Origin of the sequence: Desulfurobacterium pacificum (genome assembly GCF_900182835.1) — a bacterium.
GTDB classification, from domain to species: Bacteria; Aquificota; Aquificia; order Desulfurobacteriales; family Desulfurobacteriaceae; genus Desulfurobacterium_B; species Desulfurobacterium_B pacificum.
Genome location: NZ_FXUB01000005.1, coordinates 56,919 through 101,668, shown reverse-complemented (window position 1 = coordinate 101,668; position 44,750 = coordinate 56,919). Strand labels below are relative to the sequence as shown.

Below are 44,750 nucleotides of genomic sequence, written 5' to 3'. Positions count from 1 at the left end.
AAGCTTATTCGTGTCCTGTTCGCTATGCTTTCTAAGGGTCAGTGCTTTCAGCATCCTGCTCAGGCTCCGTGTTTAATTTCTGATAGTTGACTCCTCTATTTTTGTGGGTTTAATTATAGTTTTTGTTGCAATGTTAGGATGGAGGGTATAAGTTCAACTAATAAGAATTGTTCTTAATAAGGAGGATAAGATGAAGAAATATGTTTGCGTTCCGTGTGGTTATATCTATGACCCTTCTGTTGGTGACCCAGAAAATGGGATTCAACCGGGAACGGCTTTTGAAAATTTGCCGAACGATTGGACCTGCCCCTGGTGCGGTGCTGGTAAAGAAGACTTTGAACCGGTGGAGGAGTGATGGCTGTTAAGAAGATAAAGGAATCTGTTTACTGGGTGGGAGTTATAGACTGGGATAGAGTTATTTTTGATGAGTTGGTTACTTTACCTGAAGGAACGAGTTATAACTCTTATCTTGTGTCTGGTTCTGAGAAAGTGGCTTTGATAGATACGGTTGAGCCGCACAAGAGAGAGGAATTCTTTAGGAACTTAGAAGAGTTAGGAGTTGAGAAGATAGATTACATTATTTCTAATCACGCTGAGCAGGACCATTCTGGTTCTATACCTTACGTTTTGGATAAGTTTCCTGATGCTAAAGTTGTGACTAATGCCAAATGTAAAACTATGCTCGTTGACCTTCTTGGTCTTTCAGAAGATGTGTTTTTGGTTATTGAAGATAGAGAAGAGCTTCCTTTGGGAAATAAAACTTTGAAGTTCTTTATGGCGCCGTGGGTCCATTGGCCTGAGACGATGTTTACGTATCTTGTTGAAGATAAGGTTCTTTTCACGTGTGATTTTTTAGGTTCTCACATAGCTACGAGTGAACTGTTTGACACTACAGATGAGAATAGAGCTAAAGTTTACCTTGAGACTAAGAGGTACTACGCTGAGATAATGATGCCGTTCAGGAATTTTATAAGGAAGCATCTTGTTCTTATAGATGAACTTAAGCCTGAGATTATCGCGCCCAGTCATGGAGTGGTTATAAGGGACGTTGAATTTATGACGGGGGCTTATAAAGAATGGGTTTCTGATAAGGTAAAGCCTATGGTTGTTATTCCTTTCGTTTCTATGCATGAGAGTACGAGGGGTATGGTGGAATTTTTAACTTCAGAGCTTTCTAAGGAAGGAATAATTGTTAGACCTTACAATCTTATTACTGCTGACATCGGTAACGTTGCTATGGATTTGGTTGATGCTGCAGCGGTAGTTTTGGCTTCGCCTACAGTACTTGCAGGTGCGCATCCTGCGGTTATCTCTTTTGCTTACTTGATGAACGGTTTAAGACCTAAGACTAAGTTTTTGTCTGTTATAGGTTCTTACGGCTGGAATGGTAAGGTTATGGTGAAACATATACAGGATACTTTGAAGAACGTTAAAGCTGAGTGGATAGAACCTGTTCTTGTGAAGGGAATGCCGAAAGAAAAAGATTTTGATTTACTGAAGCGTTTTGCTATTAATTTAGCTGAAAAGGTTAGAGGGGTGGTAGGGTAATTTGCAATTTGTGGATGCCGAGACATTTAGTAGAATTGATTGGGAAAATAAAATGCATATAATTAAGCCTTGCTTTTTGAGAGGAGGTATTTAGCCTTGAGTGTTATTTAACTTCGTATAAAGGAGGAAGAGAAATGGCAAAGACCCTCGGCGTCCACATCGTAGCTGACCTCTACGGCTGCGACCCTGAAATTTTGAAGTCTGCCGATAGAATGGCAGAAATCTTTGAGGGGGCTGTTGAATATGCCCGTCTAAATAAACTTTCTCACTATTACCACCAGTTTGAGCCTTATGGCGCAACGGGGGTTGTTGTAATATCTGAATCTCACCTTTCTTTTCATACCTGGCCTGAGCACGGTTACGTTGCCATTGACGTTTATACGTGTGGCGACCATGAGAACGCTTTTAAGGCTTTTGATTACATCGTTGAAAAGCTTTCTCCAGAGAGAGTTGAGAAGGAAGTTCACTTTAGAGGCGTTGTTAACGAGGAGGAAGAGGTTACGTTTTGCGCAAGCGTTGGCTGACATGGTGTATGGGGGAGAGCTTCTCCCCCTTTAAATGGTTATTCTTCCTCTCCAAATTTCCTTTCTACTTGTTCTTGTTCCAACTTACATTTAATGCATAATTCAGCTACAGGTCTTAGCTTGAGCCTTTCATACTGAATGCAAGCACCGCAGTTTTCACATATTCCATAAGTTCCTTCCTCTATTTTTTGGAGGGCTTTTTCTATTTTTTTGAGGTACTTTGCTTCTCTGTCTCTTATTCTCATTTCAAACGTTCTGAGGATTTCGTCTGTTGACATGTCAACGATATCGCCGACTTCTCTTTCGGAGTGAAGCTGGTCTTCCAATCCTCTTTTTATATCTTCAAGAACTTCCCTTTTTTTCTGTTCCAAGATTTCTTTGAGTTCTTTTAGCTGTTCCGGTGTGAGGCATTTGTTCCCTTTCATGAGGAGACCTCCTGAACCTTTTGTTGTGGGAAAAGTATCAGCAAACGTGTAAAATGTCAACGACAACTTTTTCGGGGGCTGCTATGAGGCTTGCTAAAAGGGTTTTGGGTATGTCTCCTTCTCCTACTATGGCAATTACTTCTAAAGCTAAAGAGATGAGAGCTAAGGGGATTGACGTTATAGGGTTCGGTGCTGGAGAGCCTGACTTTGATACTCCTGAACACGTTAAAGAAGCTGCTATAGAAGCGATTAAATCCGGTTTTACCAAATATACAGCACCTGCGGGTATCCTTGAGTTGAGGGAGGCTGTTGCTGAAAAGCTAAAAAGGGAGAACGGGATAGAGTATTCACCGCAGGAAGTTGTGATAACGGATGGAGCCAAGTTGGCTTTGTTTAATTTGATGCTTTCTGTAATTGAGGAAGGCGATGAGGTTATTATTCCTGCACCTTACTGGGTTACCTATCCTGAGCAGGTAAAGTTTGCAGGTGGAAAACCTGTATTTGTTGAGACGAAGGAAGAGAATGGATTTTCTTTGAGACTTGAAGATATTGAACCTGTTGTAAATGATAGAACTAAGTTGTTGATACTTTGTACTCCCAACAATCCTACAGGTGCCGTTATTGATAGAAATGAACTTAAGAGGATAGGGGAGTTCTGCGCTAAAAGAGGAATTTTAATAGCTTCTGATGAGTGTTACGAGAAACTTACTTACGATGGTTTTGAGCATACGAGTATAGCTTCTATATCTGAGGAGATTAAGAGCGTTACGATAACTATTAATGCGCTTTCTAAGGCGTTTTCTATGACAGGCTGGCGGGTAGGTTACGCTGCTGGTCCTAGAGAGATAATTGATGCGATGATAAAGATTAATTCTCAGTCTATTTCTAACGTTAACTCTGTTACGCAGAAAGCAGCTATTGCTGCGCTTACGTCACCTACTGACTTTTTGAAGGATTGGCTTAAAGCTTTTGACGAGAGAAGGCGCTACATGGTTGAGAGGCTTAATGAGATTCCTGGAGTTAAGTGTTTGATGCCTAAAGGGGCGTTTTACGCTTTTCCTAACGTGAAGGAGTTGATAGAAAAGGGTGGTTTGAAGGACGATTTTGCGCTTGCCGACTACCTGCTTGAAAAAGCTAAAATTGCGGTTGTTCCTGGTAGCGCTTTTGGTATGCCAGGGTATTTAAGGCTTTCTTACGCTACGTCTATGAATAATATAATTGAAGGGTTGAATAGATTTAAAAGAGCTGCAGAAGAGTTGTTGGGAGAAGGTTAATGAAGAAGGTTTATAGGACGGATAAGCTGACGCTTTTTAGTTACGCTTTGCTTGTGTTTGCTTATATGTGGTTTTTCTTTTTGTTGGTTGAGAGGACGGGGGGATTTTCTGGAAAATCCATTATTTTAGTCGTTTTAATTCTTCCGATTTTGGCTTACTTTTTCTTTTTGCTTAGGAAAAAGATTGTTGTTTCTGACGATGGTTTGGAAATAGTTGGAATTACTGGTAAAAAGTTCTTTAAATGGAATGAAATAAGAGAGATTTCAGTTTCCCAGGGTAGGAAGTATTTCTTATTTATAACTGGAGAAGGTGATAAGTTTGCAATTATTGACGATTCCGTTTCAGGTTTTACTGAGATTGCAAAGGAAATAACTAAAAGAGCACCTCAAGGTGCGATGAAAGAAGAGGTAATTACTGCTATTAGTAGTTATAAGAAGTCAATTTCCTCTGTTTTATTGATTCTTATTGCTTCTGCTGTTTTGATTTTTCTTTTGATAAAGAGTCAAGGTTTGATAAAATAAGCCTGACTGAGGGGTTCCGAGTCTGACTTCCTAAGGGGCGATTGCTCTATGGGGTCAGACCGATAGGGTATGCCTGGAAACGGGCATGCCTCCCGGATTGGAAAGGAACCCTGAAAGCCTCTTCTATTTTACTTTGAGGGGCCAGTTCCAATCCGGGGCTGGCCCCTTAAGTATTTTAGAGGAGGTGTGCAATGAGGATTTTGCTGTTTCTTTTGTTTTTTCAATTTTTCTTTTTACCTTCTTCTTTAGCCGACGTTATCAGACTTAGTGCTGCTATGGGAACGAAAGATTTGATTAATTACGAGGTTAAGCAGTTTAACGCTTCTCATAATTCTGATAAGGTAGTTTGTAACTTTTCTTCTTCGGGTAAGTTGGCTACGCAGATAGAAGCGGGAGCGCCTGCTGATATTTATATTTCTGCTTCTAAATACTGGATGGATTACCTGTTAAAGAAGGGATTTATTGTTCCTGATTCTGCTAAACCTTTCGCTTCTACAGACTTAGTTTTGGTTGTTCCGTTAAACTCGCACATTGGTTCAATTATGGAGGCTAAGAAAATTGCAATAGGCAATAGGTTGGCACCTGTCGGTAAGTATGCGATAGAAACGCTTAAAAATTTAGGGATTTATGAAAAGTTAAAAAGTAGATTTGTCTATGCGCCTACTGTGAGACAGATAAGTGTATGGGTTATGACTGGGAATACTGATGCTGGAATTATTTATTACTCTGACTACGTGAGGTTTAAGGATAGGTTAAAGCTACTGAAGGTCTTTCCTGACAATCTTCACAGACCTATTACTTTTTGGATAGGTATTGTTAGAGGGGCAAGGAACGCTTCAGGCGCTGAGAAGTTTGAAAACTTTATTCTTAATGCAGATGCGGAAGATTTCAAAAAGTTCGGCTTTAAGAAAGTAACAGAGGGTCTAAAATGATTTCTCTTGACCCAGAAGCCCTCTTTTCTATAAAACTCTCTTTAAAGGTTTCAACCATTTCTGCGCTTTTAGTTATGCTGTTTGGACTCCCCGTTGCTTACTTCTTAGCGTTGAAGAAGTTTCCATTTAAGAACCTGTTAGATGCTTTGATAACTCTACCTTTAGTTTTTCCTCCTACCGTTACCGGTTACCTTCTGCTTTTGCTTTTGGGTAAAAACGGCGTTATCGGCTCTTTGATTTATAAGCTCTTCAAAACTGGGATAGTGTTTACCTGGTATGCTGCTGTTGTCGCTTCTTCCGTTGCTGCTTTCCCGATTTTCGTTAAAGGAGCAAGAGCTGCAATAGAATCGGTTGATAAAAACCTTATATACGTTTCTTACACTTTGGGTAAAGGTGAGCTGAAGACGTTCTTTAGGGTTATTTTGCCTCTTGCTAAAAGGGGAATAATCGCGGCAGTTGTCCTCTCTTTTGCAAGGGCGATGGGTGAATTCGGTGCTACTCTTATGCTTGCAGGCAATATACCTTTTCAAACGAATACGATACCGATAGAGATTTACAGCGCGGTGTCGGGCGGGGATTTTGAAAAAGCCAACCTTTTATCTGCAGTTACAGCAGTGATTTCTTTAACTATTCTTTACCTGATAAACCGATTAACTAACAGGGGTGAGAGATGGTAGTGTTTTCTGAAGAAGAGATAGATGCCCTTTTGAGGGAAGACGTTCCTTACTTTGACCTGACTACCTATCTGCTTGGGATAGGAAAGGAAAGGGGAAGAATGGAGTTTTCTGCCAGACACGATATCGTTGTGTGCGGGACGGAAGAGTGTTGTAGGTTGTTTAAAAAAGCGGGATTGGAGATTAGAAAATGCCTTCCAAGTGGCAGTGAAGTGAGTGCTGGTGAAGTGTTTTTGGAAGTTGAAGGTTTGGCTGAAGGGTTGCACCTAACCTGGAAGGTTGCTCAGAACGTTCTTGAGTACGCTTCGGGGATTGCTACGAGAACGAAGAAGTTGGTTAGCCTTGCAAAGGAAGTTAACGAGAACGTTGAAGTTGTTACTACGAGGAAGACGTTTCCCTTTGCCAAGAAATTGTGCATAAAGGCGATACTTGCTGGAGGTGCTCTACCCCATAGGCTGGGACTTTCTGAAAGCGTTCTCGTTTTTGAGAACCATACGAAGTTCCTTGGTGGTTTAGATAAGTTGTTGGAGATGATACCGGAATTGAAGAAGCGCGTTCCTGAAAAGAAGATAGTTGTTGAGGTTAACTCCTTTGAAGAGGCTTTCTCGGCTTTGAGTGCTGGAGTTGAAGTGGTTCAGTTGGATAAGTTTTCTGTTGAGGACGTTGTTAAGGTAGTGGATTTTAGGAATCAAAAGTTTCCGAACGCTAAAGTTGCCGCTGCTGGTGGTATAAACGAAACCAACATAAAAAGTTACGCTGCTACCGGTGTTGACATAATTGTTTTAACGTGTGCTTACTTTGGAAAACCTGCCGACGTTAAGGTGAGGATGGAAAGGTGTTAGAGGTTTCTGTAAAGAAGGAACTTGAAGGGTTTTCTTTGGACGTCCAGTTCATCTCTGAAGCTAAGTCTGTTGCTCTTTTCGCTCCTTCTGGTTCGGGAAAGAGTCTTACGCTTCAAGCGATAGCAGGTTTGCTGAAACCTGATGAAGGAAGGATAAAGGTTGTTGATAGAGTGTTTTTTGATTCAAGTAAAAGGTTTTTTCTGCCTCCACAGAAAAGGAGGGTAGGTTATCTGTTCCAGGATTATGCTCTGTTTCCGCATATGACGGTTTGGGAAAACGTTTCCTACGGCTGTAGAGATGAAAAACGGGTGGAAGAAGTTTTAAAAATGCTTGAAATACAGGATATAAGAAATCGTTTTCCAAGGGAAATTTCGGGGGGACAGAAACAGAGAGTCGCCCTTGCGAGGGCTTTAGCTTTTGAGCCTAAAGTTTTGCTTTTGGATGAGCCTTTTTCTGCCCTCCATAAGAGTCTGAAGTTGGAGTTGTATAAAAGGCTTAGGGAAGTTGTAGGTGAGTTTTCCATACCTATGGTTTTAGTAACTCACGATTTTGATGAAGTGTTTGAGCTTACCGATTACGTTGTAATTATGGAGAAAGGAGAGGTAAAGCAAACAGGAGTTCCAGTGGAAGTGTTTTTCAACCCGATAGATGGAAAGGTGGCAAAACTGCTTGGACATCAAAGCTTTTTATCTGGAAAAGTTGTTTTTGTAATGGATGGTTACGTGGAAGTCAGATTGGGAGATAGAAGAAAGCAAATTTTGAGAGCCAAAAACTTTCCTGAAGATTTAAAAGAAGGTGAAAACGTGTTTGTCTCTATTTTACCGTTTGCCGTCGCGCTCAATCCTTTAGAGGATTCTGTAAAGATTTCTGCAGTAGTTAAGGATATTTTCAGAGAGAAGGATAAGAGCGTGGTAATTTTAGATTTAGGCGGTGACGTAGTTTTGCACCTTCCGTTTTCTCTCTCTCCGAACTACATCATAGAGAAAGGAAGGGAAGCAGACTTTTATCTTTCTCCTTCCTGTATTTCTGTTTTTAGGAGGTGTTATGAAAAAGAAAGTTAAGGTGGAAGATGCTGTAGGAATGGTTTTGGTTCACGACATTACGGAAGTTGATCTTGATAGAGGGTTTAAGGGGAGAGCGTTTAAAAAGGGACACATTATAAGACCTGAAGACGTAGAAAAGCTTAGAAGATTGGGAAAGGAGTACATTTACGTTTTGGAGCTTTCTGAAGATGAAATTCACGAAAACGAAGCTGCCGTTATGCTTGCCGATGCCATTATGGGAGAAAATACGTATAGAGATGAATCTCCTTCTGAAGGGAAGATAAACATCTACTCTTCGGTTTTCGGCGTGGTTAAGGTTGATGTGGAAAAACTTGTGAAGTTCAACCTTATTGGAGAGCCTTCTTGTCCTACCATTCATAGCGACATGTGGGTGAAGCCGGGAACTAAAGTGGCTTCAGTAAGGATTATTTCTTTGGTGGCGCCTAAATCTCAAGTGGAAGAAGCAGTAAAAATAGCTGGTGATGGGATTGTAAGGGTGGTACCGTTTGAAGAAAAAAAGGCGGGAATAATAATTACGGGAAACGAGGTTTTTTACGGTAGGATTGAGGATAGGTTTTTTGACCGTTTAAAGCCGAAACTGGAGTTTTTCCGTTGTAGCGTTGAAGAGAAGGTTATCCTTCCTGATGATGAAGAAAAGATAAGGAACGCTATCAGGGAATTTATCGAAAAGTACGATATTGTTGTTTTGACTGGTGGAACGTCTGTTGACCCGGACGACGTAACTTACAGGGCTATAAGGAGTGCTGGGGCGGAGAATTTTATAAGAGGAAATCCTATCCAGCCGGGGAATATGCTTACTATGGGATGGATAAACGGGAAACCTGTTGTTGCTGTTCCAGCTGCTGCACTTTTTTACAGGGCTACCTCTTTTGATATATGGCTTCCAAGACTTTTGGTGGGGGACGTGATAAGCAGGGAAGAGGTTGCAATGAAATCTCACGGTGGATTGTGCCATAACTGTTCTGTTTGTGTATTTCCTATCTGCCCGTTTGGAAAAGCTTGAGAGGTGTTAGATGAAGGTAAAGAGGGAGGAGGCTTTAGATATCGTTTTGAATAACGTTTATAGCTGCGGTTGGGAATACGTGAAGTTAGACAACGCTTACGGTAGAGTTCTTGCCGAAGATGTTGTTTCTCCTGTTAACGTTCCCGATGTAAATAAATCAGCCGTTGACGGTTACGGTTTTAAAGTTTCTTCGTTGAAGGAGTTGCCTGCTAAGTTGAAGATTGTTGGAGAGGTTCAGGCTGGAGATATTGGGAAGTTTGAGGTTAAAGAGGGAGAGGCTGTTTTTGTTATGACAGGTGGGGCTGTTCCTGATGGTGTTGATGCAGTTGTGAGGGTTGAAGATGTTAGTGTGGAAGGGAATGAGGTGGTGGTGGTGGATTTTCCCGTTAAGAAGGGGGAACTTGTAAACTTTGTAGGTAGTGAAATTAAGAAGGGAGAGGTTGTATTAACTTTAGGAGAGTGGCTTGATTATAGAAAAGTTGGCTTGCTTGCAGGTGTTGGAGTTTACAAAGTAAAAGTTTTCAGGAAGCCTGTTGTTGGGATAGCTACTACAGGGAATGAGGTTTTAGAAGCTTATGAGCCTCATAGAACAGGCTGTGTGAGAAACGTTAACTATTACGTGTTGCAGGGGCTTTTAAGTGAAGCAGGAGCTGTTCCGATTAACTTAGGAAACTTGGAGGATGATTTAGATTTAACAGTTAAAAAGTTAGAAGAGGCGTTTGACCACGTTGACGTTTTGGTTACGACGGGTGGAGTTTCTAAGGGTAAGTACGATTTTGTGAAGAAAGCTGTTGAGCTTTTGGGTTTTGATGTAAAGTTTACTTCTACCAATATCAGACCTGGAAGACCGCTTGTTTTTGCAGTTAAAGGGAAAAAGGTTTTCTTCGGTTTGCCGGGTTATCCTTCGGCTACGCTGGTGAACGCTGTTGAATTTCTGCTCCCTGCTGTTAGGAAGATGGCAGGTGAAAGGCAGTGCGAGAACGTTTACTACGAGTTTGAGGCAGGAGAGGGGATTAGAGGGAAGAAAGGAAGGGTGGATTTTGTAAGAGTGAACGTAAAGGGAAATAAGGTTTACAATGCAGGAAGTCAACAAACAGCAAATTTCTATACTATTGCTACGTGTGATGGATTAGCGGTAATTGGCGAAGATAGAGGCACCGTAGAAACTGGTGAAAAGGTGAATGTTCTACTGTTTTGTAATAGAAGTGGATTGTGATAAAATGCTCTTAGTATTAAGCAGGAGGAGCAGGAATGGCAAGAGCTTTGAGAGAGATTTTCTTCTTTAAGAAGTGGATTGCAGCTGTTGAGCTTGTTCTCTACATTTTTATGTTGTTTACCTTGCTTCTTACAGCTTACCATCACGTCCTTGGAGGACATTAAACTGAAATGTCAAGACCTTCCTGGGACGAATATTTCATGTCCATTGCGGAATTGGTTTCCTCCCGCTCTACATGTTTGCGCAGGAAGGTGGGAGCTGTTTTAGTTAAAGATAAAAGGATAATCGCTACAGGTTATAACGGTCCTCCTACAGGTTTAAAACATCCTGAAGAGGTGGGGTGTTTAAGAGAGAAGTTAAACGTGCCGAGCGGTCAGAGGCACGAGCTATGCAGGGGGTTACACGCTGAGCAGAACGCCATAATTCAAGCTGCCCTTCATGGCGTTTCCACAAAAGGTTCTGTTCTCTACTGTACTCATTGTCCCTGTTCTTTGTGCGTTAAGATGTTGATAAACGCTGGAATTGAAAAAGTTATATACAAAGAAGGTTATCCTGATTGGCTTGCTAAAGAGATTGCAAAAGAAGCCAACCTGCCGCTAATTGAGTTTTCTACTGTCAGTAAATCTTTTTAAGTAAGTAGTTACTCAGTCCAAATAGAATTAATCCTTGCAGGGAGAGGAAGAATAGGTCTTTCGTTAGAAATTGTAAGGTTAAGCCTTTTACTGCTATTCCGTAAACGCCATCTATGTAAAACTTCAGCGGTGATAGGTTAGATAGCCATTGTAGTGTTTTAGGCATCGTTTCTATTGGTGACCAGTTGCCAGATAAGTAGAGTATGGGGATTAGGATTAGGACGCTGAGCTGGGAGACCTGAAGCATGTTTCTTGAGAGAGACGCTATAAATAGTGATAGTCCCACAGTTGCAAATATGTAGAATGCAGTGAGAACTGCAAAGTCTGTTGTTTTTCCGTGGAACGGGACGTAGCAGAAATGTTGAATAGTTATAGAAATGGCAAACAGGGAAGAAAGCAGTATGAGTATTCCCATAGAAATTGCTTTTACTATGAGGACTGTGTGCGTTTTTACGGGAGATACCATAAGCATCTCTATGTTTCCTCTCTCTTTTTCCATGACAACTGCAGAAGCAGGAAGTAAAAGGAGGAATAGAGTTATTACGGTAATTAGTTCTGAGTAAGCCATGAACGTTTTGCTGGATGCGTTCTGGTTAAAGAATATCCTTGTTTTAGCTTCAATGATTTTAGATTCCATTGAGGGATACATTGGTGCGAGTTTAGCTAAAAAGTTGTAGATAACTTCTTGAGCGTAAGCGGAAAACAAATAGCTGGTAGATATTTCAGCGCCGTTGACGACTACTCCTACCTTTTCGCTTTTACCTTCTTTTATTCTTTCTTCGAAGTGGGAAGGGATACGAATTACTCCTACTGCTTTGTCTTCTGTCAGTAGCGTTTCTATATCTTTGTTGTTTAGTATGTATCCTTTGAATTTAAAGTAAGGTTCTGGGAAAGATGAAATTAACTCTCTTGAAAGGGGAGAAAAGTCAAAGTCTTGAACGTAGAATTTAGCGTTTTTGAGTGTAAGCTCTATACCTGTAGCTGCTAAGTAGATGTCAAGAGTAAAGGAGTATATAAGAAACAGCAGGAGACCTCTGTTCCTTAGAAACTGAATTATCTCCTTGTAGATAAGAATTAAGAATTTCATTACGTTTCCCTTTTTTTGAAGGTTAAAGTTGTTGTAAGGAAAAATACTGTAAAAAAGAAAAGCAGAACGATTAACTCTTTTGATGTTACCGATAATGGGGCTGCCTTAAAAAACTCATCTTTTAGCAGATTGAGGTAGTGAAACGTTGGTGTGCTTTGCGAAATTAACAGGGTTGTTTTGTCCATAGATGAAACCGGGGTCATGTAGCCAGAGTAGAGTATGGAAGGAACTACAGTTAGTATTATAGAGCCGATAAACGCGGAAACCTGCCTTTTGAAGAAGTTGGACAGTAGTAGTCCGAACGAAACAGCAGTTAGTACGTAGAGGACGCTGCCTGTTATGAGAGTAATCCAGTTTCCTTTAAATGGAACTTTGAACAGGGATACGGTCATGTAAAGGAGTAGTGAAAAGTTTAGTAGGGATATGAGGGAAGCAAAGAGGAGTTTCCCTGTAAGGTATTCTGTGGTTTTAATGGGTGAAGAGTAGATGTTGTATATTGAACCGCTTTCTTTTTCTTTTGTAATTAGAAGTGATGCAAATACTGCAGGTGAAATGAGCATTACTATGGCTAAAGTTCCTACTACTGTTAAGTATTGCTGGTTAAGGCTTTCGTTGAACCAGTATCGCGGTTCTACGGAGACTTTAAGGAGTTGGTTGTGGTTTTTTAGGTTGAAGTTGCTAATTATTGCGTTTATGTAGCTTTTTATTACTTCAGCTCTGTAGGGGAACGTTCCATCTATGATAGCTTGGAGTTCTGCAGTTTTTCCTTTCTTGTAGTTTTTTTCAAAGTTTGGGGGGAATAGGAGGTAGAAGCGGATTTTTCCTTTAAGTAGGTCTTTTTCTGCATTAGCGGTGTTTATCTTACTGCCTTTAAAGTTAAAGTATTCTCTGTTGTTCAGAAAGCGGGACGCTATATCTCTTGAGAGGGGAGAGTTGTCCATATCTACAATTTCAAAAGGGACGTGCTTTATGTCTAACTTCATGCCGAAGCCGAAGACTAACATCATGGTTATGGGCAAGATAAACACGGTTAGTAGGGATAGAGGGTCTCTGATTAACTCTTTAAGTTCTTTGGTAAATATTGTGTACGTTTTTTTCATCATCTCTTTTAAATTTTAACGCTTGGGGAGCGAAGTTTAAACTTGCTAATGTTTTTTTAAAGACATATAATTTGCCACCGAAAAACTTAAAAGAAAGGAGGCGATGCTTAATGGCAACGGTTTACGTGCGCGACGGCGAGCCTTTTGAGAAAGCACTTAAAAGGTTTAAGAAGCTCTGTGAAAAGGAAGGTATTCTTACAGAAATCAAGAGGAGAGAGTATTACGAGAAGCCTTCTGAGAAGAGAAAGAGAAAGGCTATGGCTGCAAGGAAGAGGTTGATTAAGGCATTAAAGAAGCGTGGACTTCTTCCACCAAAGGGTAAAAAGAAAAAGTAACCTATTAGTGGAGATTGTATGGGGCTTAAAGAGAAGCTTTTGCAAGATATGAAAGAGGCTATGAAAGCTAAAGATAAGGTTAAGCTTTCCACTATTCGTATGATTAATTCTTTGATTAAGAACGCAGAGATAGAAAAGCGCGGTGAGCTTACAGATGAAGAGATTGTTCAGCTTTTGATGAAGTATGCGAAACAGAGAAGAGAATCTATAGAGATGTACGAAAAAGGTGGAAGGCAGGACTTGGTGGAGAAAGAGAAGGCTGAGCTTGCGATAGTTGAATCTTACCTGCCGAAGCAACTTTCAGAAGAGGAAATCAGAGACATAGTTAAGCAGGCGATAGAGGAGACAGGAGCGTCTTCTGTTAAAGATTTGGGTAAGGTAATGAAGGTTGTTATGCCAAAAGTTAAAGGTAAAGCTGACGGTTCTGTTGTTAACCGTATAGTTAGAGAAATGCTTGAAAGTTAAGGATGTTGTGTTATAATGAAAATAGTATGCAAAGTTTGAGTTATACGGGCGCTTCCACTCCTTTGGGTTATTGGAGGGGGTATTTATACTAATGTTCAAAGGAGTGGAGCGCCAACTTGAATTTGACAAGATTCTTCAAATAGCTTCTGAATTTGCCAAGAGCGTTCCCGGTAAAGATTCGGTTCTTTCTATTAGACCGATAGTTGAGAAAGAAAAAGTTCAGAAGGAATTGGAGTTAACGTCTTCTTTTTGCAGACTTTTATCTGAAAGACCTGTTCCGCTTGAAACTTTTCCCGATATCTCTTCCATTCTTAAAAAATTGACGGCTGAAGGTGTTGTTTTAGGAGAATCTGCTTTTGTTGAAATTTTAAAAGTAATCAGAGTGGCTTCTGTTTTAAGGCGTTTTTTTGAAGAGCTGGATAGTAGGTTTGAAAGGCTTAAGACTTATTCTGACAGGATTTATGGGTTTTCTGAATTAAAGGAAGTTCTTGAATCAACGTTTGACGATTACGGAAACGTTCTTGATACAGCTTCTCCGTCTCTTGCCGCTGTTAGAAGAGAGGTATTGGAGCTTTCATACCGTATTAAAAGGAAGTTGGAAGATTTAGTTAACAGGTATGATGACGTTTGTCCTGATAGGATTGTGACGGAAAGAGATGGGAGATACGTTGTTTTGGTCAAACCGCATTTTAGAAAGAAATTTAAAGCGATAGTTCACGATAGGTCGTCTTCGGGGCAAACTTACTACGTTGAGCCTTTATCCGTGGTTGAAGATAACAATAAACTGCAGGAGCTAAGGAGCAGAGAGAGGGAGGAGATAGAGAGGATTTTGAAGAAATTATCCCTCTTAGTTTTTCAGCATAGAAGCCAGCTTCAATCTTCTTTTAAAGCTTTAGTTGAGATTGATAGGCGATTAGCAGTTGCACAGTTTTCTTTGAAAGTTAAAGGGGTTATGCCTGAGTTTTCTGAAGAGGTAAAGTTAAAACAGGCTAAGCATCCGTTATTGTTACTTTCGGATAGAGAAGTTGTTCCTGTTGATATTTTCTTGAAAAATGGACTTGTGATAACAGGTTCTAATACTGGTGGAAAAACAGTTACCTTGAAGACGTTAGGACTTCTTTCTATGATGGCGCAGTCGGGATTTCTCATTCCTGCTGAAGAAGGTAGCAGCCTGAGGTTTTTTAAAAAGTGGATGGTTGATATAGGAGATGAGCAGTCAATAGAGCAGTCTCTTTCTACTTTTAGCGCTCACATTAGTAACGTTGCTAAGATACTGAAAGAAGCAGATAGTGATACGTTGGTGCTTTTAGATGAATTGGGAGCGGGGACAGACCCTGTTGAAGGGTCTTCTTTAGCTGTTGCCATTTTGGAATTTTTAAAAAGAAAAAGGGTTAAAACGGTAGTTACCACTCACTTTACTCCTGTTAAGCTTTACGCCTATAAGGATGATTACTACGAGGTTGCTTCGGTTCTGTTTGATGAGATTACTCTCAAGCCGCTTTACAAGTTAGTTTACGGGCTTGTTGGTAAGAGTTATGCGCTTGAGATAGCTTCTCGTTATGGCGTTCCTCAGGAAGTTATTGACATGGCTAAAAGGATTTTGGGGAATGAAGGGAAGATAGCTGAAGATATCATTTCTGCCCTTGAAGAAGAGTATAAGAAGTTGGTCAAGGAAAGGGAAGAGTTAAAGAGAAAGGAAAAAGAGTTAGAGGAGAGGGAAAGGAGAGTTCTGAAGGAGCTTTCTGAAGAGTTGAGGGCGTTTATAGAGGAGCTTGAAGAGAAGAGTAAAAAAGCGTTGCAATCTGCAAAGAGTGGGGAAATAAAACAGATAGTTGTTACTGCTAAAAAGAAGTTGGATTCTTTGCAGGTTAAGGAGAGTAAGAGCGTTGATGATTTTTCTCCGGGAATGACGGTTAAGGTTAAATCTACCGGAAGGAAAGGAAAGGTTGTTGAGGTTAATAGAGGTAGAGGTGTTGTTAAAGTTCAGCTTGGTTCTATAAAGGTTGAAATGAAACCTGACCAGCTTGAAGTTGTTGAGGAGGTTGGTAGGAAGGAAGATGTTTCTGTCGTTAACGTTGAAAGACCTAAGCGGTTCTTCCCTGAGCTAAAGCTTTTGGGAATGAGAGGAGAGGAGGCGCTGAGGGCGCTTGAAGAGTTCTTGGACGATGCTGCAGTTTTGGGATTTAAAAGCGTTAAGGTTGTTCATGGACACGGGGCGGGAATATTGAAAAGGTTGGTTAGGGAGTATTTGAAGGAGTCTCCTTACGTGAAGTCGTTTAGACCTGGTAAGATTGAAGAAGGTGGAGATGGGGTGACGATAGTTGAACTGAAGTAGTAGCTGGAGGAAGGTATGAAGTTTGTGGTTTTCGGTGCTGGTGGTGTGGGGGGATTTTACGGTGGGATGATAGCCAAAGCTGGTTATCCGACCGTTTTTATAGCTCGTGGAGAACATCTGAAAGCTATGAAGGAAAGGGGGTTGAGAATAGAGAGCTTTAAGTATGGAAGCTGGACGGTAAGGGAAGATGGGGAAAAGGTAGTTTTTACCGATAATCCTGAAGTTGCTAAAGGTGCTGACGTCGTTTTGGTGTGTGTTAAGTCTTACGATACTGAAAAGGTGGCGCCTTTTGTGACTGAGATTTTGAAAGATAGTGGAGTTGCTATATCTGTTCAGAACGGTATAGAGAATGAGGAGATTTTAGAGAAGTATTTAGGAAAAGAAAGGGTTTTGGGAGCTACTGCTTTTGTTGGAGCTTACGTGAAAGAGCCAGGTGTTGTGGTTCATGAGGCGGCAGGGCTTTTAGAAATAGGAGAGATGGATGGAAACGTTTCGGAAAGAGTAGAGAAACTTGTTTCCATTTTTAAAAGTTGCGGTATAGAGGCAAGAGTTTCTAAAGATATTAGATATACTTTGTGGAAGAAGCTTGTTTGGAACGTTGCTTTTAATCCTTACTCTGTAGTTACTAAAGCTACCGTTGGGGAGATGTTGGCGCTTCCTGAAACTTACAATGTTTTGAAAAATCTGATGTTGGAGTGTTACAAGGTGGCTGAAGCTTATGGGATTGAGTTGAAACCTACTATAATGGAAAGGTATTTAAAGTCTTCTCCAGATTTAATGAACTATAAGACTTCAATGCTTCTTGATTTTGAGAAAGGGAAACCTCTTGAGATTGAAGGGATAACAGGTGCCCTTATCAGGAAGGCAGAAAAGGTAGGGGTAGAAGTGCCGTATAATAGGTGTGTTTACGCTACTGTAAAACTTTTAGATAGGAAGAGGAAAAATGGCTAAGAAGATAGGGTTTTGGGAAGCGTATTCCATCGGTGTTGGTGGGATGATTGGAGGGGGGATTTTTGCCGTTTTGGGTCTTACCATTCTTTTGGCAAAGGGAGCAGCGCCGATAGCCTTTATATTTGCGGGGATTATTGCTTTGCTTACTGCCTATTCTTATGCAAAGTTATCGGTTAGGTATCCCAGTGAAGGTGGAACTGTTGAATTTTTGGTGAGGGGTTTTGGTAATAATCTCTTTACGGGATATATGAATACTCTCCTTCTTGCCAGTTACATAATTATGCTTTCCCTTTATTCTTACGCTTTTGGAAGTTATGCATCAGCCCTTTTTTGTGGTCATGAAATTGAGGTAGTTAAGAAATTGTTTATTGCTGGCGTGATTATTTTCTTTGCCTTTTTAAACTTTTTAGGTGCCTATGTTAGCGGTAAAACAGAAGATATTATGGTTTTTGGCAAGTTGGGTATTTTATTGCTTTTTTCGGTTTTGGGTTTTTTTACGGGGGATTTTTCTCGCCTCTCGCCTGAACATTGGGAGTCGCTTATAAAAATAATGGTTGGTGGTCTCGTTATATTTTTAGCTTATGAAGGATTTGAACTGATAGCGAACACTGCAAGAGACGTTGAAGACCCAGAAAAAACGTTACCTAAGGCTTTTTACGCAGCTGTTTCCACAGTTATATTTGTTTACGTGCTTGTAGCAACGGTTGCTGTTGCTAACCTTACCTATGAGCAGGTTCAGAAGTATAGCGATTACGCCCTTGCTGTAGCGGCGGAACCGTTTTTAGGGAAGTTGGGGTTTGTTCTTATAGGGATAGCAGCGCTTCTGTCAACTGCTTCTGCCATTAACGCTACACTTTACGGTAGTGCAAGGGTTAGCTATTTGGTTGCAAAATTCGGAGCTTTGCCTAAGTCCTTTTCTAAAAAAGTATGGAAGGAAGGAACTGAAGGATTGATAATATTGGCAGTTTTAACTGTTGTATTTGCGCTTTCTTTTAATCTTGAGAATATTTCTGTTGCAGGTAGTTTGGGATTTCTCTCCATTTTTGCTGCAGTAAACCTTGCTAATTTTCGCCTCGCCGGAGAGACAGAATCTAATCCTTTTATATCTTTGATGGCTTTCCTGTTCTGCCTTGTTTCAGGAGCAGTTTTAATTTTTTATAACGTTAAGAATTCTCCTGAGGCTTTAAAGTCAGCAGTAATTGTTTTTATTGCTACTTTCATTTTTGAGGTTGTCTATAGGAGTGTCTCTAAAGTTAGAATGAAACCGTTTATAGATTGGCGTCTTGAAGAGAGTGAAAAGTTAATAAAGAAGCTTGAAAAACTGATGCCCTCTCTTTCGGATGAGCTAAAGCGTCACTTTAGAGCTATGGATATAACGTGGAGGAGGAAGCTTGCCAACTTTGAGATTGAAGTATCTGCCGATATAAGTGAAGAGGAGTTTAAAGAAAAAGAAAGGGAAGCTAAAGAAAAGTTGGGAATTAAGGATTACCATTCTGTTAGGTTTATAAAGAAGGAAGGGAGATGATAAAGGTTATATTTTTTTCTTCCTCTAAATGCGCAGTTTGTTTGTCTTTAAAGGAAAGGCTGAAACGGGTTGTGGAAGATTACGGAATTGAGATAGAAGAGATAAATCTTGAGGAAAAAAGGGATAAGGCTGCGAAATACATGGTATTCTCTGTGCCTACTGTAGTTGTAGAGGTTGATGGTAAAGAGTCTGGAAGGTGGAGTGGGGTTTTCTCTGTTAATGAAATTGAGACGTTTTTAGAGAGGATAATAGGTTTTATCTATTAATTTTCTTCTATTTGAACTTCTTCAATCTTTCTGTTGGTCGTTTTCGTTACTGTTAGTGTGTGGTTTTTCAGTTTCACTTTTTCGTTAGGTTTAGGAAACCTTCCCAATTTTGAGAGAATGAGTCCTGCTATTGTTATGTAGTCACGTGAAGTGGGGAGAGGTGTTTTAAGTAATTTGTTGACTTCTTCAATTTCTGTTGTTCCTTCAGCGATTAGTACGTTTCCTTGCTTCGTAATTTTGATTTCTGGGCGGTCAAATTCATCTTCTATTTTGCCAACTATTTCTTCTAAAATGTCTTCAAGGGTTACAATTCCTAAAGTTGAGCCGTATTCGTCAACTACTATTGCCATTTCTCCTTTGTTTTTTCTGAAGGTTTTGAGTGCATCAAAGATGTTCATGTATTCCGGCAGAACCAGTATGGGTTTTGCTATTTTTCCTACGGGAGTTTTTGTATCTGTAACGTTTAAGAAATCTGAAATGGTTATATAACCTACGATATTGTCAAATCGGTTTTCGTAAACCGGTAGTTTGGAAAATCCTGATTTTTCAAAGAGTTTTAGTGCCTGGTATGCGGGGCTATCTTTTTCTACTGCTACAACGTTAAGTAGAGGGACGTAGATGTTTCCAACGCTTTTTTCGTGGAGTTTCAGAATATTTTTGAGGATGTTTCTTTCCGCTCTCTCCACTTTAAGCTTTGATGCACTTTCAACTAACATTTTAAGTTCTTCTTTCGTTACGAACGGGTTTTGTGTGCTTTCGGCTTTTAATAGTTTTGCTACTAATCGGGATATTCCCATAACGAATATGGAAATCGGTTTAAAGAGAATGTAGAAAAAGTAGATTGGATAGACGATCTTGAAGGCTATTTTGCCTGAATATTTCTGAAAAAGGCTTTTGGGTATTAGTTCTCCGAAAGTGAGCGTTATTGGAGTGAAACAGAGAACAGTTGCTAACTCGGGATGGCTCTTTACTATCGGAATGGCGTGCTGTATCTGTTCTAAGAAGGCAGATGTAAACAGCGCTGAACCTGTTACGGTTGATATATTAGTTCCGATAAGGGTTGTTGTTAATAGTTTCTCTGGTTCCTTAAGGAGTTTTTCAAGGAGTTTTGCGGCTTTGTCTCCTTCCTGAAGCCTTTTCTGGAGCTCTATTTTCGGAAGGGAGACTATGGCTATTTCGCTACCTGAGAAGAAGCCTTCCATTATTACGCACAGGAGTATGGCTATGGCTGTTTCCATTACTTAGCTTTCTCCACCAAGATTTTTTTAATCCTGTTTCCTTCTGTTTCAATGACCTTAAACGTATAACCTTGATAGGTTATGGTTGAGCCTTCTTTGGGAATTTCCTTTGTTAGAGCCATTATCAGCCCGGCTAATGTATCAACTTCATCAAGGATTTCATCTTCTTTTAGGGATAAGGTTTCTATTACTTCTTCTATAGGGGTTTCGCCGTTGAATATGAATTTATCTGATGCAATTCTTTTAACTTCTTCTTCTCTTTTATCGTCTGGGATTGTTCCTACTATTTCGTTTAGTATGTCGTCTAACGTAACTATTCCGGCGGTGTTGCCGTATTCATCTATGACGATTGCCATGTGTTTTTTTCTTCTCTGCATCTCTTCTAAAAGTCTGTCAATGGTTTGGAATTCTGGAACGAAGAAGGGTTTATCTGCGAAGTGTTTAACGGGTTTTGTTAGGTCTTGGGGGGAAAGGGTGAGGGGGAGGATTTTTCTGGTGTAAAGGATTCCTGTAATCTGGTCAATGGAATCTTTAAAAATGGGAATTCTGGAGAATTTCGTTTTTCTTATCTTTTCTATAGCTTCTTTTACTGGTGTATCTTCCGATATGGCGAATATTTTGTGTTTTGGAGTCATTATCTCTTTGACGTCTGTTTCTCCTAAGTCAAGAGTTCTATCTATAAGTTCTTTTTCTTCTTCTGCTATTGTTCCTTCTTTTGCTCCTTCAGAAACTAAGATAAGGAATTCTTCATCGGTAATGGCAGATGGTTTGTTGAAGAGTTGAACGCCAAAAGGTTTGAGAATTAGTGAGGCAAAAGTTACTAAGATTATTCTTATCGGAAATATTACATATTTAACGAACTTTATGAATTTAAGTATGAAGAAAGCGTACTTTTCTCCGTACTTAATAGCTAAGGTTTTGGGAGTAACTTCGCCAAAGATGAGAAGGGTTATCACGGTTATTGGAATGGCTAACGTTGTGCCTTTTTCTTCGCCGAAGAGCTTTGTAAACATTACTGTTGAAGTAGAGGCTATCGCTATATTGACAATTTCGTTTCCTATAAGGATTGTAGCTATTAGTTCTGCGGGGTTTTGCAAGAGTTTTAGGATTTCTTTAGCTTTTTTGTTTCCTTCTTTTGCTAACCTTTCAAGCCTTAACGTATTGAGGGAGAAGAAGGCTGTTTCCGAAGCGGAGAACAGCCCGGAAAGTATTATTAAAATGGGCAGTATCAAGTAATAGCTACTTGAACTTTCCATTACGCGCTTTTCCTTTTAATCATTTCGTGAATTATTAGGTTCTGGATTGCTGTGATAAGGTTGTTCGTAAGCCAGTACAGGACAAGTCCTGCAGGGAAAGTTGCAAACATAAACGTAAAAACTACTGCCATTATGTAAAAGATTTTTTGCTGTTCGGGGTTTGCTGTAGGTGTGAGTTTTTGCTGGAGAATCATTGAAGCACCCATGAGAACTGGCATTATGTAGGTGGGGTCGTGCATTGAGAGGTCTGGAACCCATAAGAAAGAGGCTCCTTTAAGTTCAACAGCGTTTAAGAATATCTCGTAGAGTGCAAAGAATATGGGAATTTGAAGGAGCATAGGGAGACATCCACCCATCGGGTTGACACCTGCTTCTTTGTAGAGTTTCATCATCTCTTCGTTGAGTTTTTGAGGGTCGTTTTTGTAGCGCTTTTTCAGTTCTTCAAGTTTAGGGGCTAACTCCTGCATCTTTTTCATTGATTCAAAGCCTTTGTGGGTGAGTGGGTGGAGGAGGATTTTTATTATGAGAGTTAAAACGATTATTACCAATCCCCAGTTGTGAATATACTGATGGAGGAAAAGAAAGAATTTGAGTAACGGTTTTGCTAAGAAACCAAAAATTCCAAAGTCTATCGCTTTGTCCATTCCTAAAGCTTCAAGCTGTTTGAGTTCTTTTGGACCTCCATAAAATATGAAGTTACCGATAAACCCTTTAACCAAAGTGTGTCCGTTAAGGTTTTCTATCGTTACCGGGAATCCTTTACCTCTGAGTGCCATTATGAAGTACTTGTCTTCTTCTCCTGCCCATATAGTGTGGCTGTAGTTGATGCTTCCTTTTATGTCTTTTGGTTCAAGTCTTATAACTTTTCCGTCTGCCGTTTCAAGGACTGGTCCTATATGTCCCATCCTTGAAGTGTGCGCTTCGTTCACTTTTATGTCAGGTCCTACAACGGTTATTAGAGGTTTATTTTGAAGTTTGGTTTTTACGTCTATCTTGTACGAGTTAGGATAGAATGTGAGGGTTTTTGTGAAAGTAGTTCCATCTTTAAAAGTTCCTGTAAGGGTGAGTGTCACAGGGGCGTTGGTTACTTTAACTTCTGTTTTATCTGGCGTTAGCTGAGTTTTTAGAAGTTCCTCTGTGAGGTCTTTGTTGTCACTTATGGTTGTTAAGGGGTAGATGCCTAATTTTTCTGCTAAAGGGGATACCAATTGAGCTTTGTACTTTTTAACGTACAGGTTTACAAGTCTTCCGTTAACGGTGGATATTGCAGCAGTGTAGAGAGGAGTTTCTACTTTAACCGTTCTTCCTACTGTTTTAACTGAGGGTATGTCCATTTTGATTACTTTTGTGTTTTCTACAGCTTTAGCGTTGTTTTCTGTTTTTTTTGGGTGCATGAAGAACTGGAATCCGAAGAATACTATTGCAGCGATAACTAAGGCTTGTATGATACTTGAGAGTTTATTTTTTTCCATAGTGTAATTTCCTCCTTTACGGGTAGTCTATTCCACCCTTTGAAAATGGGTTACAGCGTAAGATTCTCCATATCGTCTTAATTAGTCCTTTGGTTGTTCCATATTTTTCAATCGCCAATATCGCGTAGGAGGAGCATGATGGGTAGTACCTGCAACTGTGGGGAAGAACTGGAGATATAAGTTTCTGGTAAGCTTTTATGATTAAAACAAGAAGTTTTTTCATGGCTATTCCTTTAGTATTCCTGCTTTTTGGGCAAGTTTCAAAAAATCCTCCTCCACCTCCTGCAACTTCCTACCTACTATTCCCTTTCTTGCAATAAAAATAATATCAACTGGTTTTAGCTTATGTTTGTTCAGACGAAACACTTCCCTCATCAACCTTTTAGCCCTATTCCTGATAACAGCTTTCTTGGAAATTTTCTTTGAAGCTATGAAACCTGCCCTCGGGAATCCTGCTTCTGATTCTGCAAAATAAAAAGCTACGGCGTTACCACCGTAGCTTCTTCCTTCTTTGAAAACTCTCTCAAACTCTTTTTGCTTTCTGAGCCTTTCATGTTTCTTAAACGTATATCTTATCTTCTTTTCCACTCGTCGCTTATCGTTAACTTCCAACGTCCTTTTTGCCTTCTTCTCTTTAGGATTTTTCTACCAGATTTGCTCTTCATTCTTGCTCTGAAGCCGTGAACTCTCTTACCGTGAAGCCTGCTTGGCTGGTATGTTCTCTTTGTGGACAATTTACACCTCCTGAGGCGAGCTAATTTGATAGGTGGAATTATAGTCAAGAAAGCGTAGTTGTCAAAAGTTTGACAGAGCTTCTACTATGAGTTCCGAAAGTAGGGAGGATTTACGTTCTGCAACTTTAACTACTTCTTCGTGGTTTGTTTTTAGCTTGAGAGTATCGTTAACCGGAACGGTAAGCGCAATTGTTTCTATACCTAAAAAGTTTGCAGCTATTACCTCAGGGACGGTAGACATGCTGACACAATCTGCGCCTAAAACTTCAAGCATTCTTATCTCTGCAAAGGTTTCGTAGTTTGGTCCTAATACGGCTGCTAACGTTACTTTTTCGGCTTTTATTCCTAACTTCAGCGACGTTTCCAAGAAAGCTTTTGCAAGTCTCTCACTGTAGAACTCCTTTCCATTTACAAATACTTTTGCGCCGTAATTCTTGATAAGTCCCGTTAGAGGGTTTCTTCCCATTAAGTTGATATGGTCTGTGATTATTCCAACGTCGCAGTTTGCCGCTTTTCTTGATACAGCACCTGAAGAACATGTTGGAATGAATATTTTGACTCCCAATTTTTTGCAGAGATAAGGTATGAAAAGGATTTCTGCGTCGGTTCTACCTTCGTAGTAGTGGAATCTGCCTTCAAAGAATAGGACTGGTTTAGTGCCGATTGTAAGAACTTTTAACACGCCACTGTGACCGGGAACGTAAGGTTCGGGCATTCCGGGAATCAGACTGTATGGAATTTCGGTAGCTGAGTTTCCTAACGATATGCCCGAACCGCCTACTATCGCTACATCAAACGTTTCTATTCCTGTTTGTTCTCTTATAAAGTCCGCTGCTTTCATAAGTTTCCTTAAATTTTAGGTTTGATAAAGAGGAGTTTGGAGGTGGGATTTTTCAATATACTTGCCTTTGTGAATATAGATATGAATACATCGTAATCTGGAAGGTAATCAAAGCCTTCTATTCCTCCTAAGTTGTAGATTGGATTTGTAGCTTCTTCCCAGTCAAAGTTATCGCCATTCCTGTAGAGAAGAAGTATTCTTCCTCCATCAAAGGTGTAGATGTTTCTCAAGATTCCTGGAACAACGTTTTTATTTTGAGAAAACAATACTTCTTCGTTTCCATCACCGTCTATGTCAATAGGAACAGGTTTAGGAGTTATGTAGTAACTTACCAAGCTATCCTCGTTGTACCAGTATAAGCAGTTGGGCGATGCGCCTATCTGTATCGGAGACCTCCAGATAACCGTTTTGCCTGCTGCCACGTCAAAGAAGTAATCTAAGTCATAATACGCGAAGTACATATGACCGTTATTCTTAAAGAGCTGAGCGCTTGTAACCTGAAATTCAGGTGGAACACGTACTTCTTCTATTTTTTTGAGTTTTCCGTTGCTTAGTTTTAACTTCCACACCTTTTTACCGAATATTTGGTCAGGTACATCGCTTACTTCCTGACCGAATACGGCGTCGTTAACGCCGTCGCCATTGGTGTCAAAGCCGGAGAGTATGAGTTTAGATTCTGCTACTCTGACCAACTTTCCATTTTTTACTTTGAAGATTCCGGAAAAGACAGTTTTAGACTCTTGGTCAAAGCCGTCTACTATGATTAGGTTTGTTTCTGAATCGTTGATGTTGAGGGGGGATACGTGGAATAGGTAGGTTCCTGGGAATGGGTTTTTAAAGGTGTAAACCTTGCTGAGTCCTGTAGGAGTGGGGTGGAAAACTTCTATTTTATCTTCTTCAGATACCACTATCTCTTCCTGAGGGGATTTGTCAATGTTAGCTGTAAACAGGCTTGTGGCGTGGGTCTTTAGGTTTGCTACTACTGAGTAACCTGCATTTATTCCTATTGTAAATGAGGCTGCTGGTGTGCCGTTCCAGGGGAACACTTTTAGCAGTCGCTTTGTGCCGTCAAAAACCTCTACTCCTTCGGAGGAAACGACAAAGTATCCATCGTATCCTGTTAGCTTGTCAGCAGGGACTTTTCTTTTAAAGTCTGCAGGATATTTAAGGTGGAAAACTTTTTTGAACTTTTCACCTTCTGTGTAGTCTGATAGGTGAAGGTATGGCAGTTTTTCTTTAAGTTCTTTGTAGAGTTTCTTCCCCTTTTCTTTTGTAAAGTCAAGGTAGAGGATTTTGTTGAAGGAATACTTTTGGACTTTTTCTCCTACAATGGGTTTGCCTATCGTAGGTAAAGCTATCGCGTAATCGTTTTTGACCTCTTTGACCTTTAGGATAGCTCCACTTTTTTCTGCAACGAACGTATCTCCTGGACTAACTCCGTCTTTCTTCCCTAAGTCTATTATGTAGCCGTCATAGCTGTTGAGTACTATTTCTCCTTCTTTGGGAGAGAATTCCTTTTTCATATAGAAAAGAACGTTTTCTACTCCTTTAAGGTTGGTCTTTTCTGGTGTTTGGCTTTCTACAGGAATATAAGGTGTGTAAACGGGCTCTTCTTTTTTGGAGAAAGGGTTTAGAGACGATAGACCGCAAGAGGAAGCCAATACAATTATTGTAGCAAGGGGTATAAGTCTTCTCATTTATCACCTCATGTTTAAGGTTTCTTCGTGTGGGAAAATATTAGCATACAAAATTGGCATGTTTATTGCTTAAACTTAGCGGACAAAATAAAGGAACTGGAGGAGAGAGATGATTGAAGACGGAATTAAACAGCTGGTACAGTCTCTGAACGTTCTCTACCTTTTAGCCGGTGCTGTAATGATTTTAGCTATGCACGCCGGTTTTGCCTTTTTGGAAGCTGGAACTGTGAGAGTTAAGAACCAGGTTAACGCCCTCGTAAAGATAATAGTTGACGTTTCTGTAGCGACGTTGGCTTACTACTTTATAGGTTACCCTCTTGCCCATAAGGTTTGCTTCGTTCGTTCAGCAACTTCTTTAATGGCAGACCAGGGATTTGAGCTTGTAAGGTTCTTCTTCCTCTTGATGTTTGCTGCATGTATTTCAGCTATTGTCTCTGGTGGTGTTGCTGAGAGAATGAAGTTTAAACCTTACATTACGGCAGGTTTCTTCTTGGCAGGTGTTGTATATCCGATTTTTGAAGCTCTTATCTGGGGAGAAAGGTGGTCTCCTGCATTTCAAGGCTTTGTGGAGCATCTTTTCGGAGCGCCAATTCACGACTTTGCTGGTTCTATGGTTGTTCACGCTCTCGGTGGCTGGATTGCACTGCCAGCTATACTCATTTTAGGACCGAGAATGGGTAGATACGTAAATGGAAAGTCTAAGCCTATTCCTATCAGTAATATTCCTTATCTTGCTTTAGGTAGCTGGATTTTGATTTTGGGTTGGTTCGGCTTTAACGTTATGAGCTCTCAGAGTATAGAAACGATTTCCGGTCTTGTTGCTGTGAACTCTTTAATGGCAACTGCTGGTGGTATTATCGGCGGAACTTTGTTCGGTAAAAACGACCCTGGATTCGTTCATAACGGCGCTTTGGCAGGGCTTGTGGCTATATGTGCTGGTTCCGATATTGTTAATCCTATTGCTGCGTTTGTTATCGGTTTTGTTGCCGCTTGGATATTCGTTAAGGCTTTCGTTTGGGAGCAGGAGAAGTTAAAGATAGATGATGTTTTGGGTGTTTGGCCTCTTCATGGAATTAACGGTATATGGGGTGGAATTGCTGCGGGGATTTTTGGACAGAAGGTTTTAGGTGGTTTGGGAGGAGTTTCTATACTCTCTCAAATTTTTGGAGCTGTATTGACCATTATTTATGCACTTGTAGCAGGTTACGTTCTTTACGGCATTTTGGATAAGGTTATGGGTCTCAGGCTTACAGAAGAAGAAGAGTTTAATGGTTCTGACCTCTCTATTCATCATATTACTGCCTATCCCGAGGAGAAGTTTAAGGTTTGATTCTCTTCCTCCAGTTCTTTTTATCCCCCGCACCTGCGGGGGATTTTTTATTTAAAGCGTTGTAAATTCTTGTTTTTCTTTCTATAATTGTGAATGATTATCATTTGGAGGTTTCCTTTTGGAAAAATCTGCTAAAAAGAGGAAGAGAAATACCAGGCAAAAAGCGGTTGTGTATCAGGTAGTGAAAGATTCCTGTGACCACCCTACAGCTGAAATGGTGTACGAGAGGGCAAAGAAGGAGATTCCGACAATAAGCCTTGGAACTGTCTATAGAGTTTTGAAAGAGTTAGCTGAGGAGGGGAAGATAAAAGAAATAATAATTGATAAGCAGTCAAGGTTTGACAGGAAAACAGACTTTCACCACCACTTTATATGTAAAGGTTGCGGAAAAATAGAGGATATAGAAACACCGGTTTGTAGATATACGTGTAGAAAGGTGGAACAGAAGGGTTATATCGTAGAAGAAATAGAGTATAAGTTTTACGGCTATTGTGATAAATGTGCACAGAAAATGTGCAGGGAAATCGGCTGATTGCACTTATATGGTGCATAAAGTGTTTTTTTCTTTAAGAATATTCTTCAATTTTATTGGCATCAATTTTGTTAAAATAAAGGTCAACTTCCATTGGGGGTAAAAAGATGAAGAAGATAGAAGCGATTATTAAGCCGTTCAAGTTGGAAGAAGTGAAAGATGCTCTAACGGAAATAGGTGTTCAAGGTCTTACAGTTTCAGAGGTAAAAGGTTTTGGAAGACAGAAGGGACATACAGAGCTTTACAGAGGTGCAGAATACGTTGTTGATTTCATCCCTAAGATAAAGATAGAAGTGATAGTTCCTGATTCTATAGCTGACAAAGTAGTAGAAACGATTGTAAACGCTGCCAAAACAGGTAGAATTGGTGATGGAAAAGTTTTTGTTATTCCGGTTGAAGATGCTATCAGAATTAGAACAGGTGAAAGGGGAGAAAATGCAATTTAAAATAAAAGGAGGGTTCCATGAGACCAACGAACGCTAAAGAGGTTGTAGAACTTATTCAAAGAGAAGGTATTAAGTTCGTAGACCTCAGATTTACCGACATGTTCGGAACATGGCATCATATTACTTTCCCAGCTCATGAGATTTCCGAAGAGAGCTTTGAGCAGGGTCTTTTCTTTGATGGTTCTTCTATCAGACAGTGGCAGCCTATCAACGCAAGTGACATGATGTTTAAACTTGACCCAACAACTGCAACTGTGGACCCACTTTCCGAAATTCCAACCCTTGTTGTAATTGCTGATATTGTTGACCCTGTTACAAAGGAACCTTACCACAAAGACCCAAGGAACATTGCTAAGAAAGCTATTGAATACCTCAGGTCTACAGGTATTGGAGATACTGTTTACTGCGGTCCAGAACCTGAATTCTTCATTTTTGATGACGTTAAGTTTGATGTTGGTATGAACTACGGTTTCTACGAAGTTGACAGCGTTGAGGGTATCTGGAGAAGCGGTGCAGATGAGAATCCTAACCTTGGTCATAAGATAAAAGTTAAAGGTGGTTACTTCCCTGTTCCACCACTTGACCAGCTTGACCACATTAGAAAGGTTATCTCTTTAAAAGCTGAAGAAGCAGGACTTGTTATTGAATGTCTCCACCACGAAGTTGCTACTGGTGGACAGTGTGAAATAGACTTCAGATTCGGTACTCTTATTGAGGCTGCTGACAACGTTCAGTGGCTTAAGTACTTGGTTAAGAACGTAGCTAAGATGTTTGGAAAGACTGCTACGTTTATGCCTAAGCCACTCTTCGGTGATAACGGAACAGGTATGCATACTCATATGTCTATCTGGAAGAACGGTGAGAACCTCTTTAACGGCGACCAGTATGCTGGACTTTCTGAAACTGCCCTTTACTTCATCGGTGGAATTATTAAGCACGCAAAGGCTGTTTGTGCGTTTACGAACCCAACAGTTAACTCTTACAAGAGACTTGTTCCTGGATACGAAGCACCTGTTAACCTCTGCTACTCTGCAAGAAACAGGTCTGCTTCTATTAGAGTTCCAGTTGTTACATCTCCTAAAGCTAAGAGAATTGAGGTTAGATTCCCTGACTCTTCAGGTGCACCGTACCTTGCCTTTACTGCGCTTCTCATGGCTGGTCTTGATGGAATTGAGAACAAGATTCATCCAGGAGAGCCTGTTGATAAGAACCTTTACGACCTTCCACCAGAAGAGCTTAAGGATATTCCTACTGTTCCAGGTTCTCTTGAAGAAGCGATTAACGCTCTTGAGAAAGACTACGAGTTCCTTACAAAAGGCGGCGTAATGACTGAGCAGTTCCTTGAGGACTACATTGAGTACAAGCGTAAGGAAGAGATTGACCCAGTTAGACTAAGACCAACTCCAATGGAGTTTATGCTTTACTACGACGTTTAATCCTGATAGTTTTAAGGTTGAAGGGGGGGGAGTCTTTACTCCCCCCTTTCTATTTTACAGGTGGTAAAGTTTCCCTTGCTATTAAATCTCCTAAGGTTTCTCTCTGCCTTATTATTCTGTAGGTATTACTATCAACTAAGATTTCTGCGGCTCTTGGACGAGAGTTATAGTTGGAAGACATTGAAAATCCGTAAGCGCCTGCACTTAAAACGGCAATGACGTCTCCTTCCTTTAGTTCTGGAAGTTCTCTACCTTCTGCCAAAATGTCTCCTGTTTCGCAGATTGGTCCCACTACGTCTGCTTTTTTGACTATTCCGTTTTTTTCTTCAACGGGAACTATATGGTGGTAGGCTTTGTATAGGGAAGGTCTTGATAAGTCGTTCATTCCTGCATCAACGATGTAGAAAAGTTTTTCATCTCTTTCTTTTACGTATATAACTTTGGTTAAGAGAATTCCTGCGTTTCCGGAAATTCTCCTTCCAGGTTCTAATATAAGGGTACAGCCTATTTCTTTTACTATCGGAATTAGTTTCTCGGCTAAGGCTTTTGATGGAATGGGTGGAATTGATGGGTTATAGTTGATTCCAAGCCCGCCGCCTGCATCAAAATATTCTATTTCTATTCCTATGGAATGAAGTTCTTTAACTAAATTGGCGATTTTTTTAGCGGCTTCTTCAAATGCTGAGATGTCTGTTATCTGAGAGCCTATATGAAAGTGAATACCTTTGGGGTTAAGCCATTTGGAATTAGCTGCTAACTTATAGAGGTCTATAGCTTCTTCGTAATTTATGCCGAATTTACTCGTTTTGAGACCTGTTGATATGTAAGGGTGCGTTCCTGCGTCAACTTCTGGATTTACTCTGAACGCAATAGAAACGTTTTTCTGTAGTTTCCCTGCCACTTTTTCTACTGTTTTAAGTTCACTTTCCGATTCTACGTTGATTAAAAGGATATCTTTTTCTATGGCGTATTCTATTTCATCCTCTCTTTTTCCTACTCCTGCAAAAACGATTTTTTTAGGGTCTATGCCTGCCGTTAGGCTCCTGAATATTTCGCCTGCCGATACGGTGTCTGCGCCTGCGCCTGCTTCTCTAAGAATGGAGAGTATGTTTACGTTAGAGCAGGATTTTACGGCAAAGCAAGTTATGTGATTTATTTCTCTGAAAGCGCTGTCAAACTCGTTAAACCAGTAGAGGAGGGCGTTTTTGCTGTAAACGTAGAGAGGGGTTCCTTCTTTGAGCGCCAAATCTTTTAGATTAACGTTTTCAAAGTGTAGGTTTTTTTCAACGTATTTAAGGTATGGGTAGATTTCGGACATAGCTTCTCCTTAGATTACTGGAGTTTGTAATGTATGGGAATTTTAACCTTAAAACTATCTTCTTTGAAGTCAGCAGGTAAGGGAGGAAAGTGACAGGCTTTTACTAACTTTTCTGCGGCTGAATCAAGAATGGAATTACCGCTTGATGATACGATTTTAACGTATTTAAGAGAACCGTCTTTTTTAACGATGAATTCCACCGTTACGGTTCCTTCTATTCCTAACCTTCTGGCAATTAGCGGGTACTTTTTGTGTTTTTCAAGTTCGGCGATTATCAGTTTTAGGTATTCTTCTTTTTCTCTTTTGTTTTCTTTTATGGATGTAGATGTTACGTTTGGTTTTGGGAGTTGAGAGGTGGGTTGTATTTTGCTTGGAGCTGTCTTTAGGGGAGACTGGATAGGAGACGGAGGAGAGGAGATAGTTTTTTGAGCTGTTGATATTTTTTCTTTCGGGGTTTCCACTATCTGTTTTTTATTTTGGGGTTTTGTGGAGATTGGGGGGTGGATTTTTTTGGGTTTAAAGCTTTTCTGTTTTTGGGATTTAAGGTGGGTTTTCGTTTTTTTCTTTTGGGGAGGTTTTGATTTTGGTTTAGGTTTTGGTTGAAGTTTTGTTTTCTGTTTTACTTTCTTTATCTTTGGTTTTGTAGTTGAGATTTTCTTTTCTTTTTTCGGAGGTGTTGCTAATGGAGCAGAAAGGGATATTTCTACTACGTTCTCTTTGTTGTTTTTTTCAAAAGTAGCTAATTTCAGTTTTAAGTTGTAGAGAACGGTTAAGTGTATTAACGTTGATATTATGAAGGCGATTATGAGTTTCTTTCTCATGGTTCTTCGGTTAGGTAGTGTTTTAGTATTTTAGTGAAGGCTTTCTCTAAAGTGCGTTTTGTACTTTCAGAGATGTAGTAATTCTCTAAGCAGGGATTTTCGTTTAGTTCTATTCTTTTTTCTCTCCAGTTTATTTTAAAGGTATAGGGGGTGAAAATACCGTTTTTCATAGCTGTTATGGCTATTTTTAGTTTTAAAATAGCTTCTTTTACTTTTCTATCGTTTCCGTTGAACGTTTTTCTCCAGTTTTCCTCTTTTACTTTTTTTCCACTTCTTGAGACCGATATAAAGTGGAATTCTGTGTTTTCTAAAGGAGCGTTGATGGCGAGGGCATAGCATATTGTTTGAATGGATTGGGGATTGGGCGGGTTGTATGAGCTTTTGTTTACATTTCGTGATTTAAAATCTATGACGGTGAATTTGCCGTTGTTTTCTATGAGCATGTCTATCCTGCCAGTTATTTTAACGTTTGATATGGTGAGTTCAACGGGGTACTCCTGGAGGATTTTTCCTTGTTGAGTCATTGGATGGTTTTTGAAGAAAGATAGAAAGCGATGGAGGTTTTCTGTTATGTGGGAGGAGAGGAGGAGGTGGTGGGGATTTTCTTCGTTGAGGAAGCTTTCAACTAAAGCCTTTACCTCTTCTTTCGTGTGTTGTTTTGAAAAAAGTTTCCTTATTCCTTCGTGGTAAATGGTTCCTTCCAACTGTTCTATAGTTTGTTCTGTTTCCTGTGGAAACGCTAAAGATAGCAGCGCTTTTGGAGGGCATTCAAGGTAGGTGGAGATAGTTGTGGTGGGGATTTTGTGCGTAAGTTCTTTTTTTAATTGCTTGTCTTTTATGTAGAAGTTGTAACTTAAATCCTGTTCTCTGTTTTTCCAGCTTTCAATACCCTTTTCCCACGGTAGATTATCTGGTTTTTTTAGTCCTTTGAAAACTTTGTAGCAAGAAACGCTTATGGAAGTAGTTATTTCTGCCCTTTCTCTTTCTTTGGAGACCTTTTCTTCTAAGAGTTCGGCAAATAGTGATTTGCCTTTACCTGATAGGTATGTTATATGAAGCTCTTCTAAAGGTAGGGAAAGGAGGTAGGAGAATGTTAGTATGTCGTAACCAATTAATCTTTCTCTGGTTGGAAAAGGTTCTTCAGCTATGTTTTCGCGGTTGATGGCTTTGTTTATCAGCTTTCTTTCTTCATAGGAGAATTCAGGGTCAAAGGGATATGTTCTTGGGTATACACCTTCGGAGAGATTTTCAAATATAACAGCTTTTGGGAATAGGGAAATTGCGGCTTCTGGTGAACAGATGTGGACTCCGTAAGGGTCGTTATCTTCAACGGGCATGTACCTTTCTCTGAAGAAAAGTTTTAGGCGATTGAATGCTTCTTCTGGGGATAGTTTGTGAGATGGAAGGAGGTTCAGTTTTTTTAGCGTTGTGGCTTCTTCGGCGAATTTCTCTAAGTGTTTTATTGTAGTTTCTTCGTTGAAAGAGGTTTTATAGTAAAGGTCAACGGAATATTCAAGCCATTCGGAAAGGTTTTTTGGGGGAGAGGGGGTGGATTTTATGTGGTTTAGTAAATGTTTTATGAACGGAGAGCTGATTAAAGGGATACTTCTTATTTGAAAACGGAAGGGAACGTTTTTTTCCTTTAGGAGGTAATAAAGAAGTTGAGAAATCTCATCTAAGGAACTTCCTGTTACGACGATTTCATGAGGCATAAGTCCCTTTTCTAAAAGATGGATGATGGTGTCTACTATATACTTAACACTTTCGCCTCTGGTTTTGCACTCTTTAATTGTTAACTTTGTAGGGGTACTGATTTCTTTTCTTTCAAGATTTAGGGTGTGGACTAAGGTATTTGCAGGGATTTCTTCTACTTTAATTTCACTTTCTTTAATGGAATTTCTTAAAGATGTAAATAGGTTGTTACTAATGTTTAGCTCAGGGATAGAAAAAAAGGTTACTGTTGAGTTCCAGTTTTTTAACAGCTGCTTTTCTATAGGGAATATAAAAGGAAATAGAATAACGTTTACTTTTATGTCTTTTCTGAAGTCTCTTTTAAAGAGTTGAAAAGTATCTGTTGCGTTGGGAATATTGTTAGTACTGCTTTCTACTATCTCTTTAATCTTTAAAAGCTTTTTGAACTTCCAGCGGGTTTCTTCGGGTAGTTTTGACAAGGATTCCCACGCAGTTTCGTTTTCCACATTATGTTGATTCAAATCTCTTATTCTTTCTACAGTGGATTCTACATATTCAAATTCTTCAGCGATTTTTCCAGTTATTTCCTCTATTGCTTTTTCGGTGATAAGGAATATTTCTTGGTTGGAGAGGAAACGCGGTATAGGGGTTAGGTTCTCCTCTAAAATTAGATTTATAAGCTCTTTATAGGTACCTGAATACTTTCCTGTTACTATTGGTTGATACTCAGTCAGTTTTATATCAAAGTAAGTCGTAAATTGTCTTACTGCGAAGAAGCTATTTTCTAATCGGTGCGGTAGTTCAATCACCTTACCTCGCTTCTTTTCTTTTTTGCCTTTTCAAAAAAATCTTTTAGTTCTTCCGATTTTACTTGTTCTATTAGAGTTTCCACTTTTTCTATTGATTTTTTGAACGTTTTGATAGCTTTGAGGAGGTTGTCTCTGTTTTCTATGCAGATGTCTCTCCACATAATGGGGTCACTCATGGCTATTCTTGTGAAATCTCTGAAACCTCCTCCTGTTAGCTGGAACAGGTCTTCTCCTATTTCGTTGGAAAGTTTATCTATTGCATCAACGATGGCGTAAGCTACCACGTGGGGAAGGTGACTGACTGAGGCGAAAACTATGTCGTGAAAGAAAGGGTCCATCTCTATTACTTCAGAACCTAAATTTTTCCAGAGGTTTTTAACCTTCTCCAGTGCGGTTTTATCTGTGTTTGGAGTTGGAGTTACAATAAATTTTGCTCCGCTGAAAAGGTTTTCTACAGCGTTGTCCACTCCGGATTTTTCAGTTCCGGCTATTGGGTGACCTCCCACAAAGGGAGCTTTCCCTTTTAGTAAACTCTCACATTTAAACACTATGTGCCCTTTTACGCTTCCTAAATCTGTGACGATTGTTCCGGATGAAATAAAAGGAAGAAGTTGGCGGATTACTTCTTCGTAAACACCAACGGGGGTAGCTATAACTATTAGGTCTGCGTTTTCTGCGATGGAATGTTTGATACTTCCATCATCTATTACTTCTAAGTCAAGTCCTTTTTCTATTGCTTCTGGATTTATGTCTATTGCAGTAATCTTTCCGTTAAAACCTTTTAGTTTCAAATTAAGAGCAAAGGAGCCTCCGATTAATCCTAAACCTATTATGCATATTTCTTTGAAATTCCATTCCAATTTAGCTCCCCTTTACTGAGTGATAGATTGAGAGAATTTTACACGAGTTTTCAAGGGCTGATAGGTATTTTAATGCTTCGTTTAAATTTCTACCGGTTGAGAACGCTCCGTGGGATTTTACTACCACGATTGGGGATAGTTTGAGGAGACCGATAATTTTTGTTGCGACTTCTTCTGATGACACTACGCAGGTGGCAGATAAAACGGGTACTTTGTGTAGTAGTAATTTTCCTTCTGAATCCATAGGTGTTATTGTGTTAGTTATTAAAGAGCAGGCAACAGTGTACGGTGAATGGGCATGAACGATAGCGTTAATTTCGGAAAAGTTCTGGTATATAGCTCTGTGGACCAATAGTTCAATTGAAGCACCTTCGTCAAGTTTTTCGTTTTTTTGAAGGGTTGTAATTACAAAGTCATCTTCTGTTAAAAAACCTAACATTTTTCCTGATTTTTTGATTATTATGTGTTCACCTTTTCGGATGCTTATGTTTCCTCCGTGGGTGTCTGTTAGTCCGGCTTCAAAAACAATTCGCCCTGTTTTTATCATTTCGTTTTTTTCTTTTATAAAAGTTTTCATACTGTTGACCTCAGATGAGTTTTGGAAGCTTTATTGTAAGTTTTTGAGATGTTAATTTTCAACCGTAGAATGAAGAGGGGGGATTATATCCCCCCTTTAGTTTTATTTTTTCTTTCTTAACCTTTCAATGGCGATTTGGACACTGGCTCTTAAACGGTCAATGGCTATAGCCAATTTAGTGATTTCATCTTTAACTTCTTCTTCCTTCAGACCGCGGACTCCTAAATCAATATCTAATTTCCCGAGACTTATATCGTGAGCTGCTTTTGTCAGTTTCTCAATAGGAATTATTATTTCATACTTAGCAAATAACCAGAACACCAAGAAAGCTATGATGAATGCTCCTATATTAACTATATCAACAAGAGATAGAGCGGTTGAAATAATGCTTGGTGGTAGGATGGATACGCTTATAATTCCTCTTAAATCGCCAACTTTGTAATTGATGGCTCTTTTGTAGTTATCTCCATATTTAGCTTTGAGAGCCTTTAATATTTCTTCAGGTATTTGATTTTCAGGTCCATGACATTTTAGGCAGCTCTGCTTTACGTAAATAGCTTTGGCGTAACGGAATGTTTTTCCATCCCATCCCCAGTATTCTGTAACTCCTTTCTTTTCAATAGTTTTTATGGCTTTTGTTTCCCAGGTATCTGGTTTGTCTTCTGGAGCCATATATCTGTCTGATACTACGCGGAAAGACCATCCGTATTCAATGTTTGATAGTTGTGAAAGTTCTCTTGTGGCAAGTGCTGGGTTGTGGAGAAAGAAGTGAGTTTCTCCTACTCTTTTAAGAACTTCATCTGACTTATAGGCTTTTAATTCTCCATAGGGAGCATCTAAACTCATTAAATAACCGATGCCTTCAGTGTATTTGTCTTTTGTCCATACACCTCCGAAACTTGCAGCCCACTTTCTGAATATGATAATTTCTTGTGCGAGACTTCTACCTTGATTTATAAGGCTTACTTTATAGGTCTTGTTGAGTAAATGAAAGAAGGAGAGCGTAGATAGGGCTACGAGAATGAAGAAAACAATTAGTATTTTGTGGGTAATACTGAGTTGTTTTGTTTTCATTTTCTCCTCCCTGAAAAGATGTCTGTTTAAATTATACTCTAAACCTTTGTTTATTATTAATTTATATTTTACAATTTATTTAGATTAGAGGTACACTAAATATGAAGAGATTTATTGTGTTTCTTTTTGCTGTTTTCCTTATTTCTTGTGGAACGCGTAGTGAAAGAGTAGTTATCATTCCTTCTACACAGAAGGGAGGGGTGTTTTATAGGAAATCGGAGTGTAGCTACACTTATAGTGTTGGTGGGAAAGTTTATTGCGTAAGGAAAAGTAGTTATGGTTATGTTGAGGTTGGGTATGCTTCGTGGTATGGTCCTGGATTTCATGGAAAAAGAACGGCAAGCGGTGAGATTTACAATATGTATAAGTTAACAGCAGCTCATAAGACGTTGCCTTTGGGTACTTACGTAAAGGTTATAAACCTTGAGAATGGAAAAAGCGTGATTGTGAAGATAAACGATAGAGGACCTTTTGTGGAAGGTAGAATCATAGATTTATCTTACGCTGCTGCCAAGAAGTTGGGTATGTTGAAAAAGGGTGTGGCAAAGGTGAAGTTGATAGCTTTAGGCAGAAAAGTTGACCATCGTTACGTTGCGTCTGAGTATCGAAAGGGGCGATTTTACGTTCAGATTGGAGCTTTTAGGAATAAGCTGAATGCTTATTCTTTTAAGTATTCTGTAATGAGAAGGTATGGAATAAAGGTGAGGGTTGTCTACATGGATGGTTATTATAGGGTTTTGGCTGGTCCTGTTTTTTCTTTGAAAGATGCTAAGCGGTTTAAAGAGAAACTTGAGAAGAAAGGTATAGAAACTTCGTTTATTATCAGGCTATAGTGGAGGAGTTATGAAAAGTTTACTTACTGTTGACTCGCTTGATATACCTTCAGAAACTTACGATGTAGTTGTAGTAGGTTCTGGAGCTGCTGGGCTTTACTGCGCAATTGTTCTTAAAAGGTTAGGTTTAGATGTTTGTGTTCTTTCTAAGTCTGAAATGTATGAGGGTTCAACTTTTTTGGCTCAGGGAGGTATAGCTTCTGCCCTGCCTCCTGATGATTCTACTGACCTGCACTTTGCTGATACGGTAAGGGCAGGAGCTGGTTTGGTAGATAGGAAGATGGCAAGGATTTTGGTGGAGGAAGGAGTAAAAAGGGTTATAGACCTTATTGAGTTGGGGGTGGATTTTGATAAAGATGAGGAAGGATTTATCCGGTTTACTAAAGAAGCTGCTCATTCTGTTGCGAGGATAGCGCATTGTAAGGATAAAACTGGGGAGGATATAGAAAAAGCGTTGATAAGTGCTTATTCTGGAAGGATTCAGGAGTTTGTTCGTGTAAAAGAGCTTATAGTAAAAAATGGAAGATGTTATGGAGTTTTAGCAGAAGTTTCTGGGGATTTGAGAGCCTTTTACGCTCCGGCTGTTGTTTTTGCTACTGGTGGTGCGGCGGGATTATTTGAGAAAACTACTAATCCTCCAACGTCAACGGGGGACGGTATAACAATTGCTTTAAGGTATGGTGCAAAATTAAAGGACCTTGAGTTTGTTCAGTTTCATCCTACAGCTTTTTGTGATGATAAAGAGTGTTTTTTGATATCTGAAGCTGTTAGAGGAGAAGGGGCTGTTATCGTTGATAGACATGGTAGAAGGTTTATGGGGGACTATCACCATTTGTGGGAACTTGCTCCGAGAGATGTTGTAACTCGGGCTATTGAAACGCAACGGAGACTGTCTGGTGGAGATATCTATTTAGATTTTAGACCCATAGAGAGAAGGGGGATAGATATTTATGAACGGTTTCCCACAATTTGTAGAAAGCTTAAAGAGAAGGGATTGGACCCGAAGAAAGATTTAATTCCTATAACTCCGGTAGCTCACTACTATATTGGTGGAGTAGCTGTTGATAGTTTTGGTAGAACTTCTTTAAAGGGTCTTTACGCTGTAGGAGAGGCTGCATGTACGGGAGTTCATGGAGCTAATAGACTTGCCAGTAACTCTTTGCTTGAATGTGTTGTTTTTGGTAATAGAGCTGCTTATGGAGTGTATGCTGATTGGAGGTATTTGAGTAAGAGGTTTGCTGAAGTGAGAGTAAAGTTAGAGGAGTGGAAGCCTCAGAATGAGCAGAAGTATGTTTTGGAAGATGTTAAGAAAGTTTTATGGAGTAACGTTGGTATAGTTAGAACGGCAGATTCTTTAACTAAGGCTATTGATAGGCTTTCAAATATAGCTCTTTCTTTATCTAATTGGGAAGTGAGGAATGGAGCTATTTTAGGGCTTGCAATGGCTATAAGTGCGATGAGGAGAGAAGAGAGTAGAGGAGGACATTTTAGAAGTGATTTTCCTTACGAAAGAGAGGAGTTTAAAAGGCACAGCGAATTTACTTTAGAAGATTTAGAAAGGTTGTTATTCTAAAAGGAATTCTTTTAGTATGTGGTAGCAGGTGTGGATTTTTTCTACTTCTACGTATTCATCTTTTTGATGAGCCTGGTGAGGCTGACCTGGACCGAAGTTAACTGCATCTACGCCGATTTCGGATAGCTGGGCGACATCTGTCCATGCTTGTTTAGCTTCTATTGGTAAATTAAACGTTTCTTTAAACAAACGTAAAATAGGGTTGTCAAGGCAGGGTCTTGCAGCGGGTGATATGTCCCAGATTTTTAGAGAGGATGTTTCAGTTTCTTCTGCTAACTTTTCTATTTTCTTTAAAGCTTCTTTTGTAGTTTTGTCTGGCGTAAACCTGTAGTTTACGTTTATTAGGAACTCCTCAGGGATAATGTTACGACCGCCTTTGAAGTCTACCATTGTTGCGTTCATTACTTCAAAATAGGAAAGGTTGCCAACTTTGTATTCCTCAGGTTTCATCTCACTTAGCGTTTTGAGGAGTTTCCAGCCTTTGTGAATTGCATTATCGCCTTCCCAAGGTCTTGCTGAATGTGCCCGTTTCCCTTTAAATATGAACCACGCGTGGATGACGCCAAGACAGCCGACTTGAATTTTATTATCTGTCGGTTCTAAAACAAAAGCAAAGTCGTTTCTTTTTATGAGTTCTGAGAATTTTGATATGAGCAGTTTTAATCCGTTGTCTTCGTATGGTCCTTCTTCTTTTTCGTAGAAGATAAAAGTCAGGTTAAATTTGGAGTTTTTTTCTTTTAAGTCAGATATTATTTTGAGTATGACAGCGTCTCCAGCTTTCATATCGCTGGCACCAAGACCGTATAACCTACCGTTTATGATTTTTCCTGTATATTTATTTTCACCAGGAACGGTGTCTAAATGACCGACTAAGGCTACGGTTTGTTTGTTCTCATCAAAGGGCGTTGTGGCTATTATGCTGTTGTTTACTCTATGGATTTGCAAGTGAGGATTTTCGGTTTTTATGAAATTTTCTACAAAATCTGCAATTTGCTTTTCGTTGCCGTAGATGGAGGGAATGTTTATTAGTTCTTTGAGGATTTCTACAGGCATTTAATCTCCGTATTTGGCTATGGTGGGCCCGGGAGGACTCGAACCTCCGACCAGCCGGTTATGAGCCGGCTGCTCTGACCAACTGAGCTACGGGCCCCTTATGGTGGAGCCGGTGGGATTCGAACCCACGACCTTCAGACTGCCAGCCTGACGCTCTCCCAGCTGAGCTACGGCCCCAATTAATAATGGCGTCCCCGGCGGGATTCGAACCCGCGTCGCCGGCGTGAAAGGCCGGTGTCCTAGGCCGGGCTAGACGACGGGGACGCTGTTAAGTGGTGAGCCGCCCAGGACTCGAACCTGGGACCTACGGATTAAAAGTCCGTTGCTCTACCAGCTGAGCTAGCGGCCCACTTAATTTGACGATGGATAATATAGGCTTGCAGCGGTTTCTGTCAATATTTTTTTTACAATTTCAGGAAATAATCTATGAAAACATCACTATATATTTTGAGTCTTCTCCATTTTTCATCAGTTGCTAAGATATTTTCTTCAGGTATTCCTTCTTCTTGAAGTTCTTTTTTGTAAACTTCTATCCAATTTTTAATATCTTCTTTTGTTACTTCTAAGTGGAATTGAAGACCAATTACCTGATTTCCTATTCTGAACGCTTGGTTGTTGTATTTAACTGAAGAAGCCAATCTGGTAGCTCCTTCGGGAAGGTCAAAAGTGTCTCCGTGCCAGTGGAAAACTTCTATTTCGTCTTTATAGATGATTTCAAGATGGTCTTGGGGGAATACAGGATACCACCCAATTTCCTTTCCCCATTTCCCTTTGTATACTTTTGCGCCGAAGGTATTTGCTATAAGTTGAGCGCCAAGACAAACACCTAAAATTTTTTTGCCTTTTTCGTGAAACTGCTTAATCAGCTCTTTTTCTTGTTTGAGGAAAGGATATTTGTCTTCTTCGTAAACTCCCATAGGACCGCCTAAGATAATGAGGATGTCAAACTCGTCGGGAGATATTTCAAGTCCTTTAGAGGCTTCCGTTTCTTCTGTTTTAACGCCTCTCCTTTCTAAAGCTTCTTTAAACGTTCCTAAACCCTCTATTTCTATGTTCTTTACTGCTATAGCTTTCATTATTTAACTCCTCCTACGGTAATTTCGGGTATGCGAATAGTAGGCATTCCGTCAGTTACGGGAACGCCTTGACCGTCTTTACCGCACGTGCCTATAGAAAAGCCCAGGTCGTTCCCTACCGCATCAATGTTTTTGAGAACTTCTGGTCCGTTGCCAATAAGGGAAACACCTCTTATTGGTTCTGTTACCTTTCCGTTTTCTATGAGATAGCCCTCGGAGACCTCAAATACAAAATCTCCATTAACGGTGTTAACCTGACCACCCCCCATTTTAACAACTAAAATTCCGCTTTTTGTGTCGGCAATGATATCTTCCGGTGATGCGTCCTGTGGTTTTATATAGGTATTTGTCATTCTCGGTATAGGGACGTGCATGTAGGATTGCCTTCTTCCGTTACCAGTTGAAAACTCTCCAGCTTTCATGGCTTCAAGGGTGTCGTACATGAAGTTTTTAAGTATGCCGTTTTCTATAAGAACGTTTTCTCTTGTTGCAGTGCCTTCATCGTCGTAGCCGGAGCTTCCGTACATTCCTTTCATGTAGCCGTTATCTATTACCGTTATCAATTCTGATGCAACCTTTTCTCCTATTTTTCCTGCGTAAACAGAAAGTCCCTGGTTGGCAAGGTCGGCTTCAAGTCCATGCCCTACCGCTTCGTGAATCATTGTTCCGCCGGCTTTTGAGGAGATTACCACTGTAAATTTACCTGCAGGTGCAGGTTTGGCTTCAAGCATTTTTAAAGCTCTTTCGGCAGCTATTTTAGCCACCTTTTCGGGAGGATGTTTTTGGAAAAGGGAGTAATCACCTAAGTGTCCTACAGGTTCGTATCCTGTTTGAAGGAGTATTCCGTCAGATGCTACTACCAAAACGTAAAAGACAACGCGTGGTCTTACGTCTTCTACTATGTTACCTAAGGTGTTTACTATAGTTACTTCCTGAATTTGGTCTCTTAAAACAACTGTGACCTGTTTAATTCTATCTCCGTAGGAGCGAGCTGTTTCGTTTGCTTTTAATAGGTATTCCACTTTTTCATCAACTGAGATTTCAAAGTTTGTTCCTTCTACTATTCCTTCGTAACGAGGTTCCTTTTCTCTTAGGTCTAACGTTACCTCTTTTTCTGAAGCGGCTGCTGATGCTAAGTTGTCTATTGTTTCTTCAATAGATTGGATTGTTAGTTTGTTTGTAAATCCGAAGTAAGTTTTTTGTTTTTTTATGTAACGTATTCCTACTCCAACTTCCAGCCCAGAAGATACTCTCTCTACTTTGTTGTCTTCACAGGAAGCGGAAAAAGTGTATCTCTTTTCAAAGAAAAGGTCGCCGTAATCTGCTCCTTTTTCTAAGAGTTTTTTTGCTCCGTAAACTCCTAACTCTTTGAAGTCTGTTACCATTTATAGCCCCCAGTCCCTGAAGTATAGGAAGTCTTTGTCAACGGTTCTCTGAGTGATTTTGCAGATTATAGGAAGTTTTCGCTTGTATTGGGAACGTTTGACCATGTTTAAAACTTTTTCTACAGTTGATTTATCGTATCCTAAGTTTACGATGTCTTCCTTCTTCATTCGGAGGTCAACGTAAGCAAGTAGTATTTGGTCAAGCGTATGGTAAGTTAATCCTATTTCTCCTTCATCTGTCTGACCGGGCCAGAGGTCTGCCGATGGCTTTTTCTTTACTATTCTTTCAGGAACGCCAACGTATTCTGCCATCTGCCATACTTGTGTTTTATAGAGGTCACCTATTGGATTAACGTCGTGAGCGCCGTCACCCCACCTTGTTGAATAACCTATAAGCAGTTCGCTTTTGTTACTCGTTCCTATAACTAATGCGTTTTTCCAGTGGGCGAAGTCGTATAGAATACTCATGCGCTCTCTTGCCATTTTGTTTCCTTTTCTGATTCTATCTGCATCTGGAAATTTCTCGTAATAAGCGTCTATCTGGGGAGTTATATCTATCTCGTGGAACTCTATGTCTAAAGTTTCTGCAACTAAACGGGCGTCGTTCTTTGAGTCTTCTGAGCTTGTTTTATAGGGCATTGATATGCCTATAACGTTCTCTTTACCTAAAGCTAACACCGATAGGAAGGCTGTAAGTGCTGAATCTACACCTCCCGATATTCCAACTACAGCTTTCTGAAATCCGGCTTTGTTGAGTTCTTCTTTTATGAAGTGTGTAAGGACGCTTGTTATGAAAGCTTTATCTTTTATTTCTAATAGTTCTACTATTCTATCCTTCATCAAGGATTCTCCTTAAATTGTTGAAAATAATTTCAGGCTTTTCATCTCTTAGGAGAGGCAGAGATATTCTGGCAGCTCTTATTAGAGAGAGGTCTGCGTTTACTAAAAGTATCTCCTCTTTGAAGGGGGAAGCTTCTGCTATTACGTTACCAAATGGGTCGCATGCGAATGATTTTCCTGAAAAAACGAATCCATCTTCAACGCCTACGCGGTTTGCGTAAAAGAAGTAGCTGCCGGTCATTCTGGAATAGAACTCTCCCATGTTTTTCCATATTTTTGCGTTTCCAAATTCTCCGTTTTCTCTGTAACCTCTTCCGGGGCTTGAAGATAGGGCAAATATGAATTTCGTTCCCTGTATGAAGGACAGATATACCGTTGAAAAGTGCCAGAGGTCTTCGCAGATTAGTACAGTTGATTTTACTCCATTGAGGTAGAACGTTTTAACTTCTTTTCCTGCGCCTGTGAATCTTCCTTCATCAAACATTCCGTAAGTTGGCAGGAATACTTTGCGGTGAACGTGGATTAGTTTCCCTTCGGAGAAGCAAAATGCAGAGTTGTATAGAACGTGTTCTTCAGATTCTTCAATTCCGCCTACTATTATTGAAATTTTCTCACTTAGAGGTTTTAGTGGAGAGTTTTCCAATTGCTGAGCTGTTACAGCTATCTCGCTGGTTATGTCTTGAACGTTGTAGCCGGTTAAGTTAAGTTCAGGAAAGAGGCAGATTTCTGCCCCATCTTCTATAGCTTTTTCAATGAAGTCAATGGTTTTTTCTAAGTTAGCTTTAAAATCTCCTAAAACTGACCTGAATTGGACTATTGCTACTTTCATCTTTACCACCTGAATCCGAATTTTACGTTCGCCTGAGTGCTGCTGCTGTTGGAACCTATTCCCCTAAAAAAGCTGAGTTTAATGATACCATCTACTAACTTTGCCCAGAAGATTTCTGCTTCTATTCCTGGAGTTAAAAGGAAATTTCTTGATGGGAAAACTGTTCCAAAGTAAAGTTTTGGCTTGACGAAAACGCTTTTGTCTATGACTGCTTTTCTGTAGTTAAGTGAAAAAGTTAAAAAACGTTTACCTGACGATTTTGAGTCGTCGTATCCTGGTATTCCGGAAGATAGTGGAAAAACGTAGTTG

General features: G+C 39.9%; 48 protein-coding genes, 4 tRNA genes and 1 riboswitch (1 of these 53 only partly in view). Of the genes, 25 read left to right on the top strand and 27 right to left on the bottom strand.

What is annotated here, in order from left to right; translation table 11 throughout:
* Positions 1-190 precede the first annotated feature (190 nt).
* The 3 genes from rd (at position 191) to speD (ending at position 2,072) form a co-directional block, all read left to right on the top strand.
* Positions 191-355 (top strand): rubredoxin, encoded by a 165-nt coding sequence (rd, locus tag QOL23_RS07805; protein ID WP_283401028.1) that lies wholly within the window; start codon positions 191-193, stop codon positions 353-355.
* Positions 355-1,548, top strand: a complete 1,194-nt coding sequence (locus QOL23_RS07800) for an FprA family A-type flavoprotein (RefSeq protein WP_283401027.1) — start codon at positions 355-357, stop codon at positions 1,546-1,548. Before rd ends, QOL23_RS07800 begins: the two co-directional genes overlap by 1 nt.
* 134 nt (positions 1,549-1,682) lie before the next feature.
* Entirely contained in the window at positions 1,683-2,072 is a 390-nt protein-coding gene (gene speD, locus QOL23_RS07795) for an adenosylmethionine decarboxylase (RefSeq protein WP_283401026.1), read from the top strand.
* Between the two features lie 38 nt (positions 2,073-2,110).
* Here speD and QOL23_RS07790 read toward each other — a convergent pair whose 3' ends face one another.
* Positions 2,111-2,497: a TraR/DksA family transcriptional regulator gene (locus tag QOL23_RS07790; protein ID WP_283401025.1), complete on the bottom strand. Its 387-nt coding sequence runs from the start codon at positions 2,495-2,497 to the stop codon at positions 2,111-2,113.
* Between the two features lie 83 nt (positions 2,498-2,580).
* Between QOL23_RS07790 and QOL23_RS07785 the strand changes: the two genes are divergently transcribed.
* The 10 genes from QOL23_RS07785 to QOL23_RS07740 all read left to right on the top strand — a co-directional run bounded on the left by QOL23_RS07785 (position 2,581) and on the right by QOL23_RS07740 (position 10,655).
* A complete protein-coding gene (locus QOL23_RS07785; RefSeq protein WP_283401024.1) occupies positions 2,581-3,771 on the top strand; it encodes a pyridoxal phosphate-dependent aminotransferase in 1,191 nt (396 codons plus the stop codon).
* A complete protein-coding gene (locus QOL23_RS07780) occupies positions 3,771-4,292 on the top strand; it encodes a PH domain-containing protein (protein WP_283401023.1) in 522 nt (173 codons plus the stop codon). Before QOL23_RS07785 ends, QOL23_RS07780 begins: the two co-directional genes overlap by 1 nt.
* A gap of 2 nt (positions 4,293-4,294) precedes the next feature.
* A riboswitch (molybdenum cofactor riboswitch) is annotated at positions 4,295-4,416 on the top strand.
* 67 nt (positions 4,417-4,483) lie between these two features.
* Complete coding sequence (modA, locus tag QOL23_RS07775; RefSeq protein ID WP_283401022.1) at positions 4,484-5,224, top strand: molybdate ABC transporter substrate-binding protein; 741 nt, start codon at positions 4,484-4,486, stop codon at positions 5,222-5,224.
* Complete coding sequence (modB, locus tag QOL23_RS07770; protein WP_283401021.1) at positions 5,221-5,901, top strand: molybdate ABC transporter permease subunit; 681 nt, start codon at positions 5,221-5,223, stop codon at positions 5,899-5,901. Before modA ends, modB begins: the two co-directional genes overlap by 4 nt.
* Positions 5,895-6,740, top strand: coding sequence for a ModD protein (gene modD, locus QOL23_RS07765; RefSeq protein ID WP_283401020.1), 846 nt, complete (start codon positions 5,895-5,897; stop codon positions 6,738-6,740). Before modB ends, modD begins: the two co-directional genes overlap by 7 nt.
* The gene (locus QOL23_RS07760) at positions 6,734-7,801 is read left to right on the top strand and encodes an ABC transporter ATP-binding protein (protein WP_283401019.1); all 1,068 of its coding nucleotides are present in this window, start codon (positions 6,734-6,736) and stop codon (positions 7,799-7,801) included. The genes modD and QOL23_RS07760 overlap by 7 nt, the downstream gene beginning before the upstream one ends.
* Entirely contained in the window at positions 7,785-8,807 is a 1,023-nt protein-coding gene (locus QOL23_RS07755) for a molybdopterin-binding protein (protein WP_283401018.1), read from the top strand. Before QOL23_RS07760 ends, QOL23_RS07755 begins: the two co-directional genes overlap by 17 nt.
* A 10-nt stretch (positions 8,808-8,817) precedes the next feature.
* A complete protein-coding gene (locus tag QOL23_RS07750; RefSeq protein WP_283401017.1) occupies positions 8,818-10,023 on the top strand; it encodes a molybdopterin molybdotransferase MoeA in 1,206 nt (401 codons plus the stop codon).
* 35 nt (positions 10,024-10,058) lie between these two features.
* Positions 10,059-10,187 carry a hypothetical protein gene (locus tag QOL23_RS07745; protein WP_283401016.1) on the top strand — a complete coding sequence of 43 codons (129 nt, stop codon included), beginning with the start codon at positions 10,059-10,061 and terminating at the stop codon, positions 10,185-10,187.
* A gap of 6 nt (positions 10,188-10,193) precedes the next feature.
* Complete coding sequence (locus QOL23_RS07740) at positions 10,194-10,655, top strand: deoxycytidylate deaminase (RefSeq protein WP_283401015.1); 462 nt, start codon at positions 10,194-10,196, stop codon at positions 10,653-10,655.
* On the opposite strand, the gene QOL23_RS07735 is transcribed toward QOL23_RS07740, so the two are convergent.
* Both QOL23_RS07735 and QOL23_RS07730 read right to left on the bottom strand, forming a co-directional pair.
* Positions 10,639-11,742 carry an ABC transporter permease gene (locus tag QOL23_RS07735; protein WP_283401014.1) on the bottom strand — a complete coding sequence of 368 codons (1,104 nt, stop codon included), beginning with the start codon at positions 11,740-11,742 and terminating at the stop codon, positions 10,639-10,641. The genes QOL23_RS07740 and QOL23_RS07735 overlap by 17 nt on opposite strands.
* Positions 11,742-12,842, bottom strand: a complete 1,101-nt coding sequence (locus tag QOL23_RS07730) for an ABC transporter permease (protein ID WP_283401013.1) — start codon at positions 12,840-12,842, stop codon at positions 11,742-11,744. Before QOL23_RS07730 ends, QOL23_RS07735 begins: the two co-directional genes overlap by 1 nt.
* A 110-nt stretch (positions 12,843-12,952) precedes the next feature.
* On the opposite strand from QOL23_RS07730, the gene rpsU reads away from it, so the two are divergent.
* The 6 genes from rpsU to QOL23_RS07700 all read left to right on the top strand — a co-directional run bounded on the left by rpsU (position 12,953) and on the right by QOL23_RS07700 (position 18,719).
* Entirely contained in the window at positions 12,953-13,177 is a 225-nt protein-coding gene (gene rpsU, locus QOL23_RS07725) for a 30S ribosomal protein S21 (RefSeq protein ID WP_013638392.1), read from the top strand.
* Between the two features lie 18 nt (positions 13,178-13,195).
* A complete protein-coding gene (locus QOL23_RS07720; RefSeq protein ID WP_283401012.1) occupies positions 13,196-13,642 on the top strand; it encodes a GatB/YqeY domain-containing protein in 447 nt (148 codons plus the stop codon).
* 91 nt (positions 13,643-13,733) lie between these two features.
* Positions 13,734-15,977 carry an endonuclease MutS2 gene (locus QOL23_RS07715; protein WP_283401011.1) on the top strand — a complete coding sequence of 748 codons (2,244 nt, stop codon included), beginning with the start codon at positions 13,734-13,736 and terminating at the stop codon, positions 15,975-15,977.
* Positions 15,978-15,992: 15 nt separating this feature from the next.
* Positions 15,993-16,928 carry a ketopantoate reductase family protein gene (locus QOL23_RS07710; protein ID WP_283401010.1) on the top strand — a complete coding sequence of 312 codons (936 nt, stop codon included), beginning with the start codon at positions 15,993-15,995 and terminating at the stop codon, positions 16,926-16,928.
* Positions 16,921-18,453, top strand: coding sequence for an APC family permease (locus tag QOL23_RS07705; protein WP_283401009.1), 1,533 nt, complete (start codon positions 16,921-16,923; stop codon positions 18,451-18,453). Before QOL23_RS07710 ends, QOL23_RS07705 begins: the two co-directional genes overlap by 8 nt.
* Positions 18,450-18,719 carry a thioredoxin family protein gene (locus QOL23_RS07700; RefSeq protein ID WP_283401008.1) on the top strand — a complete coding sequence of 90 codons (270 nt, stop codon included), beginning with the start codon at positions 18,450-18,452 and terminating at the stop codon, positions 18,717-18,719. Before QOL23_RS07705 ends, QOL23_RS07700 begins: the two co-directional genes overlap by 4 nt.
* Here QOL23_RS07700 and QOL23_RS07695 read toward each other — a convergent pair.
* From QOL23_RS07695 to QOL23_RS07660, 8 genes are all read right to left on the bottom strand, one after another.
* Positions 18,716-19,957, bottom strand: coding sequence for a hemolysin family protein (locus QOL23_RS07695; protein WP_283401007.1), 1,242 nt, complete (start codon positions 19,955-19,957; stop codon positions 18,716-18,718). The genes QOL23_RS07700 and QOL23_RS07695 overlap by 4 nt on opposite strands.
* Positions 19,957-21,213: a hemolysin family protein gene (locus tag QOL23_RS07690; protein WP_283401006.1), complete on the bottom strand. Its 1,257-nt coding sequence runs from the start codon at positions 21,211-21,213 to the stop codon at positions 19,957-19,959. The genes QOL23_RS07695 and QOL23_RS07690 overlap by 1 nt, the downstream gene beginning before the upstream one ends.
* Entirely contained in the window at positions 21,213-22,685 is a 1,473-nt protein-coding gene (gene yidC / locus QOL23_RS07685) for a membrane protein insertase YidC (RefSeq protein WP_283401005.1), read from the bottom strand. The genes QOL23_RS07690 and yidC overlap by 1 nt, the downstream gene beginning before the upstream one ends.
* A gap of 16 nt (positions 22,686-22,701) precedes the next feature.
* Positions 22,702-22,908, bottom strand: a complete 207-nt coding sequence (yidD, locus tag QOL23_RS07680; protein ID WP_283401004.1) for a membrane protein insertion efficiency factor YidD — start codon at positions 22,906-22,908, stop codon at positions 22,702-22,704.
* 2 nt (positions 22,909-22,910) lie between these two features.
* Positions 22,911-23,273 carry a ribonuclease P protein component gene (gene rnpA, locus QOL23_RS07675; protein ID WP_283401003.1) on the bottom strand — a complete coding sequence of 121 codons (363 nt, stop codon included), beginning with the start codon at positions 23,271-23,273 and terminating at the stop codon, positions 22,911-22,913.
* The gene (gene rpmH / locus QOL23_RS07670; RefSeq protein ID WP_283401002.1) at positions 23,258-23,419 is read right to left on the bottom strand and encodes a 50S ribosomal protein L34; all 162 of its coding nucleotides are present in this window, start codon (positions 23,417-23,419) and stop codon (positions 23,258-23,260) included. The genes rnpA and rpmH overlap by 16 nt, the downstream gene beginning before the upstream one ends.
* A 61-nt stretch (positions 23,420-23,480) precedes the next feature.
* On the bottom strand, positions 23,481-24,260 hold the full coding sequence (locus tag QOL23_RS07665) for a purine-nucleoside phosphorylase (RefSeq protein ID WP_283401001.1): 780 nt from the start codon (positions 24,258-24,260) through the stop codon (positions 23,481-23,483).
* An 8-nt stretch (positions 24,261-24,268) separates the two neighbouring features.
* Positions 24,269-25,957, bottom strand: a complete 1,689-nt coding sequence (locus QOL23_RS07660; RefSeq protein ID WP_283401000.1) for a hypothetical protein — start codon at positions 25,955-25,957, stop codon at positions 24,269-24,271.
* Positions 25,958-26,066: 109 nt separating this feature from the next.
* On the opposite strand from QOL23_RS07660, the gene QOL23_RS07655 reads away from it, so the two are divergent.
* From QOL23_RS07655 to glnA, 4 genes are all read left to right on the top strand, one after another.
* Positions 26,067-27,287 carry an ammonium transporter gene (locus QOL23_RS07655; protein WP_283400999.1) on the top strand — a complete coding sequence of 407 codons (1,221 nt, stop codon included), beginning with the start codon at positions 26,067-26,069 and terminating at the stop codon, positions 27,285-27,287.
* Between the two features lie 118 nt (positions 27,288-27,405).
* On the top strand, positions 27,406-27,819 hold the full coding sequence (locus QOL23_RS07650; RefSeq protein WP_283400998.1) for a Fur family transcriptional regulator: 414 nt from the start codon (positions 27,406-27,408) through the stop codon (positions 27,817-27,819).
* Between the two features lie 107 nt (positions 27,820-27,926).
* A complete protein-coding gene (locus tag QOL23_RS07645) occupies positions 27,927-28,265 on the top strand; it encodes a P-II family nitrogen regulator (protein ID WP_283400997.1) in 339 nt (112 codons plus the stop codon).
* 17 nt (positions 28,266-28,282) lie between these two features.
* A complete protein-coding gene (glnA, locus tag QOL23_RS07640) occupies positions 28,283-29,701 on the top strand; it encodes a type I glutamate--ammonia ligase (protein ID WP_283400996.1) in 1,419 nt (472 codons plus the stop codon).
* A gap of 49 nt (positions 29,702-29,750) precedes the next feature.
* On the opposite strand, the gene lysA is transcribed toward glnA, so the two are convergent.
* From lysA to QOL23_RS07610, 6 genes are all read right to left on the bottom strand, one after another.
* The gene (lysA, locus tag QOL23_RS07635) at positions 29,751-31,019 is read right to left on the bottom strand and encodes a diaminopimelate decarboxylase (protein WP_283400995.1); all 1,269 of its coding nucleotides are present in this window, start codon (positions 31,017-31,019) and stop codon (positions 29,751-29,753) included.
* Between the two features lie 14 nt (positions 31,020-31,033).
* Complete coding sequence (locus QOL23_RS07630) at positions 31,034-31,840, bottom strand: energy transducer TonB (protein WP_283400994.1); 807 nt, start codon at positions 31,838-31,840, stop codon at positions 31,034-31,036.
* Entirely contained in the window at positions 31,837-34,341 is a 2,505-nt protein-coding gene (locus QOL23_RS07625) for a PD-(D/E)XK nuclease family protein (protein WP_283400993.1), read from the bottom strand. Before QOL23_RS07625 ends, QOL23_RS07630 begins: the two co-directional genes overlap by 4 nt.
* A complete protein-coding gene (locus QOL23_RS07620; protein WP_283400992.1) occupies positions 34,338-35,201 on the bottom strand; it encodes a prephenate dehydrogenase in 864 nt (287 codons plus the stop codon). Before QOL23_RS07620 ends, QOL23_RS07625 begins: the two co-directional genes overlap by 4 nt.
* 1 nt (position 35,202) lies before the next feature.
* A complete protein-coding gene (locus QOL23_RS07615; RefSeq protein WP_283400991.1) occupies positions 35,203-35,778 on the bottom strand; it encodes a class II aldolase/adducin family protein in 576 nt (191 codons plus the stop codon).
* A gap of 102 nt (positions 35,779-35,880) precedes the next feature.
* Complete coding sequence (locus tag QOL23_RS07610; protein WP_283400990.1) at positions 35,881-36,852, bottom strand: c-type heme family protein; 972 nt, start codon at positions 36,850-36,852, stop codon at positions 35,881-35,883.
* A 101-nt stretch (positions 36,853-36,953) separates the two neighbouring features.
* Here QOL23_RS07610 and QOL23_RS07605 point away from each other — a divergent pair, with 101 nt between their 5' ends.
* Together QOL23_RS07605 and nadB are read left to right on the top strand one after the other, a co-directional pair.
* On the top strand, positions 36,954-37,685 hold the full coding sequence (locus QOL23_RS07605) for a septal ring lytic transglycosylase RlpA family protein (protein ID WP_283400989.1): 732 nt from the start codon (positions 36,954-36,956) through the stop codon (positions 37,683-37,685).
* Positions 37,686-37,695: 10 nt separating this feature from the next.
* Positions 37,696-39,258 carry an L-aspartate oxidase gene (nadB, locus tag QOL23_RS07600; RefSeq protein WP_283400988.1) on the top strand — a complete coding sequence of 521 codons (1,563 nt, stop codon included), beginning with the start codon at positions 37,696-37,698 and terminating at the stop codon, positions 39,256-39,258.
* Here the strand turns inward: nadB and dapE are convergent.
* From dapE to QOL23_RS07550, 10 genes are all read right to left on the bottom strand, one after another.
* Positions 39,250-40,311, bottom strand: a complete 1,062-nt coding sequence (dapE, locus tag QOL23_RS07595; RefSeq protein WP_283400987.1) for a succinyl-diaminopimelate desuccinylase — start codon at positions 40,309-40,311, stop codon at positions 39,250-39,252. The two genes, nadB and dapE, sit on opposite strands and share 9 nt — an antisense overlap.
* Positions 40,312-40,331: 20 nt before the next feature.
* Positions 40,332-40,408 (bottom strand) — tRNA-Ile (locus QOL23_RS07590).
* Positions 40,409-40,412: 4 nt separating this feature from the next.
* Positions 40,413-40,488 (bottom strand) — tRNA-Ala (locus QOL23_RS07585).
* A gap of 9 nt (positions 40,489-40,497) precedes the next feature.
* A tRNA-Glu gene (locus tag QOL23_RS07580) sits at positions 40,498-40,575 on the bottom strand.
* A gap of 9 nt (positions 40,576-40,584) precedes the next feature.
* A tRNA-Lys gene (locus QOL23_RS07575) sits at positions 40,585-40,660 on the bottom strand.
* A gap of 55 nt (positions 40,661-40,715) precedes the next feature.
* Positions 40,716-41,387 carry a glutamine amidotransferase-related protein gene (locus QOL23_RS07570; RefSeq protein ID WP_283400986.1) on the bottom strand — a complete coding sequence of 224 codons (672 nt, stop codon included), beginning with the start codon at positions 41,385-41,387 and terminating at the stop codon, positions 40,716-40,718.
* A complete protein-coding gene (locus QOL23_RS07565) occupies positions 41,387-42,772 on the bottom strand; it encodes a TldD/PmbA family protein (protein ID WP_283400985.1) in 1,386 nt (461 codons plus the stop codon). The genes QOL23_RS07570 and QOL23_RS07565 overlap by 1 nt, the downstream gene beginning before the upstream one ends.
* The gene (locus QOL23_RS07560) at positions 42,773-43,612 is read right to left on the bottom strand and encodes an NAD+ synthase (RefSeq protein WP_283400984.1); all 840 of its coding nucleotides are present in this window, start codon (positions 43,610-43,612) and stop codon (positions 42,773-42,775) included.
* Positions 43,602-44,441 (bottom strand): nitrilase-related carbon-nitrogen hydrolase, encoded by an 840-nt coding sequence (locus QOL23_RS07555; RefSeq protein ID WP_283400983.1) that lies wholly within the window; start codon positions 44,439-44,441, stop codon positions 43,602-43,604. Before QOL23_RS07555 ends, QOL23_RS07560 begins: the two co-directional genes overlap by 11 nt.
* A gap of 2 nt (positions 44,442-44,443) precedes the next feature.
* Positions 44,444-44,750: the 3' end of a POTRA domain-containing protein gene (locus tag QOL23_RS07550; RefSeq protein ID WP_283400982.1), read on the bottom strand. It continues 848 nt past the right edge of the window; 307 of the gene's 1,155 nt are visible here — the last part of the coding sequence; the start codon falls outside the window, past its right edge — the gene reads right to left on this strand; its stop codon occupies positions 44,444-44,446.

Bases quoted from the DNA above. Each gene is read 5' to 3' on its own strand.
- rd (WP_283401028.1), top strand. From the start codon at position 191: ATGAAGAAATATGTTTGCGTTCCGTGTGGTTATATCTATGACCCTTCT.
- QOL23_RS07800 (WP_283401027.1), top strand. From the start codon at position 355: ATGGCTGTTAAGAAGATAAAGGAATCTGTTTACTGGGTGGGAGTTATA.
- speD (WP_283401026.1), top strand. From the start codon at position 1,683: ATGGCAAAGACCCTCGGCGTCCACATCGTAGCTGACCTCTACGGCTGC.
- QOL23_RS07790 (WP_283401025.1), bottom strand. From the start codon at position 2,497: ATGAAAGGGAACAAATGCCTCACACCGGAACAGCTAAAAGAACTCAAA.
- QOL23_RS07785 (WP_283401024.1), top strand. From the start codon at position 2,581: ATGAGGCTTGCTAAAAGGGTTTTGGGTATGTCTCCTTCTCCTACTATG.
- QOL23_RS07780 (WP_283401023.1), top strand. From the start codon at position 3,771: ATGAAGAAGGTTTATAGGACGGATAAGCTGACGCTTTTTAGTTACGCT.
- modA (WP_283401022.1), top strand. From the start codon at position 4,484: ATGAGGATTTTGCTGTTTCTTTTGTTTTTTCAATTTTTCTTTTTACCT.
- modB (WP_283401021.1), top strand. From the start codon at position 5,221: ATGATTTCTCTTGACCCAGAAGCCCTCTTTTCTATAAAACTCTCTTTA.
- modD (WP_283401020.1), top strand. From the start codon at position 5,895: ATGGTAGTGTTTTCTGAAGAAGAGATAGATGCCCTTTTGAGGGAAGAC.
- QOL23_RS07755 (WP_283401018.1), top strand. From the start codon at position 7,785: ATGAAAAAGAAAGTTAAGGTGGAAGATGCTGTAGGAATGGTTTTGGTT.
- QOL23_RS07750 (WP_283401017.1), top strand. From the start codon at position 8,818: ATGAAGGTAAAGAGGGAGGAGGCTTTAGATATCGTTTTGAATAACGTT.
- QOL23_RS07745 (WP_283401016.1), top strand. From the start codon at position 10,059: ATGGCAAGAGCTTTGAGAGAGATTTTCTTCTTTAAGAAGTGGATTGCA.
- QOL23_RS07740 (WP_283401015.1), top strand. From the start codon at position 10,194: ATGTCAAGACCTTCCTGGGACGAATATTTCATGTCCATTGCGGAATTG.
- QOL23_RS07735 (WP_283401014.1), bottom strand. From the start codon at position 11,742: ATGAAATTCTTAATTCTTATCTACAAGGAGATAATTCAGTTTCTAAGG.
- QOL23_RS07730 (WP_283401013.1), bottom strand. From the start codon at position 12,842: ATGAAAAAAACGTACACAATATTTACCAAAGAACTTAAAGAGTTAATC.
- rpsU (WP_013638392.1), top strand. From the start codon at position 12,953: ATGGCAACGGTTTACGTGCGCGACGGCGAGCCTTTTGAGAAAGCACTT.
- QOL23_RS07720 (WP_283401012.1), top strand. From the start codon at position 13,196: ATGGGGCTTAAAGAGAAGCTTTTGCAAGATATGAAAGAGGCTATGAAA.
- QOL23_RS07715 (WP_283401011.1), top strand. From the start codon at position 13,734: ATGTTCAAAGGAGTGGAGCGCCAACTTGAATTTGACAAGATTCTTCAA.
- QOL23_RS07710 (WP_283401010.1), top strand. From the start codon at position 15,993: ATGAAGTTTGTGGTTTTCGGTGCTGGTGGTGTGGGGGGATTTTACGGT.
- QOL23_RS07705 (WP_283401009.1), top strand. From the start codon at position 16,921: ATGGCTAAGAAGATAGGGTTTTGGGAAGCGTATTCCATCGGTGTTGGT.
- QOL23_RS07700 (WP_283401008.1), top strand. From the start codon at position 18,450: ATGATAAAGGTTATATTTTTTTCTTCCTCTAAATGCGCAGTTTGTTTG.
- QOL23_RS07695 (WP_283401007.1), bottom strand. From the start codon at position 19,957: ATGGAAACAGCCATAGCCATACTCCTGTGCGTAATAATGGAAGGCTTC.
- QOL23_RS07690 (WP_283401006.1), bottom strand. From the start codon at position 21,213: ATGGAAAGTTCAAGTAGCTATTACTTGATACTGCCCATTTTAATAATA.
- yidC (WP_283401005.1), bottom strand. From the start codon at position 22,685: ATGGAAAAAAATAAACTCTCAAGTATCATACAAGCCTTAGTTATCGCT.
- yidD (WP_283401004.1), bottom strand. From the start codon at position 22,908: ATGAAAAAACTTCTTGTTTTAATCATAAAAGCTTACCAGAAACTTATA.
- QOL23_RS07665 (WP_283401001.1), bottom strand. From the start codon at position 24,260: ATGAAAGCAGCGGACTTTATAAGAGAACAAACAGGAATAGAAACGTTT.
- QOL23_RS07660 (WP_283401000.1), bottom strand. From the start codon at position 25,957: ATGAGAAGACTTATACCCCTTGCTACAATAATTGTATTGGCTTCCTCT.
- QOL23_RS07655 (WP_283400999.1), top strand. From the start codon at position 26,067: ATGATTGAAGACGGAATTAAACAGCTGGTACAGTCTCTGAACGTTCTC.
- QOL23_RS07645 (WP_283400997.1), top strand. From the start codon at position 27,927: ATGAAGAAGATAGAAGCGATTATTAAGCCGTTCAAGTTGGAAGAAGTG.
- glnA (WP_283400996.1), top strand. From the start codon at position 28,283: ATGAGACCAACGAACGCTAAAGAGGTTGTAGAACTTATTCAAAGAGAA.
- lysA (WP_283400995.1), bottom strand. From the start codon at position 31,019: ATGTCCGAAATCTACCCATACCTTAAATACGTTGAAAAAAACCTACAC.
- QOL23_RS07630 (WP_283400994.1), bottom strand. From the start codon at position 31,840: ATGAGAAAGAAACTCATAATCGCCTTCATAATATCAACGTTAATACAC.
- QOL23_RS07615 (WP_283400991.1), bottom strand. From the start codon at position 35,778: ATGAAAACTTTTATAAAAGAAAAAAACGAAATGATAAAAACAGGGCGA.
- QOL23_RS07610 (WP_283400990.1), bottom strand. From the start codon at position 36,852: ATGAAAACAAAACAACTCAGTATTACCCACAAAATACTAATTGTTTTC.
- QOL23_RS07605 (WP_283400989.1), top strand. From the start codon at position 36,954: ATGAAGAGATTTATTGTGTTTCTTTTTGCTGTTTTCCTTATTTCTTGT.
- nadB (WP_283400988.1), top strand. From the start codon at position 37,696: ATGAAAAGTTTACTTACTGTTGACTCGCTTGATATACCTTCAGAAACT.
- dapE (WP_283400987.1), bottom strand. From the start codon at position 40,311: ATGCCTGTAGAAATCCTCAAAGAACTAATAAACATTCCCTCCATCTAC.
- QOL23_RS07570 (WP_283400986.1), bottom strand. From the start codon at position 41,387: ATGAAAGCTATAGCAGTAAAGAACATAGAAATAGAGGGTTTAGGAACG.
- QOL23_RS07565 (WP_283400985.1), bottom strand. From the start codon at position 42,772: ATGGTAACAGACTTCAAAGAGTTAGGAGTTTACGGAGCAAAAAAACTC.
- QOL23_RS07560 (WP_283400984.1), bottom strand. From the start codon at position 43,612: ATGAAGGATAGAATAGTAGAACTATTAGAAATAAAAGATAAAGCTTTC.
- QOL23_RS07555 (WP_283400983.1), bottom strand. From the start codon at position 44,441: ATGAAAGTAGCAATAGTCCAATTCAGGTCAGTTTTAGGAGATTTTAAA.